This is a genomic window from Bradyrhizobium sp. CCBAU 11357 (assembly GCF_028128865.1).
GTDB lineage: Bacteria > Pseudomonadota > Alphaproteobacteria > Rhizobiales > Xanthobacteraceae > Bradyrhizobium.
Genome location: NZ_LBJW01000013.1, coordinates 1 through 45,288, shown reverse-complemented (window position 1 = coordinate 45,288; position 45,288 = coordinate 1). Strand labels below are relative to the sequence as shown.

Annotated in this window: 37 protein-coding genes and 2 pseudogenes; 21 read left to right on the top strand and 18 right to left on the bottom strand. The window is 64.3% G+C overall.

Annotation, left to right across the window (positions count from 1 at the left end; all coding sequences use genetic code 11):
* Nucleotides 1–265 precede the first annotated feature (265 nt).
* Nucleotides 266–713, top strand: a pseudogene (locus XI05_RS02210) (transposase); the annotation flags it as partial.
* A gap of 317 nt (nucleotides 714–1,030) precedes the next feature.
* Here XI05_RS02210 and XI05_RS02205 read toward each other — a convergent pair.
* Nucleotides 1,031–1,540, bottom strand: a complete 510-nt coding sequence (locus XI05_RS02205; protein WP_271498349.1) for an ATP-dependent DNA ligase — start codon at nucleotides 1,538–1,540, stop codon at nucleotides 1,031–1,033.
* Between the two features lie 483 nt (nucleotides 1,541–2,023).
* Between XI05_RS02205 and XI05_RS02200 the strand changes: the two genes are divergently transcribed.
* Complete coding sequence (locus tag XI05_RS02200) at nucleotides 2,024–2,254, top strand: DUF6894 family protein (RefSeq protein WP_104461401.1); 231 nt, start codon at nucleotides 2,024–2,026, stop codon at nucleotides 2,252–2,254.
* Nucleotides 2,255–4,047: 1,793 nt separating this feature from the next.
* Here the strand turns inward: XI05_RS02200 and XI05_RS02190 are convergent.
* Nucleotides 4,048–4,656, bottom strand: coding sequence for a hypothetical protein (locus XI05_RS02190; RefSeq protein WP_271498348.1), 609 nt, complete (start codon nucleotides 4,654–4,656; stop codon nucleotides 4,048–4,050).
* A gap of 395 nt (nucleotides 4,657–5,051) precedes the next feature.
* Between XI05_RS02190 and XI05_RS02185 the strand changes: the two genes are divergently transcribed.
* The 4 genes from XI05_RS02185 to XI05_RS02170 all read left to right on the top strand — a co-directional run bounded on the left by XI05_RS02185 (nucleotide 5,052) and on the right by XI05_RS02170 (nucleotide 8,628).
* Entirely contained in the window at nucleotides 5,052–5,348 is a 297-nt protein-coding gene (locus tag XI05_RS02185; protein WP_172788929.1) for a hypothetical protein, read from the top strand.
* Nucleotides 5,349–5,538: 190 nt separating this feature from the next.
* On the top strand, nucleotides 5,539–7,572 hold the full coding sequence (locus XI05_RS02180; protein ID WP_271498347.1) for a VTT domain-containing protein: 2,034 nt from the start codon (nucleotides 5,539–5,541) through the stop codon (nucleotides 7,570–7,572).
* Entirely contained in the window at nucleotides 7,572–8,243 is a 672-nt protein-coding gene (locus XI05_RS02175; protein ID WP_271498346.1) for an endonuclease/exonuclease/phosphatase family protein, read from the top strand. Before XI05_RS02180 ends, XI05_RS02175 begins: the two co-directional genes overlap by 1 nt.
* A gap of 193 nt (nucleotides 8,244–8,436) precedes the next feature.
* On the top strand, nucleotides 8,437–8,628 hold the full coding sequence (locus XI05_RS02170) for a hypothetical protein (protein WP_035999201.1): 192 nt from the start codon (nucleotides 8,437–8,439) through the stop codon (nucleotides 8,626–8,628).
* Between the two features lie 54 nt (nucleotides 8,629–8,682).
* On the opposite strand, the gene XI05_RS02165 is transcribed toward XI05_RS02170, so the two are convergent.
* Nucleotides 8,683–8,901 (bottom strand): hypothetical protein, encoded by a 219-nt coding sequence (locus XI05_RS02165; protein ID WP_212257083.1) that lies wholly within the window; start codon nucleotides 8,899–8,901, stop codon nucleotides 8,683–8,685.
* A 254-nt stretch (nucleotides 8,902–9,155) separates the two neighbouring features.
* On the opposite strand from XI05_RS02165, the gene XI05_RS02160 reads away from it, so the two are divergent.
* On the top strand, nucleotides 9,156–9,476 hold the full coding sequence (locus XI05_RS02160) for a DUF1476 domain-containing protein (protein WP_271498345.1): 321 nt from the start codon (nucleotides 9,156–9,158) through the stop codon (nucleotides 9,474–9,476).
* Nucleotides 9,477–9,491: 15 nt separating this feature from the next.
* Here XI05_RS02160 and XI05_RS02155 read toward each other — a convergent pair whose 3' ends face one another.
* Nucleotides 9,492–10,070 carry a TIGR00645 family protein gene (locus tag XI05_RS02155; protein WP_172788933.1) on the bottom strand — a complete coding sequence of 193 codons (579 nt, stop codon included), beginning with the start codon at nucleotides 10,068–10,070 and terminating at the stop codon, nucleotides 9,492–9,494.
* A gap of 159 nt (nucleotides 10,071–10,229) precedes the next feature.
* Between XI05_RS02155 and XI05_RS02150 the strand changes: the two genes are divergently transcribed.
* Nucleotides 10,230–10,520: a hypothetical protein gene (locus tag XI05_RS02150; protein ID WP_271498344.1), complete on the top strand. Its 291-nt coding sequence runs from the start codon at nucleotides 10,230–10,232 to the stop codon at nucleotides 10,518–10,520.
* 34 nt (nucleotides 10,521–10,554) lie between these two features.
* On the opposite strand, the gene XI05_RS02145 is transcribed toward XI05_RS02150, so the two are convergent.
* Nucleotides 10,555–10,683, bottom strand: coding sequence for a hypothetical protein (locus tag XI05_RS02145; RefSeq protein WP_256375401.1), 129 nt, complete (start codon nucleotides 10,681–10,683; stop codon nucleotides 10,555–10,557).
* A gap of 807 nt (nucleotides 10,684–11,490) precedes the next feature.
* Here XI05_RS02145 and XI05_RS02140 point away from each other — a divergent pair.
* Nucleotides 11,491–12,408: a septal ring lytic transglycosylase RlpA family protein gene (locus XI05_RS02140; RefSeq protein ID WP_271498343.1), complete on the top strand. Its 918-nt coding sequence runs from the start codon at nucleotides 11,491–11,493 to the stop codon at nucleotides 12,406–12,408.
* Here XI05_RS02140 and XI05_RS02135 read toward each other — a convergent pair.
* Nucleotides 12,402–13,358 carry an alpha/beta fold hydrolase gene (locus XI05_RS02135; protein ID WP_271498342.1) on the bottom strand — a complete coding sequence of 319 codons (957 nt, stop codon included), beginning with the start codon at nucleotides 13,356–13,358 and terminating at the stop codon, nucleotides 12,402–12,404. The genes XI05_RS02140 and XI05_RS02135 overlap by 7 nt on opposite strands.
* A gap of 153 nt (nucleotides 13,359–13,511) precedes the next feature.
* Here XI05_RS02135 and XI05_RS02130 point away from each other — a divergent pair, with 153 nt between their 5' ends.
* From XI05_RS02130 to XI05_RS02105, 6 genes are read left to right on the top strand one after another with little or no spacing between them, the layout of a single operon-like run.
* On the top strand, nucleotides 13,512–14,774 hold the full coding sequence (locus tag XI05_RS02130) for a D-alanyl-D-alanine carboxypeptidase family protein (protein WP_271498341.1): 1,263 nt from the start codon (nucleotides 13,512–13,514) through the stop codon (nucleotides 14,772–14,774).
* A 2-nt stretch (nucleotides 14,775–14,776) separates the two neighbouring features.
* Nucleotides 14,777–15,463: a dTMP kinase gene (tmk, locus tag XI05_RS02125; RefSeq protein ID WP_271498340.1), complete on the top strand. Its 687-nt coding sequence runs from the start codon at nucleotides 14,777–14,779 to the stop codon at nucleotides 15,461–15,463.
* Nucleotides 15,460–16,506, top strand: coding sequence for a DNA polymerase III subunit delta' (locus tag XI05_RS02120; RefSeq protein ID WP_271498339.1), 1,047 nt, complete (start codon nucleotides 15,460–15,462; stop codon nucleotides 16,504–16,506). The genes tmk and XI05_RS02120 overlap by 4 nt, the downstream gene beginning before the upstream one ends.
* A 47-nt stretch (nucleotides 16,507–16,553) precedes the next feature.
* A complete protein-coding gene (gene metG / locus XI05_RS02115) occupies nucleotides 16,554–18,509 on the top strand; it encodes a methionine--tRNA ligase (protein WP_271498338.1) in 1,956 nt (651 codons plus the stop codon).
* 13 nt (nucleotides 18,510–18,522) lie between these two features.
* Complete coding sequence (locus XI05_RS02110) at nucleotides 18,523–19,299, top strand: TatD family hydrolase (protein WP_212257076.1); 777 nt, start codon at nucleotides 18,523–18,525, stop codon at nucleotides 19,297–19,299.
* Between the two features lie 13 nt (nucleotides 19,300–19,312).
* Nucleotides 19,313–20,110 carry an MBL fold metallo-hydrolase gene (locus XI05_RS02105; protein WP_172788942.1) on the top strand — a complete coding sequence of 266 codons (798 nt, stop codon included), beginning with the start codon at nucleotides 19,313–19,315 and terminating at the stop codon, nucleotides 20,108–20,110.
* A gap of 138 nt (nucleotides 20,111–20,248) precedes the next feature.
* On the opposite strand, the gene XI05_RS02100 is transcribed toward XI05_RS02105, so the two are convergent.
* The 4 genes from XI05_RS02100 to XI05_RS02085 form a co-directional block, all read right to left on the bottom strand.
* On the bottom strand, nucleotides 20,249–21,553 hold the full coding sequence (locus XI05_RS02100; protein ID WP_271498337.1) for an Nramp family divalent metal transporter: 1,305 nt from the start codon (nucleotides 21,551–21,553) through the stop codon (nucleotides 20,249–20,251).
* A 252-nt stretch (nucleotides 21,554–21,805) separates the two neighbouring features.
* The gene (locus tag XI05_RS02095) at nucleotides 21,806–23,455 is read right to left on the bottom strand and encodes an acyl-CoA synthetase (protein ID WP_271498336.1); all 1,650 of its coding nucleotides are present in this window, start codon (nucleotides 23,453–23,455) and stop codon (nucleotides 21,806–21,808) included.
* A gap of 21 nt (nucleotides 23,456–23,476) precedes the next feature.
* Nucleotides 23,477–25,366 carry a TRAP transporter large permease gene (locus XI05_RS02090; protein ID WP_271498335.1) on the bottom strand — a complete coding sequence of 630 codons (1,890 nt, stop codon included), beginning with the start codon at nucleotides 25,364–25,366 and terminating at the stop codon, nucleotides 23,477–23,479.
* A gap of 15 nt (nucleotides 25,367–25,381) precedes the next feature.
* Complete coding sequence (locus tag XI05_RS02085; RefSeq protein WP_271498334.1) at nucleotides 25,382–26,413, bottom strand: TRAP transporter substrate-binding protein; 1,032 nt, start codon at nucleotides 26,411–26,413, stop codon at nucleotides 25,382–25,384.
* A 626-nt stretch (nucleotides 26,414–27,039) separates the two neighbouring features.
* Here XI05_RS02085 and XI05_RS02080 point away from each other — a divergent pair.
* Nucleotides 27,040–30,858 carry a Dyp-type peroxidase domain-containing protein gene (locus tag XI05_RS02080; protein WP_271498333.1) on the top strand — a complete coding sequence of 1,273 codons (3,819 nt, stop codon included), beginning with the start codon at nucleotides 27,040–27,042 and terminating at the stop codon, nucleotides 30,856–30,858.
* Between the two features lie 28 nt (nucleotides 30,859–30,886).
* Here XI05_RS02080 and XI05_RS02075 read toward each other — a convergent pair whose 3' ends face one another.
* The 7 genes and pseudogenes from XI05_RS02075 to XI05_RS02045 form a co-directional block, all read right to left on the bottom strand.
* The gene (locus XI05_RS02075; protein WP_271498332.1) at nucleotides 30,887–33,988 is read right to left on the bottom strand and encodes an ATP-binding protein; all 3,102 of its coding nucleotides are present in this window, start codon (nucleotides 33,986–33,988) and stop codon (nucleotides 30,887–30,889) included.
* A 202-nt stretch (nucleotides 33,989–34,190) separates the two neighbouring features.
* Nucleotides 34,191–35,018, bottom strand: coding sequence for a hypothetical protein (locus XI05_RS02070; RefSeq protein WP_271498331.1), 828 nt, complete (start codon nucleotides 35,016–35,018; stop codon nucleotides 34,191–34,193).
* 87 nt (nucleotides 35,019–35,105) lie between these two features.
* Nucleotides 35,106–36,398 (bottom strand): siderophore utilization protein FsrB, encoded by a 1,293-nt coding sequence (gene fsrB / locus XI05_RS02065; protein ID WP_271498330.1) that lies wholly within the window; start codon nucleotides 36,396–36,398, stop codon nucleotides 35,106–35,108.
* A 55-nt stretch (nucleotides 36,399–36,453) separates the two neighbouring features.
* A complete protein-coding gene (locus XI05_RS02060) occupies nucleotides 36,454–38,772 on the bottom strand; it encodes a TonB-dependent siderophore receptor (protein ID WP_271498329.1) in 2,319 nt (772 codons plus the stop codon).
* 192 nt (nucleotides 38,773–38,964) lie between these two features.
* The gene (locus tag XI05_RS02055; protein ID WP_271498328.1) at nucleotides 38,965–39,630 is read right to left on the bottom strand and encodes a methionine ABC transporter permease; all 666 of its coding nucleotides are present in this window, start codon (nucleotides 39,628–39,630) and stop codon (nucleotides 38,965–38,967) included.
* Complete coding sequence (locus XI05_RS02050; RefSeq protein ID WP_271498327.1) at nucleotides 39,620–40,759, bottom strand: methionine ABC transporter ATP-binding protein; 1,140 nt, start codon at nucleotides 40,757–40,759, stop codon at nucleotides 39,620–39,622. Before XI05_RS02050 ends, XI05_RS02055 begins: the two co-directional genes overlap by 11 nt.
* A 223-nt stretch (nucleotides 40,760–40,982) precedes the next feature.
* Nucleotides 40,983–41,182: pseudogene (locus XI05_RS02045) on the bottom strand (anion permease); the annotation flags it as partial.
* A gap of 92 nt (nucleotides 41,183–41,274) precedes the next feature.
* Between XI05_RS02045 and nthA the strand changes: the two are divergent.
* Genes nthA through XI05_RS02030 form a run of 3 tightly spaced genes read left to right on the top strand, consistent with a single transcriptional unit; the run spans nucleotide 41,275 to nucleotide 42,943 of the window.
* The gene (gene nthA, locus XI05_RS02040; protein WP_271498326.1) at nucleotides 41,275–41,910 is read left to right on the top strand and encodes a nitrile hydratase subunit alpha; all 636 of its coding nucleotides are present in this window, start codon (nucleotides 41,275–41,277) and stop codon (nucleotides 41,908–41,910) included.
* Nucleotides 41,907–42,566, top strand: a complete 660-nt coding sequence (gene nthB / locus XI05_RS02035; RefSeq protein ID WP_271498325.1) for a nitrile hydratase subunit beta — start codon at nucleotides 41,907–41,909, stop codon at nucleotides 42,564–42,566. The genes nthA and nthB overlap by 4 nt, the downstream gene beginning before the upstream one ends.
* Entirely contained in the window at nucleotides 42,566–42,943 is a 378-nt protein-coding gene (locus XI05_RS02030) for a nitrile hydratase accessory protein (protein WP_271498324.1), read from the top strand. The genes nthB and XI05_RS02030 overlap by 1 nt, the downstream gene beginning before the upstream one ends.
* Nucleotides 42,944–43,088: 145 nt before the next feature.
* Here XI05_RS02030 and queC read toward each other — a convergent pair whose 3' ends face one another.
* Nucleotides 43,089–43,802, bottom strand: coding sequence for a 7-cyano-7-deazaguanine synthase QueC (gene queC / locus XI05_RS02025; protein WP_271498323.1), 714 nt, complete (start codon nucleotides 43,800–43,802; stop codon nucleotides 43,089–43,091).
* Nucleotides 43,803–43,948: 146 nt separating this feature from the next.
* Here queC and XI05_RS02020 point away from each other — a divergent pair, with 146 nt between their 5' ends.
* Together XI05_RS02020 and mazG are read left to right on the top strand one after the other, a co-directional pair.
* Nucleotides 43,949–44,338 (top strand): hypothetical protein, encoded by a 390-nt coding sequence (locus XI05_RS02020; protein WP_271498322.1) that lies wholly within the window; start codon nucleotides 43,949–43,951, stop codon nucleotides 44,336–44,338.
* Between the two features lie 103 nt (nucleotides 44,339–44,441).
* Nucleotides 44,442–45,288, top strand: an 847-nt coding sequence (gene mazG, locus XI05_RS02015; protein ID WP_271498321.1) for a nucleoside triphosphate pyrophosphohydrolase, incomplete at its 3' end; no start/stop codon positions are given.

Sequence of the window (45,288 nt, the reverse complement as noted above, 5' to 3'; positions counted from 1 at the left end):
AGCGGCCTTGGACGAATAACTTCTTCTATCACGATTGCGCACGTTGGCGTTTTCACACAGCCAAGGTCGCAAGCAGCCTTTCGGCTCCCGGCTGCTTATTTCGCTTGAGCATCGGGAGCGGACATTATCGGCACCGGTCGAGAGGTCTGAGATGGGCCGATTGTGTGAAAAAGGCCGCTGTTGCGACGCGGAGGGATCAGTGATTCAGTCTGTCTAATTGGCACAGCCTGTTCGACTTGCGGATGCCCCATCATGATCTTCAGTCCTGGCGTTGTTCTATGAGTTCTCGCTCGATAGGCATATTCCCGCCGACACTTGCTCCGGTCGATCGATAGATTTGTCGACCTTGAACACAGGTCAGGCAGGATTTGGCACCCTTCTGCAGCAGTATCGGTCGACCTTCGATCGATCCCGAGCTGATGATTCGGATGCTACTGATCGGTTACTGCTTCGGCATTCGATCGGAGCGGCGCCTGTGCGATGAGGTTCACCTCAATTTAGCCTATCGGTGGTTCTGCCGGCTCGGTCTGGATGGCGCGGTGCCGGATCACTCGACATTCTCTAAGAACAGGCATGGCCGCTTCCGGCAGAGCGACCTCTTCCGTCGCGTATTCGAGAGCGTGTTGCGCCGCTGCATCGAGGAGCGACTGGTCGGCGGAGAAGGATTCGCCGTTGACGCGAGCCTGATCAAGGCCGATGCCAATCGGCAGAAGGCGTGACCTCTACAATAGCAGCAGCCTGACAACAGGTTGTTCGGCTACACGTCCAGTCTGTCCGAGATGGGAGGCTCAACTTTGATACTGCGCAAAGCCCCATCGGGCCAGCCTGACCCCTTGGGGCTGGAGGGGACAAGTGCGGGGCCAAGCGGTCCGACGGCTGGCGCCTGAGGCGCCATGCAATTGGAGGCTAGTCCCAGTCGGCGATATCCCTGTGTTCACTTGTGGCCAGGAACAGGTATTTGTAATGTTCCGGCCCTGAACGTCGTCAAGGGCACAGACTTCCGCTCTTATCCGCTGGCCTTGTGAGGATATCAAGCAGAAGGGCTACCCATGGCATCCATCACCCGTGACATCGCCGGATGCGACCGGTTCTTTACCTTGATCCAATGCTTCTGCCGGCCACCGCGGTAAGGCCGATCGCGATGTTTGGACATAAGGCCCTCAAGTCCCATACGACAGGCGGCAAGGAACAGGTCGGGGCCGATCTCGCCGCGCTCGAACGGTGCCACTGTAATGCCATCCGGCCGCCGTGCTAGCAGCCTCTCGAGGTTTGTTTTACGGAGGTGCAGAGGCAGAGGGCGCAAGTCATCGCCGCCCAGCGCAAGAATGTCGAAGGCGTAAAGCTGGGCTTCGTGATCGTGCTTGCGGGAGTGCAGCGCGTTGAAGTCGCTGATGCCGTCCACCCCAAGGATCACGTGCGGACTGTCGCGGCGCAGCCGCGGTACTAGAGCAGCGCCCGCGGCCTTTTTTTGGCACCTTTCGCCCCCGTGACGTATTTGGTGCTCATGGGCGACAACGATGCTGACAGATACCTCGGCCAAGCGAAAATCTGCCTAGACGAGGCGCAGAAGGCAACGCGTGTTGCCGACAAGGAGGCGTGGCTGAAGCTGGGCGAAGAGTGGATGGCCATGGCGGAGAAAGCGCAGCGAGAGACCCCTCATGAGCATTAAAGCGGTGAAGGATGCAGCGGGTTCATATTGTTCGGGTGATCACTGATAGTGGCGAGCGCCAGATATGGCTTGCGGCAACCGCTCGGGACAACGCAATTGACGCGGTGCTCGAGGCCGTCCCTGAAGGGTGGGCGGCTAGCCTTGTTCAGCAGGAGCTGGGGGCTGATGACGCCGCAGCCCTGAACATGCAGCCCTGGGGAAGTCAGGCAACATAAGGTGTCGTAGGTTCACTGGCTGGAAATCCCGCTTCGCGCTTTGTTCGCATGCACCACAACCTAAAAATTAAATACGGTTGTAAAGGAACAGAAGGAGTGCGGGCTGGAACGTGCACCCGCGTGTCAGCATTACTGACGCATGCCGCGCTACTTCTTCCATGTGACCCACGAACGCCACGAACCTGACCTTGAGGGCGAGGAGCTGCCCGACAAGCACGCCGCTTGGCATGAAGCGACGGTGACGGCTGGGCAGATACTCCAAAGCCTCGACGGGAAGCTAACGCCGGCCCGTGGATGGCGGATGGAGGTAGTGGACGAGTTCCAGAACACCCTTTACGTCCTCCACATCCACGCCGAGAAGCCGAAGTAAGACCGCTTCAGCGGGCGGCCTCCCGGCCCGCTCGGAAGATCTGGCATAGAGGAACGACTCTCCGGCCAGCAGGATTGGGATTTCGGTCTGTGGCGCGAACTAGACGTGCCATCCACCCGGGACGGTCCGTCGTCAGACGCGCGTTTGGCGATGGGCCGGTTCTCGCATTCGGCGCAATCTCTTCCCTAGGAACTACCGGCAAGCCTCGGGCTTGGTGCTGTGCTCCGGCTCCATGTCCCCCCTGCGGGCCGGGGTAATTCCCAACGGCCCCAGTCGCCGCCAAATGGCTGGGGCCGTTTTTTGCGGCTATCGCGTACGATGGCCCGTGATTGCAAGCCGCGGATCTCCGCGCTCGAAGTCGGGCCGCGCGTCGGCGCCTCGACTGCCGCAGCGCTGACATACGAAGCGGGGCTCAAGTCCGAAAGCCGTACCTCGTCCGGCCAGGAGGCCCCGTCCAGGGCTACATGATGCCCGCAGTGGGAGTAGACCTGGATGCCGCGCAAGCCCATCTCACGCATCTGGCCGAAGGTGATCTTCATCGGCCGGCCGTGTACAGAGCATCCAAGCGCGAGGCCGACGGGAGTCAGATTATCAATCCCTTAGGCATCGGAACGCGCGAGAGCTACTGCGCGTCGTGGGGTGGAAAAGCGAGAAACCGGCCCGTAGTTCTGCGGATGCCTCGCGAGATTGTGTCATTGCGTGGGCGGCTCATGCAATCCTTAAGGCGGCTCGGAGGAGCACTCCGGACCGCCCCTGGGGAGCCAACTCGGTGGGTCATGCGAAGGCCGGCGTCGTAACCGCCGGCCTTTTGCTTTTCACCGAGCTCCGCATTGGTCAGAGCTAACCGTGGCGGACCAAGGCAGAGCGCCAATGAAGCACCGAGCACGACGATTGTGCCTCAAGCGGTTTATGTACGGCATCACGAAGTGGCGACCTCCACACCGGAATTCCACGGGGCCTTGCCCGTGCGGCACGGGCGGGACAGGGTCTGAAAAGTATCTTGCGGCCTGGTTTTGCTGACGTCATCCGAGACTCCTTGCGGGCGCCCATAGCAAGCTTCGCATTCTCCGGTCTGTTCGATCATTGCGATCTCCAATCAAGGCCGGATGCCTCGGGCGAACGAGAGACCGAACTGGCGAAGCCAACAACGCACAACAGCTTGACGACAGGGCGCCGGCAGGAGTCTGATCGGCGGCATGGGTGACACCAGCACGACATCGACGAGCTCGCGCGCATGGAGCAGCGGTGCCGTGACCTGGAGGAGGAGAGCAGGGTGCCCGGCGAAGCCGGTGCGCTGCTCGAGATAGCCGAAAACTACGGTCGAGAGGCTGCGAAAAGGACCGTGGTCAGAACCGTAGATTGCTCCCAGCGCAGGCGGAAAAGCAGAGCAATTTCAGAAAGGTTTGACACACACCCCTTCCGCCATAAATCGCCCTAAGTTCCCTTCCTGGGGTGGCACGCTCCTTGCCAATTGGACTTGCCCAAGCATGGAGGCGTGCACCGATGGCACAGCGAGTTCGTATCTTAAAGCAATCCAAGTCCGGTTTGACACATATTACCCGCGAGCTGGTGAGATTGCTGGACGCGATCGAGGAGCTCGAGGAACTGAGAGAAAGGGTCCGGCTCGCGGAAGCCGCTCGCGTGTTGCACTAGCCTTCGCTGGAAAGCCTCCATCCCCCTTCTTGGCGCGCCTCGGCGCGTCAGTCCCGCAGGTCGGAGGAAACGGTTTCCGATCGGAGCGTCATGCGGCGGTTGACGCAGCGTTTCGCCCGGGCATGCGACTGAAACCAGTCTCAACTCTTCCTATCACCGCCCTTCAGCGCGTCCCACGCCGCCTTGTTTGCCTGATCGAACGCCTTGCGGGATTCGGCGAGGGCGGCGCTCATCACCGACCAGGACTCGCTGCCCGCCTGCTTCAGCTTTTGCAGGCGTGCCTCGGCTTCGGAGGCGTCGGACTTCATCTGCTTGAGCGCAGCGTCGACGTCCGCGGTGCGGGCAGCAGTGACCTTGCCTGCGGCCTCGCGGAATTTCTCTGCGGCTTCGCCCCAGGCCTTGGCTTGCGCAGCCGCAAGATCCCTGAAGGTGGCCTGCTGCTGCTCGAGCTGTTTGCCTGCGCCTTCGAAGTAGGTCTTCATCTGGGCTTCAAATCCAACCCATTGCCGTTCCAGCTCGGCCTTGGCATCCGCCCACGCGGCCTCACCTGCCTGCGCCTTGGCCTTGAGCAGCGCCTGAAACTCGTCGCGGCGCTTGGTCAGATCGGAGAGGAGCTGATCGGTCTTGACCTTGGACTCAGCCTTGGCCTGGCCGGCCTTGACCTCGAACGAGGCCAACGCGGCATCCATCTCGTCGATCCGCTCCTTGGCCCAGTTGAGATAGAAATGCATGCTGCTCTGCTGTGTCATGCGGCCTCCGTTGATTTGTCGAGGTCAGTTTTCCAGAGCTTCGGCTTGCTGGTATTGACCTGTCTCAATGACGCTATGGAAGGAAGCGCTGCGTGCTCGGGCCACGAACGGTCGAAACTGCGCGGGAACGCTACTGACTCCGAGAGATTAGCCCGACAGGACGCTTCAAAGCGGGCAACGCATGTTCTTCTTTTTCTCGAACCGGCTGGGATGTCTCGGCTCGTTGCTGATCTCCGGCCTGGTCACGGTGGCGCTGCTCTTCCTGCTCGGAGTAGTTCGGTTCTGATCTTCACCGCGTGGGATCCAACCATCCTCTCCGCCTTCGATCGTGCTCCCTCAGGAACCTGGCCTCGGCTCGCCTGTTGTCCGCACGCGCGACCACATGGAGAGCAGCCTTGGAAAGCACCATCATTGGAGAATTCGACACGCGCCGCGGCGCCGAGCTTGCGGTTGAGCATGTCGTGCAGGAATGCGGCGTGCCGCGAGGCGACGTCTTCGTCCAGCCCGTCGGCGATGCGAATACGGTGGGAACACGCCCGGCAGGTCCCGACGTCAAGACTGCGCCCGCGCCGGAGGGGCGGCAGAAGCTGGAAGGCCTGATCGAGGTTTCCGTCGATTTTCACGGCGACGCCCCTGAGAAAATTGTGGAAGTGTTGAGGAGCGCCGGTGCGAAGTTTGTCCGCACCAAATGACGAATTGTGCGATGGGCCCGGTGAGCGCCGGATGTGCGGCGTTCGCATCGAACCGCAGCCGTTGACGGCGTGGAACCCCTTGAGCCTCCAGCGTTTAGACGCAAACGCGAATTGCGAGGTCCACCTGCTTCAGAGCGCATCGACACTGACTCCCGGCGACACCGTCTGGCGACGGTGCAGGGCGCGGCGCGTGGCGGTTCTGAACGATGCCGCCGCCTATTTCGCAGCCCTGCGGGAGGCCCTGCTGGAGGCGCAGGACCTCGTCTACATCATCGGATGGGATATCCATAGCAGGACGCGCCTGGTCGGAGCCGCGGGACGTGCGGATGATGGCCTGCCTGAGGAGCTTGGTCCCTTCCTGCGCGCCCTGGTGCAGCGCCGGCCCGCCTTGCGCATCAATATTCTCGTCTGGGACTTCGTCTCGTTTTACGCCTCCGAGAGGGAGTGGAATTCCGCGGCGAAATTCATCGCCGACACCGACGGCCGAGTCCGGTTTCATCTGGACGCCACGCTTCCGTTTGGTTCGGCGCAACACCAGAAGATCGTCTGTGTCGACGGATCACTGGCGTTCGTCGGCGGCCTCGATCTGACGATCAGGCGCTGGGACACGAGTGACCACCGCGCCGACAACGCCATGCGCTGCGACCCTCAGCGCAAGCCGTATCCGCCGTTTCACGATGTTCAGTGCCTCGTCGACGGCGAGGCCGCGGAGCAGCTGTTCGCCCTCGCGGAGCAACGCTGGCGTGCGGCAGGCCAACAGGTCGATGAACGGCCCGCGCTGAGGAATGGCCGCTGGCCGGCGAGCGTGCCTGTCGAGGCCGAGCATTTACCGGTCGGGATCGCCAGGACCGAGGTGGTCTGTCCGGCAGGCTCGACCATCAGGGAGGTCGAACGCTCCTTCATTGCGGCGATCCGGTCGGCAACGAGCTTCGTGTACATCGAAAATCAGTTCACCAGCGCGACCAGGATGGCGAGCGAACTGGCGGAGCAGATGCGTCGCGTGCCGTCGCTTCGGGTTCTGGTCGTCGCCCCGAAACTGCATTCCTCGTGGCTGGAATCCCAGGCCATGCAGAACGGCCGTGGCGCCTTCATCGACTGCTTCAGCGCGGCTGGCGTGGCCGATCGCATCCGCTTCGTTTACCCGGTTTCCCGCAGCGGCAACAAGGAAGCCGCCGTGATGGTGCACAGCAAGCTCATGGTCGTCGACGACAGGATCCTGCGGATCGGCTCGGCCAATTTGAACAATCGTTCCATGGGCGCCGACAGCGAATGCGACCTGATTTTTGAAGCTGAATCCGAGGAGCATCGGGATTTCATCGCCTCCGTCCGCCGTCGTCTCATCGCTCATTTCTGCGATCTCGACGAGCACTCCGTTACGCAGAACGAGCATCGGCTGTTCGCTCTGCTGGACCAGGTGTCGAAAACGGGTGGGGCGAAGACGCTGCGAAAAGTGGAGGCCTCGGTTCTGACCAGCACGCTGGCCACCTTGGTTCAGCCGGTGGCGGACCCTGAGCTGCCGCTTCATCTGGAACGCGCGGCATCGCGCATGTGGAGCACGAAGACGATCATCGGGATCGCCTCAATCGCGCTGGCGCTTCTTGGACTGGCGCTGGCCTGGTCGTACACGTCCTTGAGCGATTACGCCGATGCGGGTTATCTCTCGTCGTTCCTGTCTGCCTATGCGCAGTCCGGCTGGGGACCGCCATTCGCGATCGCGGCCTTCGTCCTCGGCGGGCTGGTGATCTTTCCGGTTCTCGTGCTCATTGCTGCGACTGCTGCCGCACTTGGGCCATGGCTGGGTTTCGTTACCGCCATGGCGGGCGTCTTGCTCAGCGCGCTCATGCTTTTTGCGATCGGACGGTTCCTGGGCCGAGAACGGCTTCAGCGCTTGCTGGGACGCCGCGCCGCGCGCATCCAGGAACGGGTTGTCGGCAAGGGAATTTTGGCCGTCGTCGTCATCCGGATGATTCCGATCGCACCGTTCTCGCTGGTGAACGTCGCGGCTGGCGCGAGCACGCTGCCGCTCCGTGACTTCATGGTTGGAACGCTGCTGGGCATGATGCCCGGTATTCTCGCCATGGCCGTTCTGGGAGCGCAGATCGCAGATCTGGCCAGGAATGCGTCCTGGAGCAACATCGCGCTGCTGGCACTGGCGTTCCTGAGCTGGCTCGGGATCTGCGCGGGCGCACAGTTCGTCGCGACCTGGCTTGCCGGGAGACGTTGATGCCGGTGCGTTTCATGACGTGGAATGTGCACGGCACCTTCAATCTCAATCCGACGTTCGATCTGGAGGGGGTTTGCTCGATCATTCGCAAATGGTCGCCGGACGTCGTCGCGCTTCAGGAGGTGGATTCCCGATCGCGGTCGGACGATCCGTTTGCGAAGCTGGCACGGGTCGTCGGCGATCATGGCGTTCATGCCAAGTCGATCGTCACGGAGGACGGTGACTACGGGCAGATGCTCATGAGCCGCTTTCCGTTCTCCGGCGTGCCCGAGATCGTCGACGTGTCCTATCGGGAGCGAGAGCCGCGCAGGGCGATTGCAACGGGATTGCAGACGCCTTTCGGCGAATTCCGCGTGGTTGCCACGCATCTCGGCCTGAGCATCCACGAGCGTTACGAGCAGGCTCAGGCGCTGGTGAGCCTGGTGAAGCCAGAAAGAACCGTCGTGCTCGGCGATTTCAACGACTGGTTCTGGGTGAAATCGGTGCGGCGCGTGCTCGCGCAGGTCTGCCCGAACCGGACGCGGCTGCGCACCTTTCCGGCGCATCTGCCGTTGCTTAGGCTCGACCGCATCTATGCAACGCGGGACAGCCGGTTCGGGAAAGTCTGGACCGACGAGGAAGCGCGCGCCTATTCGGACCATTTGCCTGTGATGGCGGACATCGCGATCTGATGGTTCCTGCGGTGGATCACGTCGCTTGCGGCTCGCAGATGCCGCTGTTTGCCCGTCGGCAATGGACGTCGCTGAGAAAAAAGCGTTGCAGAAGAGGGGCTTAGCTACTGTGCATGGGGTTGTTTTCGCGGAACGTCATGACCGGCCGACCGTCTCGGCCGGAACTTTTTCCTGGCAGCCACGTTCACTTGGCATGACTGAAGACCTTTCCTTCCGACGCAAACCCCTGACCCCCGAACAACGCCACGCCCGCGATGCGGCGCGCCGGATCGAGGCCGAAAAGGCCATGCGCGACCACGAAGCGGCGCAGAAGGCGTTCTACGCCAACAAGGAACGGCTGAAGGCCGAGCGGCTGGCGCGTGAAGCGGCGGCGGCGAAAGGCTGAGCAAACGCGCTTCGCCGCCCAAGCTCCCAAATCGCTTCTCCCGCGGCGGCCGACTTAGTGCCGCTTGGCCTTTGCGCTCAAGGCCAGCTTGAACGCCTGGACCGCGTCCGCAAAGACCCCGCGAGGCAATTGGGCCTCGATCGCTTCGGCCGCGATCCGACAATCGTCGGCGACCTTCAGCAGTCCGCTTCGCGTCAGGTCCATGGGGGAGAGGGCGGCCTGCTCCAGGCAGACCCGTTCAAGCCGTCGAAACTCCCGCAGCTCTCTGTTCATGCGTCAGCTCTCGATGTCTCTGGCGCCATCCGTCGCTGAGTCTGCTTAACGAATGGTAAACATTCTCAGCTTGGCCGAGCTGGCTGGCGCGGGGCTCGCGCCGCCTGTGCACCGGCCTGGCGGGCACTTCGGCAGGCTTGACGCAGTTCGGCTTCCGGGAGGAAGCTTCAAATGATCCTAAACTGACCTGAACCACGGAGACGTTCGCTCCCAGCAAGTCCGATTCTCATCAGCGAAGCACAATGGAGCTGACCATGACCACGTTCGACAAGCGCGAGCAGGGCTTTGAAGCCAAATTCGTCCACGACGAGGAATTCCTGTTCAAGGCCACGGCGCGGTCCAACAAGCTGCTCGGGCTGTGGGCCGCAGGCCAGCTCGGGCTCAGCGGCGATGCCGCGGCAAGCTACGCAGCGGCACTGGTGACGGACCATCTGGAGAGCCGGACGATGGACGATGTGGTCGGCAAGGTGTCGGGCGATCTCGCCGGCAAGGGGATCGCGCGCGAGCAGGTCGCCGCGAGGCTTCAGGAATGTCTGCACCAGGCATTGGCGCAGCTGGAAGCGGACCGGCCCTGAACCGGCAGCAGCGCTTCATTCGGCGCGCTTGCGCATTCCGGACTCGCTGAGCTTGTCGACATAGGCGATCCCGAGCGCCGAGACGATGAACGTGATGTGGATCAGCACCTGCCACATCACGCCGGTCTCGGTGAAGCCGGCGCGGTTGGAGCCGAGATTGCCGGCCTCGATGAAGGTGCGCAGCAGCGCGATGGAGGAGATGCCGATGATGGCCATGGCGAGCTTGATCTTCAGGACGCTCGCATTGACGTGGCCGAGCCATTCCGGCTCGTCGGGATGGCCCTGGAGGTCGAGCCGCGAGACGAACGTCTCGTAACCTCCGACGATCACCATCACGAGCAGATTGGAGATCATCACGACGTCGATCAGCGCCAGCACGCTCATCATGATCTGCTGCTCGGTGAGGTCGAGGGCGTGCCAGGAGAGATGCCAGAGCTCCTTGACGAACAGCGCGATGTAGACGCACTGCGCCACGATCAGTCCGAGATAGAGCGGCAGTTGCAGCCAGCGCGAGCCGAAGATGATCATCGGCAGCAGGCCGAGCTGCGGCGAGGGCGGGCGGGGACCAGTTGTTGTCTCAGGCTCAACCGACATTCGGGCAGCACCCTCGCATCGAGACGATCTTGCCGTCATGTACCCCGACAAGATGGCTGGCGGAAGACGTGACGCGCGCTCCCGCCTTCCGCAGGCTGGGCCGTTTCGTGCTAGCGTGCCAACCGGCCGTCGGGGGACGGCGGCGAGCGGGAGGTGGGGGTGTCTCTGAGCGGCTTTGGCAAATGGTCCGGCGCAATCGCATGCGCTGGCGCCATGCTGGTCGGTGCAGGCGGCGCCGAGGTCTCCGCGACGCCGCTGACGCCGTTTCGCTATGAGGCGCAGGCTCAGCGTCATTGCCCGCACGACAGGGTGGTCTGGCTCGACTTCAGGAAGGGCGTCTACTACCGCAAGGGGCAGAAGCGTTACGGCCAGGGCTTCGATGGCAGCTTCGTCTGCCAGAACGAGGCCCGCGGCAGCTTCTACCGCCGCTCGCTGTTGGGTCTGCGCTGAGCGGCGCGTGGTGGCCGGCTGGCGGACACGTCGGCTATTTCGGCGGTGTCGGCCTGACCGGCACGTGCGGGGAGGTGCTGATGACCCGGGGACTTCCATCCGGATAGGTGCGGTCGCCGCGGATCAGGGATTCCAGGACCAGGAAGAATTTCTCGGCAAGCATGTGCGTCACCCTCGTTGGTGATGGCCTCTTGCAATAGGTCGAGGCGCCGCACGCAATAATTCAATCAACTGAATGGGAGCGGAGCACGGGTCTGCTTGCTGCGCTGCAATGGAGCCGCGTCGGGAAACGAGCGGATTGGAAAGGAGGACAGTGCGGCTCAGGCAAACGCCAGCGCGACGAGACTCGAGCAGAGCAGCACCAAGCCGCCGGCAGTCAAGGCCAGGAAGCCATCGGATACGAGGTCATGGTTACGCATGGGACACCTGCCGCTCTCGTGTTCGATGCGCGATCGGATCGACTAAGACCGTCCGAACGCGCTGCATTGAAAGAGGTGATGCTTGCCGTCCGCGCGCGTGCCTTCAGGCCCTCGTGCGGTAACCCTCGAACGCATGGGCCAGGAAGATCCCCGCGCTTACCAGACCCATCAGTGCCGAAACCGTCTCGATCATCGTTAAATTCCAAATCCCGCCCTTGCATCCGAGAGAACGCGTGCGGCCTTGCACAGTCAAAAGAATTTCGGTGAGCGGCGCGACAATGGGGGTGGGGTGAGGATTTGGCGCAACAGAATGTCCAGCACTGGCACAGCGCGGGTGCCATCGTCCCGTAGAACAACGGAAAAATGCGAACGTCCCGTTTACCATCCCGGCGTGATCGCCGTGGGCTCCCCATTTCCGCCGCGTTCGGGTTGCGTTATCCTTACCACGTCCGATGCGGTGGTGGGCCGCCTCGGAATTTGAAGGACCGGACAGCGCTCCCCGTCGCCAAAGCGGGTTGGGTACGCCTCCGGCGAAGTGGTATTTGGGGCGCATGGGGATCCGTCGGTCAGATTCGGTTTTGCGGGCCGCGCGCGGTGTTGCGGCGGTCGCGACCTGCCTCGCGCTCGCCAATTGCGCCTCCTCGAACAAGTTCGCCAGCCGCGTCGATCCGAAATACGGCGTGTCCTCGAGCCCGCGCGTCGTGGCCTGGGGCGACCCGGTCCCGAAGGGCGGCGGCACCTACCGCGTCGGCAAGCCCTATGTCGTGGCGGGCAAGACCTACGTGCCGGAGGAGGACGTCAACTACCGCGCCGAGGGCATGGCGTCCTGGTACGGCGATGATTTCCACGGCCGCCTGACGGCCAACGGCGAGGTGTTCGACATGACCTCGCTGACCGCGGCGCATCCGACCCTGCCGATGCCGTCCTACGCCCGGGTCACCAACGTCTCCAACGGCAAGTCGCTGATCGTGCGCGTCAATGACCGTGGGCCCTATCACGGCAACCGCCTCATCGATGTCTCGAACAAGGCCGCCGAACTCCTTGAATTCAAAGGCAATGGCGTCGCCAAGGTCCGGGTCGAATATGTCGGCCGGGCGCCGCTCGAAGGCTCCGACGACCGTCAGCTTCTCGCCACCCTGCGCACCGGCGTTCCGGCGCCATCGCCCTCGATGGTCCGCGTCGCCTCGGCCAAGCCGTTCGTGCCTGAGCTGCCGTCCTCGACCCGCGGCGGCCTTCGCGGCGAGGTCCCGATGCCGGAGGGGCGGCCGTACAATCTCGGCAGCAGCTCGGCCGACATGGCCTCGCTCAATGCCACCTCGGAAATGTCGGCCTCGAGCCGCAGCCGGGGCCGGACGCTCCAGAACGCCCGCGCGGTGTCCTATGACGAGGACGGCCGCTACGCGAGCGAGAGCGCGACGGACGGCGCCGCCGAGGCCCGCAGTATCCTGAGCGGCCGCGGCCTCTACTGAGCCGTGCTCTCCTTCAAGAACGTGATGAGCGCCGCGTTCACCTCCTCGTGCCGCTCCTGCTGCACCCAATGGCCGGCGCCCTCCAGGATCAGCTTGCGCTTGAGGTGGGGCAGCACGCGCTCGAGCTCGTTGACGCGCTTGGCCCCGATCAGGCCGGTGATCACCGCGTCTTTAGAGCCTGCGATGAAGAGGGAGGGCTGGTGGATCTGCGCGTCCTGCCAGGGCGCGGTCAGCTCCCAATTGCGGTCGATATTCCGGTACCAGTTCAGCCCGCCGCGGAAGCCGGACTTGCGGAAGCTTTCGGTGAAATAGGCGAGGTCGGCCTCGCTGAGCCAGGCAGGCAGCGGCTCCTCGGCGGTCGCATGTCCGAGAAAGCCCTTGCCCTCCTGCACGAACATGGCCGCGGTGGGATCGGCGAGGCCCCGTCCGCCGAGGACGATGCGCATGGTGCGTGCGACGTCCCGCTCGAGCTCGGCCTCGGCGACGCCGGGCGTCTGGAAATACTGCCAGTAGAAATTGGTGACGCCGCCCTGGCGCAACAGGTCGAGCGGCTTGCCGCGGCCGCGGAACGGCGGCGGCACGCTCAGCCCCGCGACGGCCGTGAAGATATCGGGCCGGAACAGCGCTGCGTGCCAGGCGACCGGTGCGCCCCAATCGTGGCCGACCACCATCGCCTTGCTCTCGCCGAGCGCCTGGACGAGGCCGACTACGTCCCCGACCGTATCGAAGATCGAGTAGGCGTTCACATCGAGTGGCGCCGCGCTCTGGCCGTAGCCGCGCATATCAGGGGCGACGACGCGAAACCCGGCTGCGGCAAGTGCGGGGATCTGGTGGCGCCAGGAGTACGACAGTTCCGGCCAGCCATGGCACAGCACCACCAGCGGTCCCTGGCCGGCTTCGCGGACGAACAGCTCGACCCCGTTGGTCTTGATCATGCGGGTTGAGGACATTCGCTTTTCCGCCTTGTTTCAGGGGTTTGGTCGAAAAACATGAGGCGCCACGATAGGGGCGCGGCGAGAATCGTGCAATCTCAGGGACAGTGTCCAACCGCGTGTTGTTCGCATCTGTTCCAGCTGTTAGAACGCCTTCCTCAGGGCTTCGCCATGGCACTTCGTCTTCCTTTGCTTCGTCGCAACTGGCTCACCGCCGGAACGCTGGCGCGCGGGCTGATTGCGACCGTTTTGGTGGCTGGGATCGGTTGGGGCGGGGCACTCTATGCGGCCAACCAGAGCGTCCAGGGCGCCAAGAAAGCGGAAGACGCCGGCTTCGATGGCGATGCCCCGACCGCGATCCTGATCGAAGCCTCATCAGGCAGCGTGCTGTTCGAGAAGAACGCCGACGAGCTGCGCGCGCCTTCGAGCATGATGAAGCTGATGACGGCGGAGGTCGTTTTCAACGCCATCAAGAAGGGCGACATCAAGCTGACCGACGAGTACCGGATCAGCGAGAACGCCTGGCGCAGAGGCGGCGCCCCCTCGGGCGGCTCGACCATGTTCGCCGCCATCAACAGCAAGGTCTCGGTCGACGATCTGCTGCGCGGCGCGATCGTACAAAGCGGCAACGACGCCTGCATCGCGCTTGCCGAAGCCATGGCGGGCAACGAGCGGATTTTTGCCGTCGATTTCATGACCAAGCGCGCCCGCGAGCTTGGCATGACCAAGTCGACCTTCGCCAATTCCAACGGTCTGCCCGATCCCGGCAACAAGATGACGGTGCGCGAGCTCGGCATGCTCGCCCGGCACATCATCCTGGACTTCCCTGAATTCTACAAATTGTTCGGCGAGAAGGAGTTCACCTGGAATAAGATCCGCCAGCCCAACCGCAATCCGCTGCTCAATTCGATGGAAGGCGCTGACGGTCTGAAGACCGGCTACACCAAGGAAGGCGGCTACGGCATGGTCGGCTCTGCCGTGCAGAACGGCACGCGGCTGATCGTCGTCGTCAACGGACTTGAAGATCCCGAGGACCGCGCCACGGAAGCCAAGAAGATGCTGGAATGGGGTTTTCGCAATTTCGAGACCCGCACCCTGATCGCGGCCGAGCAGCCCGTTGGCTACGCCAAGGTGTTCGGCGGCGAGAGCCGGTCGGTCAAGCTCGTCGCCAAGACGCCGGTGAAGGTGATGGTGCACAAGAACGGCAGCGACAAGCTGATTGCGCGCATCGTCTATAGCGGACCCGTGCGCGCGCCGGTCGAGGCCGGCCAGCGGGTCGGCGTGGTCAGGGTCTGGCGCAGCGGCAACATCGCTGTCGAGACGCCGGTCTATGCCGCCGAGGCGATCAGCACCGGCTCGACCATGCGCCGCGCGATCGACGGCGCCAGCGAGCTCGTGATCGGCATGTTCCGCGCAGGTGCCGAGAAGCTCTGATCATGAGTGAGAGCGCTGCACAGCGGCCGTCCGGACGGGGACGCTTCGTCACCTTTGAAGGCGGCGAGGGCACGGGCAAGTCGACCCAGATCCAGAAGCTCGCCGACCGCCTCACGGCGGCCAAGCTTCGCATCCGGGTCACGCGTGAGCCGGGCGGCTCGCCGGGCGCCGAGATCATGCGCCATCTGGTGCTGTCGGGCATGGGCAAGCTGCTCGGCCCCGAAGCCGAGACACTGCTGTTTGCCGCCGCGCGCGATGATCATGTCCGCACCGTGATTCAGCCGGCATTGAGTCAGGGCGTCTGGGTGCTGTGCGACCGCTTCGCCGACTCGACGCGGGCCTATCAGGGCAGCCTGGGCCGCGTACCTGAGGGCCTGATCAACGCCATGCAGCGGGTCACCATCGGCGATCTCAAGCCGGACCTCACTATCATCCTCGACTTGCCGGTCGAGATTGGCTTGCAACGCGCCGCCGCGCGCCGCGGCAGCAGTACGCCTGACCGGTTCGAGGCCGAGAAGCTCAGCTTCCACGAGGGCTTGCGCGAGGCCTATCGCAGGATCGCGGCGGAGGATCCGGCGCGCTGCGTGCTGATCGACGCCAATTCCGATCCGGACACGGTTGCCGCGCGGGTCTGGACAGCGCTGCGCGAGCGCCTGCTGCCAACGCCTGCGTCAGTGGTGTCGGTATGAGTCCGCGTCAGGCCGAGCGGGAAACCGCCATACCGCATCCGCGCGAGACCTCGCAGCTGTTCGGCCATCGCGAGGCGGAGGCTGCGCTGCTCGATGCCTATCGCAGCGGGCGCATTCCCCATGCCTGGCTGATCGGCGGACCGCAGGGGATCGGCAAGGCCACGCTGGCCTATCGGATGGCGCGCTTCGTGCTCGCCCATGCGCAGCCGTTGGCGCCGGCCGTGCAGCGCGCCGAGAGCCTTGCGATCGATCCCGACGACGCCGTGGCGCGGCAGGTGGCGGTCGGCTCACATGGTGGCCTGCTGACGCTCGAGCGCACCGCCAACGAGCGCGGCGTGATGCGCACCGTGATCACCGTGGACGAGACGCGCGAGACGATCGCGTTCTTCGGCTCGACCGCGGCGGCCGAAGGCTGGCGCGTTTGCATCGTCGACACGGTCGACGAACTCAATCCAAACGCGGCCAACGCGCTTCTGAAGATTTTGGAGGAGCCGCCGCAGCAATCGCTGTTCCTGCTGGTCAGCCACGCGCCCGCGCGCGTGCTCGCCACGATCCAGTCGCGCTGCCGCAAGCTGCGCCTGCGGCCGCTCGCCACGAACGAGGTGATCGACGCTGCGGCTTCAGCGGCCGGGCTCGATCCGAACGATGCCGCGCTGCGCGAGGCGGCCGAGGCGTCCGAGGGCAGCGTCGCACGGGCGCTGACGTTGCTCGGTGGCGACGCCCTGAAACTTCAGCAGCGCACGGCGGCGCTGCTCGCGCGCCTGCCGCAGGTCGACCCGCGCGAATTGCACACGCTCGGCGATTCGCTTGGCACCAGCGACCGCGTGGCGCTTGCGGCTTTCATCGACGGCATCGACCGCTGGATTGCGGAGCGCCTGCATGCGGATGAGGCCAACGCCAACCAGAACCTGCCGCGCCTTGCGCGGCTAGCTGAGGTATGGGAAAAGATCGTCCGCGCCGCGCGCGACACCGAAACCTACAATCTGGAGCGAAAGCCCTTGGTTTTCTCGGTGTTTGGCTGGCTGGCGGACGCAACGCGCTAAGCGCCGAGCCGTTTCCAAAATTCGAGAAGCCGGTAAAGGAATTCGTGGTGGCAACGCGAGCTAAGAAATCCGTCAAACGCAAGAGCGGCAAGAAGGCTGCGAAGAAGGCTGTCAAGAAAGCCGCGAAAAAGGCCGTGAAGGCGCGCGCGAGCAAAGCCGCCAAGAAGGTCAAAAAGACCAAGAAGGATGCCGTCAAGAAGAGCGTGAAGAAGGGCGCAGCAAAGAAGGCTGGCAAGAAGGCCGCGAAGAAGCAGGTCGTCGCCAAGAAGGCGGTAAAGAAGGCTGCCAAAAAGCCGGCCAAGGCTCCGGCGAAGAAGGTCGCGAAAGAGGCGACTGCGCCTGCTGTGGCCGCCGCGCCGGCTCCCGTCATCACGCCTGTGAAGCCAAAGCCGACGAAGCCAAAGGCCCCGCGTGCGCCAAAGCCCGTCGCTTCGCCGCAAGTTGCCGCGCCCGCGGTCGCGCGCGACAATGTCTTCTACATCACAACCGCGATCGCCTATCCCAACGGCAGCCCGCATATCGGCCATGCCTATGAGGCGATTGCGACCGACACGCTGGCGCGCTTTGCGCGCCTCGACGGCAAGGACGTGTTCTTCCTGACCGGCACCGACGAGCACGGTCAGAAGATGATCCAGACGGCGGCGAACGAAGGCATGTCCGCTGCCGCGCTCGCGACGCGTAATGCCGGCCGCTTCAAGGAGATGGACGAGCGCCTGGACGTGTCGTTCGACCGCTTCATCCGCACCACCGAGGAGCAGCACCATCGCTCCAGCCAGGAGATCTGGCGGCGCATGGAAGCGAGCGGCGACATCTACGCCGACACCTATTCGGGCTGGTACTCGGTCCGCGACGAGGCCTATTACGCCGAGGACGAGACGCGCGTGAACGACGACGGCGTGCGGCTCGGACCACAGGGCACGCCGGTGGAATGGGTGGAGGAGAAGAGCTATTTCTTCCGCCTGTCGGCCTACCAGGACAAGCTGCTCAGGCTCTATGCGGACCACCCCGATTTCATCGGGCCGGATTCCCGCAAGAACGAGGTGGTGAGCTTCGTCAAGGGCGGCCTGCGCGATCTCTCGATCTCGCGCACCACGTTCGATTGGGGCGTGAAGGTGCCCGGCGACGAAGAGCATGTGATGTATGTCTGGGTCGACGCGCTGACCAACTACATCACCGGCGTCGGCTTCCCCGACGAGAGCGACAAGAACTGGCGCTACTGGCCGGCCGATGTGCACATCATCGGCAAGGACATCATCCGCTTCCATGCGGTGTACTGGCCCGCCTTCCTGCTCTCGGCCGGCATCCCACTGCCGAAGCGCGTCTATGCCCACGGCTTCCTGTTCAACAGGGGCGAGAAGATGTCGAAGTCGGTCGGCAACGTCGTCGATCCCTTCAACCTGGCCGAGCAGTACGGCGTCGACCAGATGCGCTACTTCTTCCTGCGGGAGGTGCCGTTCGGCCAGGACGGCAACTACAATCACGAGGCCATCGTGGCGCGCATCAATGCCGATCTCGCCAACGATCTCGGCAACCTCGCACAGCGCTCGCTGTCGATGATCGCAAAGCAGCTCGGCGGCGTGCTGCCTGAGCCCGGCGAGTTCAGCGACAACGACAAGGCGATCCTTTCGATGGCCGACGGCATGATCGCAGCGTCGCGCGAGGCCATGGCGACGCAGCAGATCCATCAATGGCTCAACGCCGTCTGGGCCGTGGTCGCCGAGGCCAACCGCTATTTTGCCGGCGAGGCGCCGTGGGCACTCGCCAAGACGGATCCCGCCAGGCAGAAGACGGTGCTCTACGTCACCGCCGAAGTCGTGCGCCAGATCGCGATCCTGGCTCAGCCAGCGATGCCGACCGCCTCCGGCAAGCTGCTCGACAGCCTCGGTATCCCCGAAGCCGAGCGCAACTTCGCCATGCTCGGCGGCGCAAAGCGCATCGCGCCCGGTTCGACGCTGCCGGCGCCGACGCCGGCGTTTCCGCGGTACATTGAGCCGGCGGCCTGAAGGCGTTCGCACGATGCTGGTCGACAGTCATTGCCATCTGGATTTTCCGGACTTTGCGGAAGATCTCGACGGGATCGTGTCGCGGGCGCGAGCCGCCGGCATCGCGCGCATGGTCACGATCTCGACGCGGGTGCGGCGGCTAAAGGACTTGCTCGCCATCGCCGAGCGCTATGACGACGTCTATTGCTCGGTCGGCACCCATCCGCATCATGCGGACGAGGAGGACGGCATCGCGCCGGACGAGCTGATTGCGTTGACCCAGCATCCCAAGGTCGTCGCGCTCGGTGAAGCCGGGCTCGATTATTTCTACGACAACGGCTCGCCGGAAGCGCAGGCGAGGGGCTTTCGCGCCCACATCGCCGCCGCCCGTGCCACCGGCCTGCCGCTGGTGATCCATACCCGCGAGGCCGACGAGGACTGCGCGCGCATTCTGGAAGAGGAGGCGGCAAAGGGATCGTTTCGCGCCGTGCTGCATTGTTACACGGGCGGGCGCGAGCTGGCGCTGAAGGCGGTGTCGCTCGGGCTCTATATCGGTTTCACGGGAATCCTGACCTTCAAGAAATCGGAGGCATTGCGCGCGCTCGCAGCCGAACTGCCGCCCGACCGTATTCTGGTTGAAACAGACTCGCCCTATCTTGCGCCCGGCAAGTTTCGGGGCAAGCGCAACGAGCCGGCCTACGTGGTCGAGGTCGCAAAAGTACTCGCCGAGACGCGCGGCGTGTCGCTTGACGAGGTTGCGCGCCAGACCAGCGAAAATTTCTTCCGCCTGTTCTCGAAGGTGAAAGCTTGAGACTGGGAGCCACATGACGCTGACGCTGACGATCCTGGGCTGCGGCTCCTCCGCCGGCGTGCCGCGCCCGGCGCTCGGCTGGGGCGCCTGTGATCCCAACAATCCCAAGAACCGCCGTCGCCGCTGCTCGCTGCTGGTCGAACGGACGTCCGAGCACGGCACGACACGCATCGTGATCGACACCTCGCCGGACCTGCGCGAGCAATTGCTCTCGACCAATGTCGACCACATCGACGCGGTGTTCCTGACGCACGAGCATGCCGACCAGACTCACGGCATGGATGATCTGCGGTCGGTCGTCATGCACATGCGCCGGCGCATTCCGACCTATTTCAACCAGTCGACCGCCAAGGACATCCTGTCGCGGTTCTCGTATTGCTTCATCTCGCCCGAGGGCAGCGATTATCCGCCGATCCTGACCCGGCATTCGATCGAGGCGGGCGAAAGCCAGACCATTCTGGGGAAGGGCGGCGCCGTGACGATGACTGCCTTTCTGGTGCAGCACGGCAACATTCCCGCGCTCGGCTACCGCATCGGGAATGCGGCCTATACGCCGGACCTCAACGATATCCCGCGCGAGAGCTGGGGCGCGCTGGAGAATCTCGATCTCTGGATCGTCGACGGCCTGCGCTACACCAGCCATGTCAGCCATTTCAGCATCAACGATGCGCTGTCCTGGATCGAGCGCTTCAAGCCGAAGCGCGCGGTCATCACCAACATGACCGCCGACGTCGACTACGAGGTCATCCGGCAGTCGCTGCCCCCTGGCGTGGTGCCGGCCTATGACGGGCTGCGGCTGGAGACGCACTAAGGCGAGCAAGCATTCTGGTCAGTGAAACGTTAAAGCATGATCCGGGCAAGCGTGCAGCGATTTGCGAAACGACCATGCGCGAGCCATGAGCTGGGGCGCGGTTAGGATCCATCCCGATCCGATCGCGCTTAGCCAAGCCTAGATGAACCAGGAAGCGACGAGGCCCGCCGTCGCCGCGAAGATTGCGCCCACCGTGATCCACGAGAGGATGTTGAGCGGCAGGGTGTTGACTTTATCACCCATGATTTTGCGGTTGTTTGTCATCAACAGGATGAACAACAGCAGCGGCGGGGTCGAAAAGCCCTGTACGATCCCGGAATAGACCAGCGCGCGCATGGGATTAAAGCCAATAAAATTCAGGACAACCGCAACCAGCGTAAAGCCGGCGATCACTGCATAGAATTTCTTGGCCTCCTTGGGACGCGCGTGCAGGCTGCTCTTCCAGCCTATCACCTGACAGAGATCGTAGGCCGCGCCGGTGGTCATGATCGGCACAGCGAGGAAGCCGACTGCGATAATTCCGACCGCGAACAGGATGCCTGCTGTGTCCCCGGCGATCGGGCGCAAGGCTTCGGCGGCCTGTGCCGCCGTGTCGATATTGGTTTGGCCCGCCTTGTGAAGGGTGGCGCCGGTCGAAAGGATGATGAAATACATGATGATGTTGGAGAACAGCATTCCGGTCAGGATATCGTTGCGCGATCGGCGCAAATCGCCCTGCGTCGTTCCGCGCCGCTCCTCCAGCGTGGTGCGTCCCTGCTGGATCTTCTCCTCGACCTCGACATTGGATTGCCAGGTGTAGAGGTACGCCGACAGGCTCGTGCCGATAATCGCAACGAGGATAGAGAGAAATTCGCCTGAGAATTGCACGGTCGGAACCAAGGTGCCGCGCAGCACCTCCCACGGGTCCGGCTTGGCGAGAAGGGCCGAACCGACATAGGCAAACAGCACCAAGGCGAGCCATCTGAAAATGTTGCGGATGGTCTCGTACGAACCCCAAACCTGAAGCGCGAGAATCGCGAGGGCGACGCCGGACACGATGACCGGAGCAGGCAACGGAACGAACAGTCCGAGCGCTGCTGCCATGCCTCCGAGATCCGCGGCCGCTTCGATGGTGTTCCCAACCAGCACGCCTATCAGCGTCGGCCAGAGGACCCAGCTGGAATAATGATCTTTGATGACGTGAAACAGCCCCTTGCCGCTGACCTGCCCGAGCTTGGAGGAGAGGTAGACGACCGCGAACATCATTGGAAACGTGATGGGGGCAGTCCACAACAGCGATGTTCCAAATTGCGCTCCGGCGCTCGCATAGGTTCCTATGGCCGAGCAATCGTCGTCAGCGGCTCCGGTGACCACACCGAGCCCGAGCGAGCGCGCGAGGCCACGCCGCTTCGGGTTTGGTGAGGGAGCTTCAGATTGTTCGCCGTCGTTCTCAGCCTTTGGCAACGTGCATTCCGAGCGTGGTTCGGGAAAGGTCGAACACCAATGGTCCCGCATGCGAGAGGTTCCTCCGCGACACGCGTTTCAGTCGTCAGGCTCACGTGCAAGCGGGAGCCCTGGTGTGGCTGTCGACAAGGATGCTACCAGAGGCCGTCAAAGCCTGCCCCGGGCTGCGGCGGGATGCGTCTCCGACGTGTCCTACGCACAATCATCGCGCGGGCGGAGACTTTCAGATCCTTTTGTGAGGCCGCGAGAAGCTCACGCTAAGATCGCCTTCGCGGAGTCCACCCGGTTACGCAGCAGGAATTTCTGGATCTTGCCGGTGGACGTCTTCGGGATCGGCCCAAACACGACGGCCTTCGGCGTCTTGAAGCCGCTCATGTGCGTTCGGCAGAACGCAATGATCTCGGCCTCGGTTGCGCTCGCGCCGTCCTTCAGCTCGACGAAGGCGCAAGGTACTTCACCCCATTTCGGATCGGGCTTTGCCACCACGGCGGCGAACAGCACGGCCGGGTGCTTGTAGAGGACGTCCTCGACCTCAACGGAGGAGATGTTCTCGCCGCCGGAAATGATAATGTCCTTGGAGCGGTCCTTGATGATGACGTAGCCGTGCTCGTCGAGCACGCCGAGATCGCCGGTGTGAAACCAGCCGCCTTCGAACGCTTCCTTGGTCGCCTTCTCGTTCTTCAGGTAACCCTTCATCACGATGTTGCCGCGGAACATGACCTCGCCGATGGTCTCGCCGTCGCGCGGCACCTCCAGCATGGTTTGCGGGTTGATCACGGTGACGGCTTCCTCGAGCGGGTAGGGCACGCCCTGCCGGCGCTTCATGCGCGCGCGCTCGGCGGGAGGGAGCTCGTCCCAGCCCGGCTGCTCGGCGCAGACGGAGGCGGGGCCGTAGACCTCGGTCAGGCCGTAGACATGCGTCAGCTGGATGCCGATGCTTTCGGCGCCTTCGAGCACGGCGACCGGCGGCGCAGCGCCCGCGATCAGGCCGACGACGCGGCGCGCGGCATTGCCTTTGGGCGCATCGGGGGCGTTGATTAGCGTGTTGTAGACGATCGGCGCGCCGCACATATGGGTCACGCCCTGGCTCTTGATCAGCTCGAATATCTTTGTCGGCTCGACCTTGCGCAGGCAGACATTGATGCCGGCGGCGGCCGCGATGGTCCACGGAAAGCACCAGCCGTTGCAGTGGAACATCGGCAGGGTCCAGAGATAGACCGGATGCTGGCCGAGATTGCCGGCGAGGATGTTGCTGACGGCGTTCAGATAGGCGCCGCGATGATGGGTGACGACGCCCTTGGGATTGCCCGTCGTGCCCGAGGTGTAGCTCAGGGCGATGGCGTCCCATTCATCGCTTGGCGTGATCGGCGCGAAGCCAGGATCGCCTTCGGCGACCGCCGTCTCATATTCGATCTCGCCGATGCGCTTGCCGCCTTTGAATGCGGCGTCGTCGACGTCGACCACCAGCGGCTTGGGGCCGGTCATCTTCGCCAGCGCGTCGCTGATGACGCCTGAAAACTCGGGGTCGACAAGGATGATTTTCGCGCCGCCATGGTCGAGCTGGAACGCGATCGAAGGTGCATCGAGCCGGATGTTGAGTGCGTTGAGCGCCGCGCCCGTCATCGGCACAGCGAAGTGCGCCTCGTTCATCGCGGGAATGTTCGGCAGCATCGCCGCCACGGTGTCGCCGACACCGATGCCCTTGCCTGCCAGCCAGGACGCAAAGCGCCGGCACCGTTCATAGGTCTGCGCCCAGGTGAAGCTGCGGCCTTCATAGACCGTGCTGACGTGATCGGGATAGACGGCGGCGCTGCGCGCGAGGAAGCTGAGCGGGCTCAGCGGCACATAGTTGGCTTGCGTCTTGTCGAGGCCGATATTGTACGGGTTCGGTCGCTCACTCATCGACACCCTCCTTAAACCGCATCAAAGAAATCCGATCGAGATCCAGGGGAAGATCGCGACGATGATCAATCCCACCAGCAGCGCCAGCAGATAGCCCCAGATCGGCTTGATGCCTTCGGCCGGATCGACGCGTCCGATGGCGCAGGCGGCATAATAGCCGACGCCGAAGGGCGGGGCGAATAGCCCGATACCCATGGCCAGGATGATCACCATGGCGTAGTGCACCTCGTGCACGCCGACGGCGCGGGCGATCGGGAACAGCAGCGGTCCGAACAGCACGATGGCCGGAATGCCCTCCAGCACGCTGCCGAGGATGGTGAAGGCCAGGATGGACACAGCGATGAAAGTCGCAGCCCCGCCAGGCAAACCGGTCATGGCCGCCGCCAGCGAGCGCGAGAAGCCCGATTGCGTCAGGCCCCAGGCCATGCCGGTGGCCGTGCCGATGATCAGGAGGATCGCGCCCGACAGTGCCGCGGTCTCGACCAGCATCGGAAACAGCCGCCGCCAGTCGAACCGGCGGTAGACCAGGAGGCCGACGAGCGCGCCATAGACGATGCCGATGGTCGAGACCTCGGTGGCAGTCGCGATGCCCTCGACCACGGCATAGCGGATCACGAAGGGCAGCGCGAGCGCGGGCAGGGCGATGACGAAGGTCTTGCCGATCTCGGAAGCCGTGGCGCGGCGGACATGGCTCATGTCCTCGTGGCGGTAGCGCCACCACACCAGCATGCAGAGCGTGACCGCGAGCACGACGCCGGGCAGCAGGCCTCCGGTGAAGAGAGCGGCGATCGAGACGCCCGTCACCGAGCCGATCGTGATCAGCACCAGGCTCGGCGGAATCGTCTCGGTCTGGGCGCCTGTTGCCGCCAGCAGCGCGACGAGGTCGCCGGGCTTGGCGCCGCGCTGTTTCATCTCAGGGAACAGCACGGGCGCGACAGCGGCCATGTCGGCGGCCTTGGCGCCGGAGATGCCGGAGACGAGGTACATCGCGCCGACCAGCACGTAATGCAGGCCGCCCCTGATATGGCCGAGCAGGCTTGCCAAGAACGCCACCATGGCCCGCGCCATGCCGGTCATCTCGATCAGCAGGCCTAAGAACACGAACAGCGGCACGGAAAGCAGGATGAGGTGGCTCATGCCCTCGTCCATGCGCCCGACCAGCACCATGACGGGCGTGCGCGTGGTCAACGCGAGATAGCCGAAGATGGCGAGGCCAAAGCCGAACGCAATGGGAACGCCGGCAAAGACGCAGAAGCCGGCAACGCCGACGAAGAAGATGACGAGGTTGAGATTGCCGAGCGGCCGCAGGAGCGGCTCCGCTAGCCAGAACAGGCCGATCACGATCGCAACCGACAGCACGGCGGCGGCGACCATCCGGTAGTCGGCCGCGCGTAGCAGCCGCAGCAAGGCAAAGGCCGCCATCAGCCCGACGCCGGCCGGTAGCGCGGCGGCGCGCCACATGTTGGAGATCTGCAGCGCCGGCGTGGTGATGTAGCTCTCTTCGTAGGCATAGTCGCAGGACGGCCAGACGATCAGCGCCAGGAATGCCAGCGCGGCCGAGGTCGCGACCAGATCGAGATAGGCTCGCATCGCCGGCCTGGCGCTCGCGACGATCGCGGTCATGCGCATATGCTCGGAGCGGCGGAATGCGACCGCCGCGCCGAGCATCGCGAGCCACAGGAACAGGATCGAGGCGAGCTCGTCCGACCAGATCAGCGGCCGGTGCAGGCCGTAGCGCGCGACCACACCGGCAAACAGGATCACGATCTCGGCGACGACCAGGGTCGCCGCCGGGATTTCGACGACGAGACCGAGCACGCGCTCGAGCGAAGTCAGCAGCGAAGGTCGGCGAGGGGATTGCAACGTCACCTCGCCCACCGCTTCGGTCACCTCGATCTCGACGTGAGCCATAACGGACCCAACGCGTTACGACAGCTTGCCGACGGCCTTCTCCAGGAGCTCCCAGGCCTGATCGCCATATTTGCCTTTCCATTCGGCATAGAAGCCGGCAGAGCGCAGCTTGTCGCGGAACGGTGCCACGGCCGGCTGGTTGAACGCCAGGCCCTTGCCGGCGAGCTCCTGCTGCAGGTTGGCATTGAGCTTGGCGGTATCCTCACGTTCCTTGACGGCGGCGGCATTGATGTTCTTGGCGACCACGGTGCGCACGTCCTGGGGCAGCTTTTCCCAGGCTCTGCGGTTGGCCAGGAACCAGAAGCCGTCCCACATGTGGTTGGTCAGCGAGCAGTACTTCTGCACCTCGAAGAGCTTGGCGGTCGAGATGATCGCCAGCGGGTTCTCCTGGCCCTCGACGATCTTGGTCTGCAGCGCCGAATAGACTTCGCTGAAATTGATCGAGGCCGGCGCGGCATCGAACGCCTTGAACATCGAGGTCCACAGCGGCGACACCGGCACCCGGATCTTGAAGCCCTTGAGGTCGTCAGGCCCGGTGATCGGCTTGGTCGACGACGTGGTCTGGCGGAAGCCGTTGTCCCAGATCTTGTCCATGACCTCGAGACCGGCCTTCTTGATCTCGCCGCGGACATGGGCGCCGAGATCGCCGTCCATGGCCTTCCAGACCGTTTCGTAATCCGGGAACGCGAAGCCGATGCCGTTGATGGACGCCGCCGGCACCAGGGTCGACAGGATCAGGCCCGACAGCGTGAAGAACTCGACGCCGCCGGAGCGGATCTGGCTCAGCATGTCGGTATCGGAGCCGAGCTGGTTGTTCGGGAAGATCTGCAGGTCGAACTTGCCGCCTGTCTCGGTCTTGATCGCCGCCGCCATTTCCTTGGCGCGGACGTTGAGCGGATGGGTGTCGGGCAGGTTATTGGCGTACTTGTAGGTGAACTCGGCGCTCTGGGCGCGGGCCACATGGGGCGCACCGATGCCGCCCAGGACCGCGGTCGCGGTGGAGGCCTTGAGAAGCGTGCGTCGGGAAAAGCGCGTCGAAAAGACCATGGGTCTGCTTCCTCGGAAGGTTTGTTGTTGTTCTGAGATGCAAACCTATACGGACCGTCGCCTTAAGGTCATCTGCGATCTCGCGGAAGCCTCGCTTATTGCAGCCGGACAAGGTCACCGCAATAACGGCTTTCGGCACAGGAGACCCGATTTCAAATCTGGAAAAACAACCCCATGCACAGTAGCCGACACTAGCTCAGGCGACCGTCGAGGCGCAGGCCGCAACCAGCGCTCAAGTGGAGATACGGCTGGAGGAGTATTGGCTAAATTATTGATCTGATTGTAGATAAAGATATTCCATAATATACCTTATGCGAATCGTGGATATAGATACGGACCGCTGTCTGCACGGCCTGTGAGCTGCGCCGCTAGCTCGCGCGCGAGCCCGATCCCTTCCCGGGCTCAAACCTATGCCGCTCCCGGGGCTACCTGATTGCATTGCTCCGGCGAAACTTCCGCCTGCGCGCCGCGCCCGAAAGTTCGGAGAGTGTGGGCCAGTTCATACAATTGAACGGCCGAGAGCCGCACTATTCTCAAATAGCGTTGCATAACGAAACACGTTTCGGTTGCCGGGCCCAGGCGCGAAGGCGCCTCCAGCCCGCGTGCGACCCGGGGGAGCCAGAGACATGCGTCGTGATTTGACCATCAAGACCGGCAGCATGGCCGGCACGTCCGATTTCAGGGTGATGGCTCCGATCAAGAAGGGGTTCGTGCCCTCCCTGGATGCGACCACGTACAAGACCCGAGTCAAATATGTATTGCGGGCGCTGAATAGCGGACGCGCCAATGCGTATGAATACGAGCTCGCCCGCGTGCTGTCCGATTCCGTGGACCGCGTCGGACGGATCCACTCGGTGGGCATCGCCGTGCTCGAACCCGAGGACGACTCCGTGGATGCCGTGGACTACGTGCTGCTCACCGCGACGTTCGACGGCTCCTGGGAGGCCTATGTCCGCGTCATCTGGCAGAAGGCCGCGCGGCTGCTCGATCTCATCTTCTGCAATACCGAGGGCTATGTGCTCGGTCACGAGAACACGTACGAAAACTGGGGTATCTGGCTCAAGAGCAGGCAGACTGAAGCCTATTTCCTCTATGCCACCCCCGACCTGACCGTGGACGACACACGGTTCCTGCGGATGGAGGAGCGGGTCTATCGGCGCGACTCGGGCGCCGGCGCCGATCAGATCGTCACGCGGATGAGGATTCCGTCGCCGGAAGAGATTGCGCGACGCTCGGTATTCCAGGGCGTCGATCCGACCAATGCCGGCTTCAGCAAACCGCTCACCCCCGAAGCGGCCGGCCGGCCTGCCTTTCGCCATGGCATACTTGCGCTGGCGGGGCTCTACCATCTGGCCGACTTCTATCCGCCGGGGACGCATGACGGGGTGGTTCTGCATCGGGCCGCCCACGAGCTGCTGCCGGAATTCGTCACCATGATCAACACCCCCGCCTATGCGGAAGGCGTCAAACGCGCCAGCCGGCGCTATGAAGAAGCGCTGCACTGGTTGATGACCCCGCCCGACGTGGCGCCAGTGCGACAAAAGCTGCCGCTCGCCCTGCCGCCCCAATCGCCGTTGCAGGATCGCTGCAACGTGCAGGGCGGGATTCTCTCCGCCTACCCCGCCTCGGATCACGGCTGCCTGCTGCTGTTGCAGTTCGCCAATCCGGCCGCGCTGGCGGCGTTTCTCGACGTCCTGCAGGTGACGTCCGCGGCCGACGTTCTGACACCGGGGCAGATCGTCACCAACATCGCATTCACCGTCGAGGGGCTGCGCCAGGCCGGCCTGTCAGACGATGAGGTGCGCACACTGCCGGAAGAGTTTGTGCAGGGCATGGAAAGACGCGCCGGCCTGCTCGGCGACGTGCGCTGGAATCACCCCCAGCGATGGCGCCTTCCGGCCAGCAACTGGGCGCTCGGGATCAACGCGCCCGACCTGCCCGAAGGCGCCCCCGCGCCGCGCATCAGCATGAGCTCCGTCCATGCCGTCCTTCAGCTTCGCCTGCTGACCAAAGACCCGAACAAGGACCCGCAGACGGCGGCGGACGCGAGAAAACCGTTGATGGCCGAAATGAACCGCCTGGTCGAGGTGGATCCAGGCGTCAGGCCGCTGTCGATTCAGTGGATGCAGCGGCAACGTGTTGGGTCCTCTGAGAACATGAAGGACCATTTTGGTTTCGCCGATGGCAGTTCGAACCCGGTGCTGGACGCGAGCGAGGCCGGCGAGGTCTATTCCAATCGGGTGCATCTTGGCGAGATTCTGTGCGGCTACCCCAACCTCGCCGACGAGACAGCGCCGCTCGGCGACACGACCAATCGTGCTCACGCAATGCTCCGCGACGGCAGCTTCATGGCGCTGCGCAAGCTGCGACAGGATGTCGAGCAGTTCGAGGACGTGCTGTGCCGCGCGACGCGACAGGTGACCGAGACGGCCGGACCGGACGCACCTGCCCTGACGCGCGAGATGTTGATGGCCAAGATGATGGGACGCTGGCCGACGGGCCATCCCCAGGCCGGCCAACCCCTGACCCCTACTCCGCCCCCTGACAAAGGCTACAACGACTTCAACTACGACGCCGATCCACAGGCCCAACTGTGCCCGTTTCACGCACACATACGGCGCGCCAATCCGCGCCTCTCGATCACCAAGGCGGATGCCGGCGCCAGGCCCCCACGGATCGTCAGGCGTGGCATGTCCTACGGTCCGCCCGTTGACGCGCAAGCCGCCAAATCCGCTCAGCAACCAGAACGCGGCCTGGTCTTCATGGCCTACAATGCCAGCCTCGGCGAGCAGTTCGAGGTGGTGCAGAGCTGGCTGGCCGGCGGCAACAGCTCGGCGTCGTCCTCGGGGGTAAGCGATCCTTTCCTCGGCCTCGCCGAGCCTGGCCGGCTCCGACATTTCCGTTTCGAGCATGGAGGCCAAACCATTCGCGTGGCGCTGGACGGCTCGGACCGGCTCCACGACGAACCCCGTCCGTTCGTTCGTCTGGAATGGGGAGCGTATTTCTTCGCGCCATCCAAGAAGGCGCTTGCCGACCTGCAGCAATGGGCGGCTAGCCAGGGCCACAAACCGGCGGTGACGTGGAGCGTCGATCAGGGGGAAAAGGAGATCGCGCGTCTGCGCCTGATCGAGAGCCGGCAGGGCGAAGCCGCGGCGATGGCCGCATGGAAGACGGCGCTCGAAGATCCGGATTCGGCCTCGCATTTCGTCAACGCGTCGATCTGGGCTGCGATCCGCCAGCGCCACGGCGGCGCGCTCCGCACGCCCTTCGGTGTCTTGGTCGCCGACCGCGAGATGGTCTACCAGGTCTTTGCCGATACCGACACCAAGCTGACCATCACCGGCTACCTTCCCCGCATGCTGCGGTCGTTCGGCATCCTCTATCTTGGCCGCGACGCCGGACAGCCGGACCAGGTCTATGAGCAGGAATCCGCCGCCTGCAACGCTGCGATCATGGCCGTTGACCAACCCGCCGCATTCGAGCTGGCGCGCACAGTCACACAGAAGGTGCTGGGCTTCATGGTCAAGCAGATGATTGACTATGCCGCTAGCGACGGCGAAGCGAGCTGGGAACTGACCGTCGACGTGCACGAATTGGTGGATCCGCTGCTCGCCGCCTTCTGCGAAGCGTGGTTCGGGTTGAGCGAAGACGGGGGGCATTTCCGCCGCATCGGCTATCGCTGGGATTGGAAGCCAGGCGAGCCGCCCGGTTATCCCGGCCATTTCCTCTCCCCTTCGCGCTACATCTTCCAGCCCCACCCGAACACGACGGTGGAGGCGATCGGCGCGGCACATGGCGACGCTGCGCGCCGCGCCATGGAGAGTTTCCTGACGCAGTTCGGGCCGACGAGCGGACCCGTGACGAAGGCGGTTTATAATTCGCCGCGAGGCACCGGCGACATTCCGTTCGTGGCGCGTACCATCGCCGGCGCCATGATGGGCTTCATTCCGACCGTCGACGGCAACCTGCGCAGGATATTGAACGAATGGCTGCGCGAAGGAACGCTATGGGCGTTGCGCGCTCGCTATGCCGGCACGGAAGCAAAGAACTACATGGACGCCCTCAACCGCCTGAGAGACGACTTCATCCCCGCGATGCAACTTCGCGCGGTGCCCGAACTGATCTGGCGGACAGCCGTCGTTTCGCAAACCATCGGAGGTGTCGAGGTCAGGCCGGGGGACGTCATCGTCGCCGGCGCGGTCTCCGCCACCCAGCAAAATCTCGCCGAAGGTCGTCAGGACCTCTATCACGCCTTCGGCGGCAACCGCAGGGTCGCGGGGCATCCCACGCATTCATGTCCCGGAGCAGATCCGGCATTGGCAGTGATGCTGGGTTTCTTCAGCGCATTGGTGGAGACGCCGCTACCCTTGCGGGCCGGCCCCATTCCAATGAGCCTGACGATGGACGGAAGGGTTCCCGCGCCGCCGAGTCCAGCTCTGCGCTAGAGCCGTTTGAGGACAGGCGGCGCAGCGACTAGACGGCACAAGGCTGAGCACGACCGAGTTGATCGTTGGCGTAGACGACGGGTGTGCCGATGAAGAGCCGGATCGCCTGCTCCGCATGCCAGTGCATGCCGAGCGCCTTGAGTTTCTCGGCGGCTTCCATAATGGTCTGGCGGGCCGCCTCGCCCTGCCCCTGCCCCGCGAGAAGCTCGCCGCGCAGGGCCAGGTTCAGGGCCGCATCGCGCAGCGAACCGCGCCAGCCTGCGGAGGCCTCGGCCCGCTGCAACCAGCGTTCGCTGAGGCCGAGATCCTGGCGCCGGGCTGCGAGCCTCGCCAGCGAGCGGCACGCCGCCGTCTCGCCCAGCCGCTCGCCTTCGCGCGCGCGGCGCAGGACATGGGCGGCATACCGCCGTGCCGTCTCGACGTCGCCTTCCGCCGTCGCCGCCTCGACGAGCCAGCTATATTGAACCGACGTGTAGAATTGAAAGTTGCGCCGCTCCATCCATTCCGCGGCGTTGCGCAGCTGCAGCAAGCCATCGGCGTCGGCGGTCGCCGACCAGCGGGCAAATCCCGAGGCGGCCCGGCAATCCGCCAGCAGCAGCAGACTGCGGGTGTTTTCGGCGATGCGCGCCCCTTCGACGGCAAGCTGCTCCGCCTCGCGCCAGCGGCCCTGCCAGTTCAGCGCGACCGCAATCCAGTTGCGTACGGAATTGACGACCGGATGGGTCGAGCCTTCGACCAGGGCCATGGCTTCGCGGAAACATGCGTGGGCACCGTCGAAATCGCCGCGATCCGCGAGGATGCCGCCCTTGCACGACAGCGCGTAGGTCGCTCCGAAGGATATCGCGCCATGCCGCCGGGTGCGCTGCTGCTTGGTCGAAATGGCAGCGTCGATCAGGGCGATGGCTTCGTCGTACTGACAGCTTGCGGCCAGAATTTGCCCGAGCGTTGCTTCGATCTGGGCGATCAGGCGATGATCACCGAGCTTGCGCGCCAATTCCAGTGCCGTCCGCGTGTGCGTCACAGCTTCCCGGAAACGGCCGAACCCATAGCACATGTAGCCGAGCCATTCATAGGCGCTCGCCATCGCGGCGGTCTCGCCGAGGGAGGACGCGATCGCAACCGCGCGTTCGAACACTGACGTATCGTCGGTCAGCGACAGCGGGTCGAAGATGTTGGCCATACCCAGCTTGTTGGCCAGCAAGCACCAGCGCAACGATTGCTCGCGCGAGCGATCCGGCACGCGATCCAGCGCTTGCATGGCGACCTGGTACTGCGCACTGGCACGATCGAGCGCAAATGCAGCCATGGCCTTGTCGCCGGCGCGTTCGGCATAGCGGGCTGCGCTTTCCCAATGACCTGCGCCGCGCGAATGATAGGCCAGAGCTTCCATCGCGTCCTCGCGATCAGCCTGCTCGGACCGCGCCAGCAAGGTGGCTTCGATCCGCTTGTGCAATGCCTGACGCTCGTGCAACCCAATGCTGTCGTAGACCGCGTCGCGCGTGATGCCGTGCTTGAAGCGCAGGACGTCGCCCCCTGGATCGGCATAGAGAAAGTCCGCATCGGCCAATGCCCGCACGATGGCCGGCTCGGGTTCGCTGCCGCAGGCCGAAACCAGCAACCCGTGCGGCACGGTGTTGCCGATGACGGCCGCGGCGCGGACCACCTTCGCCTCATCGGACGGCAGGCGTGCCAGGCGCGAGGCGACCAGTGTTGCGATCCAGCCCTGTTTGCTGCGCGCTTCGAATGAAGCAGGATCGTTGGCGGCGATGGAATGGCAGAGCTCTTCGATGAACAACGGCACTCCACCCGCGTAGGCGTGGATGCGGGCGACGAGGAACGGATCGGCCTGCGGCACCCAGCGGCGTACGGCAAGGTCGGTTTCCGGCCCCTGAAACGGTTCGAGGAGCAGGTGCGGCGCGCCTGAAATCCATTCGGTGCCGTCCTCGCGCGGCCGGCTGGCGAGGATGACACGAGGTCCGTTGGGCAATTCCAGCAAGGCCTGGAGCAATTGGCGGCTTGCATCGTCGGACCATTGCCAGTCGTCGATCACCAGCACCAGCGGGCCTTGCGCCGACACGCCGGTGAAGAACGCGAGGAGATCGCCGACGACGCCGTCGACAGTGATGCGGCCGCCGCGCGCATCGGCGCCGGCCGACGCCAGAGCGAGGATCGATTCTGCATGCGGGCCGAGCTGGGCCGCCCATGGCTCCAGAGCCGTGCGCGCGGTCTCCTTGGCCTCAACGATGGAAGCATCCGGGCCTATTCCGAGAGCGGAGCGCAGCATTTGCAGGAACGGTTGCAGAACCTCGGCACCGACATAACTCTCGCAGCTGCCCCGCAGCAGCCTGAAGCGCTCGGTGCCGACGTGTTCCAGCACTTCTTCCAGAAGGCGTGTCTTGCCGAGGCCGGGGCCGCCCACGATGACCGTGCAACGTTGCGCGGGCGGAGGTGCCTCGCTCAGAAAACGTGTCAGGAAGCCGAATACCTCGTTACGACCGATGAAGGGTGTCAAGCCGCGGCGCGCGGTTGCCTCGAAGCGTCGGGTCGCCGTGCTTCGTCTCAGCACCAGCCTCGCCTGCGGCATTCCGGAAATCCCTCCCGATGGGAGATGGGCACCGAGCTCGAAGAAGTTGGCGTGCGGCCCAAGGGCATCGAGGCTGGCGAGGATCTGATCCGGACCGGCGTGACGCGACAGGTGCGCCGCCGTGTTCACGACATCGCCGATCAGGTCATACCGGCCGGACTCGATGTCGCCTTGGGTCAGGAGCACGGTGCCGGCATGGATACCCGAATGCATTCGCAGCGGCATCAGCGCCGGCGACACGCCATCGTGGCGCAGCTGCCCGACCCATTGGTGAATATCGAGCGCTGCTTCCGCAGCACGACGACCGTCGTCTTCGCCCGACTGGGGATGGCCGAAAATAGCGAGGGCACCGTCTCCCTGTGTTCTGATGATGCGACCGCCGTGCTTCGCCACCGCGCGATGCCAGATCTGCCGCAATTGGCCGAGGAGCTCGGAAAGGTGCTCGGACTCGACATCTCTGCCCAGGGCCGTGGACCCCACAAGGTCAGAGAACAGCACCGTCAATCGATGACGTTCGCCTTTTGGGTCGCGGGTTTGCGTACTCATCGTCAATCGCAGCCAAATCGTTGACGAACCGCAAGAACGGTCCCCAGCTGGTGCCAGACCGGATGCAGCAAGTATGACAAAAGGCCATAGTATCTCGCCTAACCCGCAAGTGTCAAAAATCTCACGTCTCTCCCTTCCGGGACAGTCCATGCGGCCGCTTCGCCTGCACCGGCGAAGACGGAGCACCTTGAGCTGGGCGTTCCTAGGGAAGCGGCAGTCGCTCCAACTGGCTCTGCGCCTTCTTGACGGCGGCCGCATACCAGCTCTGGCTCGGGGCTTCCTTGGCGAAGCACGAAGTGAAGGCGGTCATCGCCTTGTCTTCGCGGGTCATCTCGCCGCGCGGATCCTTCTTGTCGACGGGCTTTGCCATCATCTGCTTCCAGACCTTCTCGCAGGCCGGGATCGGGGCGGTCTTCACGGCCTCCGTTGCCGCGAGGAAATAGACCTTGTCGCCCTGGATCGCGACGACGTCGACTTCGTTCGGCGGCCCCTTCAGGTCGCCATTGCCGCGCACGCCGAGCACAGCGGCTGCGACGCTCGCCCTTGCCGGCTTGGTGATCGGTAGCTCCGCATAGATCGCGAAGGCGGCGTCCTGGATCGCATAATAATAGAAGCGGTCGGATTTCAACGCTGCGCCGCTCTCCTGCGGCATGCCGTCCTCGCGATGCTCGCCCAGCCAGTGCCTGAGCAGCCCGGTCGTGGTCACCACGGCCTGCATCTTGTCGCCTTCGGAAGCGAAGCTCAGCCCGTCGAGATGGCCGAAGCCGATGTCGCTCTTGAACAGCGTATCGACGTTCGACTTGGCTTCAGTCGGCAGCCCCTTGATCGCGACCGGACCGACCAGGCCGCGCAGCACGCCGGCCAGCTCCTTCAGGGCCGCATCATGCTGCTTGTAGATCTCGTCGCTCTCCTTGGCGCTGGAGAATTTTGCGATGTAGCGGTCGCGCAGGTCGAGATAGTGCTGCTCGGGCGCGGCAGCACGGGCAGGCGCGGCCAGGACGAGCAGGCAGAGCAAGGCAAGCAATCTCATTGCAATTCCGGAAGACTGGAGAGCGATCTCCCATCTTTGTGCCGACGCCGGGTGCGAAGGTTCATCCGCTGGCAGAACGCGGGTGCCCTACTCTGCCGGCGTGAGTTGCTGCCGGTTCAGCCGCAGGGCCGCGGTCTCGCGTACGCGAACCCGGGCGCGGCGCTTGCGCCACCAGATCACGACGCCGGTGACCGAGAGCGCGGCGACCACGAGGCCCATCACCGAGATCAGGATGCGCCCGAACAATCCGACGATGCGGCCCGAATGCAGCGGAAACTGCGCCTGCACGAAGATGTCGGCGGCGGTCCCGACCCAGGGCAGTCGCTCGCCGATGGGACGGCCGTCCTCGCTGTCGTAATAGAGCTGCGCCGGGCCGACGCCGCCGGCGCCGTGATCGTCGCCGGGGTGGAAGAAGGCGGCGGCATAGACGCCATGGGCTGGGCCGTAATTGATCGACCCGACCGGGACCGTCCACCCGCGCGCCTTGCCGTCGGCCGCGGCGCGCGCGGCGATGTCGGCGAAGGTGACCTTGGGCTCGATGGGATCGTCGAGATCGCGGTACGGCCGCTGCTCATAGGGCGTCGGCGTGTAGTTCGACACCATCTTCATCAGCGGCGAGAACACCTCGAAATAGAGATTCAGCGAAAACGCCGTGAAGGCGATGATGAACAGCACACCCCACGTCCACAGGCTGAAAGCGCGATGGATGTCGAAATTGATGCGGTAGGCGCTGCCCGAGGTCTTGATGGTCCAGGCCGGCGCCCAGCGCGCCCAGAAGCCGCGCTCGAGCTGGCGCGCGACCGCGGGCGCGCGCGCCGCCTTTGCGCGCCGGCGCGAGGGCAGCGTCAGGTAGAAGCCGACGAAGCAATCGATGGTCCAGATGATGGCGATGATGCCGAGCACGCGCATGCCCCAGCGGTCGCTGCCCCAGAATTCCGGGATGTGCATCGTGTAGTGCAGCTTGTAGAGAAACGAGACGAAGTTTTCCCGCGTGACGGGCCACACCGCCCCCCAATAGCGGCGGCCAAGCTCCGCGCCGGTGTTGGGATCGAGGAAGACCTGATTGTAGTCGAGCGGGTAACGCTTGCCCGTCGCGGGATCGATCCGCGGCATGACGAAGAACCACAGCGAGTGGCCCTGCTCCGGCGTCATGAAGAGGTAGACGACGCGCGCGCGGGGATCACGCTGCTCGATCATCTTGGCGAGCTCGAGCGAGGGAATGGCCGGCCCCTTCGTCGAGACATCGAACAGATGGCTGTTCAGGACGTCGTCGATCTCGTGATCCCAGGAGATGATCGCGCCGGTGATGCCGGAGAAGAACAGGAATCCGGCCGTGAGCAGTCCCGCCCAGCGATGCAGCCTGCCGAATATCGCTCTCATCGTCTTCCACTCTCATCAGCGCGTCCGGCCCCCGGGTGCCGGACCGTCTTTGATTTCACCAGCGATAAGTCAGCTTGCCGATCGCCTTGCGTCCCTCGGCATAGAAGCAGCCCGCGAGGCTGTAGCACGCAGCGACGTAGCGCGTGTCGGCCAGGTTGGTCACGTTCAGCGACAGGCGCCAATTGTCATGGGTGTAGGCAAGCAGGGCGTCCAGCACGGTCGAGGCGCCCACCTTGAAGGTGTTGGCGTCATCGCCCCAGGTCGTGCCGACATAGCGGATGCCGCCGCCGAACTGCAGGCCAGCGAGCGGCCCGTTCTGCAGCGTATAGTCGCTCCACAGCGAAGCGCGGTTGAGCGGCACGGTGACCGGCGCCTTGCCGACGTTGACCGGATCCTGCGTGACCATGGCGTCGACATAGGCATAGGCCGCGCGCAGGTTCCAGCCATCGGCGAGCGACATCGTGCCTTCGAGCTCGATGCCGCGCGACTTCACCTGGCCGATCTGTTCGTAAAAGGTGGCTGCAGGCACGTACACAGCGAGGTTGTCACGCGTCAGGTCGAAGGCGGCGAAGGTGAACAGCGCGTTCCAGCCGATCGGCTGGTACTTGACGCCGACCTCGTACTGGACGCCCGTCTCTGGATTGAGCATCTGTCCGCCAAGCCCGGTCGCGAGCAGCGGCAGGAACGATTCCGAGTAGCTGAAATAGGGCGCGATGCCGTTGTCGAAATTGTACATCACGGCAGCGCGGCCAGTGAAGGCCGAGGCGTCCTTCGCGACCGTGGTGTTGAAGATGCCGTTGTCGACTTGCGTCGTCACGAAATCCTGGCGGCCGCCGAGCTGGAACGAGAGCCGGCCGAGCTTGATCTGATCCTGCGCGTAAATTCCCACCTGCGACTGCTTGACGCCGGTCTTGTCGCTCGGCAGGCCGTCCACGGCATAGTCGTAGCTGTACACCGGGTTGAAGACGTCGATCGTCGGAGACGAGGTCGTCACGCCATAGGCGGTGTCGCGGAAGGACGTGTTGCGGTAGTCGACGCCGACCAGCGTGGTGTGGCTGAGAATGCCGGTGGTGAACTTGCCCTGGAGCTGATTATCGACGGCGAAGGAATTGATGTAGGAGTTGCTGTAGCTGCCATAGCGCGCGAGCTGCCCTGCGGCTTCGTCGGCATAGCCGCCGCCGTAAAACACCTTTTCCTCGTTGTGCTGGTAGGCGTAGCGCAGGTTCTGCCGGAACGTGAGGTAGTCGGTAAAATCGTGCGAGAGCTGGTAGCCGATTGTTGCGATCTCGGTGTTGAACGCGTCGAAGCTCGGCACGCCCGCGAAGAACGAGACCGGGATGGTGCGGCCGTTGTTCGGCCACACCGTGCCCGAGGCCGGCAGGAACTGGAGGCCCCACCCTGCCCGATCCCTCTGGTAGTTGGCGAGCACAGTAAGGGTCGTGTCCTCGTTCGGCTTGAAGGTGACGGCGGGCGCGATGAAGACGCGATTGTCCTTGCTGAAGTCGACCTGGGTTTCGCCGTCGCGCACGACGCCGGTCAGGCGCCACAGCACGGTGCCTTCCTTGTTGGCGGGGCCGCCCATGTCGAACTGGCCCTGATAGCGGTTGAAGCTGCCGCCGGAGATCGAGACCTCGCCGAACTGCTGCGCGGTCGGCAGCTTGGTCACGTAATTGAGGATGCCGCCGGTGCCGCTGCCGCCATACATCGCGGAGGACGGGCCCTTGAGCACCTCGATTCGCTCGGCCCCATAGGGATCGAGGCCGTTGAAATGCACGTAATTGCTGGAGGGAATCCGCAAGCCGTCGACGTAGAGGCCCGGCATGGTCATGTCGAAGCCGCGGATCTGGAGGCCGCCGAACCGAGTGTCCGAGCCGCCATTGACGTCGCCGCTGACGCCGGCGGTGTAGCGCAGGGCCTCGCCGATCGAGACCGCGCCCTGGTTCCTGACCTGGTCGGTGGTGATGACGGATACCGACTGCGGCGTTTCGATCAGGGGCGTGTCGGTCTTGGTGGCGGTACCGCTGCGCGTGGCGACAAAACCGCGTACCGGACCATTGGCGCGTTCGCCTGTGGCGCCATTCGATGACGCCGACTGCGTTGGCGCAGCCTGCTGCGCCGGGCCGCGACGATTGGCGCGTGCGGTTCGCGCCGCCGCCGCCCGTCGCGAGGACGCAATGGCCGCAGGACGGGCGCGCTGCGCCGGGGCTTCGACGGTGACCGCAGGAATTTGCGTCTGCGCCTCCACGGTAGCGAAGGGACTGACGAGAGAGAATGTGCTGACCGCCCCGAGGAAAAGCACCTGAATCTGTCGACGACGCGTGTCGCCACGCGAAGAAAATTGAAAGTCGCTCACGTCTTTCGAGGCCCCACGCACTGCCGGCTTCGCCGGTACCGTTTTTGATGCCCCGCCCTAGCTCAGCCGGTTTTCGAGTGCGATAGGAACCGCGTTAGAATTTCTCCAGACGTGTGCGCCGCACCTGCGGCGAATGCGCTCAGGCGTGCTTCGCAGTTTGGAATGTTTCCAGGCAGAAGCAGAATCGCCCTGTCTGAAACATCGGGAAATGTTTCAGTGATGCCGCAGCCGGCGATTGACCCGGCGCGCCAGGTAATCGCCCGCGCTCTGGACGATCTGCACCAGGGCGATCAGCACGACCACGACGGCCAGCATCATCTCCGGCATGAAGCGCTGATAGCCGTAGCGGATACCGAGATCGCCAAGGCCCCCGCCGCCCACCGCGCCGACCATCGCGGAGTAGCCGAGCAGGCTAACGACGGCGAGCGTCAGCGCCAGCAGCAGTCCCGGCAGCGCCTCCGGGATCAGCACCTTGAACACGATCTGAAGCGGCGAAGCGCCGAACGAGGACGCGGTCTCGATCAGGCCGCCGTCGACCTCGCGGATCGCAGCCTCGACGAGGCGCGCGATGAACGGCGTCGAGGCGATGGTCAGCGGCACGATCGCCGCCGTCGAGCCGATCGAGGTGCCGGCCACGAGGCGCGTGAACGGGATGATGGCGACGACCAGGATGATGAAGGGCGTCGAGCGCGTCGCATTGACGACGATGCCGAGCACGCGATTGACGATGGGCGCCGCGAACAGCTCGCCTTTGCGGCTGGTGGCCAGGAACACGCCGAGCGGCAGGCCGAAGGCGGTGCCGAGCAGCGCCGCGATGCCGACCATGTACAGGCTTTCGCCGGTGGCCTGGATGATCAGGTTGATGAGTTCAGGCGACATAGCCGAGACGCTCCGCCGAGAATTGATATTGAGAGAGCCAGGCGAGCGTCCGCGTCACCGCGTCCTCGCCGCCGGGGATTCCGAGCGTGAGCGAGCCCACATGCTGGCCGCCGATCTCGTCGATGCGCGCCGACAGCAGCGCGACGTCGAGCCCGAGCTCGCGCGCGAGCCGGGCCACCACGGTGTCGCCGGCCCCTGCCCCGCGCACCTGGACCCGGATCACGGCCTGCCCGCCGGCAGGCCGCTCCGAAACGATCCGGCTCGCCAGCGACACCGGCAGGCTGTCGCCGATCACCTCGGCCAGGAAGGACTGCGTGATCGGATGTTTGGGATGGGTGAAGATGTCGGCGACGTGGCCGCTCTCGACGACGCGGCCGGCGTCTAACACCACCACCTCCTTGGCGAGCTGGCGCACCACGGACATCTCATGCGTGATCAGCACGATGGTCACCCCGAGCTCGCGGTTGATGCTCGCAAGCAGATCGAGGATCGCCCGCGTGGTCTGCGGATCGAGCGCCGAGGTGGCTTCATCCGACAACAGCACGCTCGGCCGCGTCGCCAGCGCGCGGGCGATGCCGACGCGCTGCTTCTGGCCGCCGGAGAGTTCTGAAGGATAGCGATCGTGCTTGTCGGCGATACCGACCAGTGCGAGCAGCTCGGCGACGCGGGCCTTGATGTCGGCCTTGGCCCAGCCGGCGATCTCCAGCGGCAGCGCGATGTTGTCGGCCGCGGTGCGCGAGGACAGCAGATTGAAGTGCTGGAAGATCATGCCGATCGAACGCTGCGCCAGCCGCAGCTCGCGGCCGGCGAGCGCCGAGATATCGCTGTTGTCCACGATCACGCGGCCCGTGGTCGGCTTCTCCAGCCCGTTGATGAGCCGGACCAGGCTCGATTTGCCGGCGCCGGAGCGGCCGATCACGCCGGTGATGGAACCGCGCGGAATGGCGAAGTCGATGTCTTGCAGCGCGATGACGCCGGGCTTGCCGCGATAGGCCGGATAGGTCTTCGAGATACCGGCGAAACGGACCATCGCGTCGGGCTCCGCCGGCGCGGGTGAAATCGCTTCAAGCGTTTCGATCGGTCGTCCGATCGCGAGCGATTGGTGGGCATTCATGGAGGCAGCCTTCATGCACAATAGTTCGCGTTTCCCGCGTGCGCGCACCGGAACCAAGTTGATGGGGGGAGACAGCGGTGAGGATCCGGAACGAACGCGCTGCACCGCAGCACGCACCATCGCCTTTTCCAGTCTTTCTTGCAATTTCAGATATTTGGCAGGAGTTGGACGAAGATTTCCCAATCTCTCCCGCGAGCAGAATATTCCTCCGCCAACCGGGATCAGCCTCCAGACAGGCTCAGTAGATCCTCCGCCAGGGCAGCACGATCAGCAGGGGTCCCGCGAAATAGAGCACTCCGGAGATCGGTCCGAAGGCCCCGGAACTGCCCCTTCCGGATATAGCCGCTCCCGAAATACATCGGCGCAGGTCCGGTGGCGTAACGAGATCACGCCCATGAGGCCGAGCGAATACATGCAGAGCATGGTTGCCGGCGGCAATATCAGCGCACAACAGCGTCACGAACAGGTGGCGGATTTGCGCTGCAACGAACGCTCGACAGAAACGGACCCTTGCGCCTATCTTCCGCCGCATGAGCCACGATCACGACGACCATCATCACCACGATCACGATCATTCCGAGCTGTCCGAGACCGAGCTGCGCGTGCGTGCGCTCGAGACGATCCTGACCGAAAAGGGCTATGTCGAGCCGGCTGCGCTCGATGCCATCATCCAGGCCTATGAGACCAAGATCGGCCCGCACAACGGCGCGCGCGTCGTTGCCAAGGCCTGGACCGATCCGGCGTTCAAGAAGGCGCTGCTGGAGGATGGCTCCAAGGCCATCGGTACGCTCGGCCATGTCAGCCGCGTCGGCGATCATCTCGTCGTGGTCGAGAACACGCCGCAGCGGCACAACATGGTCGTGTGCACGCTGTGCTCCTGCTACCCCTGGGAAATGCTGGGGCTGCCGCCGGTCTGGTACAAGGCCGCGCCCTACCGCTCGCGTGCGGTGAAGGATCCGCGCGGCGTGCTCGCCGATTTCGGGGTCGCGGTGCCGAAGGACACGGAGATCCGGGTATGGGATTCCACCGCCGAGACGCGCTTCCTGGTGCTGCCGATGCGCCCCGCCGGCACGGAAGGCTGGAGCGAGGAGCAGCTCGCCGAGCTCGTCACGCGCGACTCCATGATCGGCACTGGTTTTCCCAAGTCGCCGGGAGCCCCGTCGTGAACGGCGTGCACGACATGGGCGGCATGGACGGGTTCGGCAAGGTCGAGCCCGAGCCGAACGAGCCGATGTTTCACGAGGAGTGGGAGTCGCGGGTGCTGGCCATGGTGCGCGCGATGGGCGCGGCCGGTGCCTTCAACATCGACACCTCGCGCTTCTATCGCGAGACCTTGCCGCCGCACGTCTATCTCTCGAGCTCCTATTACAAGAAATGGTTTCTCGGGCTCGAGGAGATGCTGATCGACAAGGGCTATCTCACCCGCGAGGAGGTCGCTGCCGGCCATGCGATGCAGCCCGCAAAGGCGCTCAAGCACGGCACGTTCGACCGCGCCAATGTCGAGCGCGTGATGGTGCGCGGCAAGTTCGGCCGCCCTGCCCCGGCTCCGGCGAAATTCAAGATCGGCGATCGCGTGCGGGCGAAGAACATCCATCCTGCCACTCACACGCGGCTGCCGCGCTATGTGCGCGGCCATGTCGGCGTGGTCGAGCTCAACCACGGCTGCCACGTGTTTCCGGATAGTGCGGCGATGGAGCGCGGCGAGAACCCGCAATGGCTCTACACCGTCGTGTTCGAGGGCCGCGATCTCTGGGGCGAGGACGGCGATCCCACGCTGAAGGTCTCGATCGACGCGTTCGAGCCCTATCTGGACCCGGCGTGATGAGCGGCGCACTTGCGGCCGCGGCGACGGCGGCGATTCCGAGCATTCCGCGCGACGATGACGGCCCGGTGTTCCGCGCGCCCTGGGAAGCGCATGCGTTTGCGATGGCCTTGAGCCTGCACGAGCGCGGCGTGTTCACCTGGCCGGAATGGGCCGCAGCCTTGGCCTCCGAGATCCAGCGCGCCCAGGCCGCGGGCGACCCCGACACCGGCGAGACCTATTATCTGCACTGGCTCGCCACGCTGGAGGGCCTCGTCGCGCGCAAGGGCGTCGCCTCGATGGAAACGCTGCACCGCTATCGCGACGCCTGGGACCACGCCGCAGATCGCACGCCACACGGCAAGCCGATCGAGCTGCGGGACGAGGATTTTGGCTAGCTGTCACTGAGTTCGTCATTGCGAGCGGCTTGTCCGCCGAAGCTCAAAGAGCGAAGGCGGAAGCGAAGCAATCCAGAATCCCTCCGCGGCGGCAGTCTGGATTGCTTCGTCGCAAGAGCTCCTCGCAATGACGGCGGAGCGACCCCTACCGCCCTGCCACGTACTCGTTCCACCCCTTCGCCCGCAAACTGCACGCCGGGCATTCCCCGCACCCGTATCCCCACTCATGCAGGGCGCCGCGTTCGCCGAGATAGCAGGTGTGCGACTGCTCGCGGATCAAATCGACCAGCCCCTCGCCGTCGAGGTCATGCGCCAGCTTCCAGGTCGCGGCCTTGTCGATCCACATCAACGGCGTATGCAGCTCGAACGGCTTGGCCATGCCGAGCGAGAGCGCAGACTGCATGGCACGGATGGTCTCGTCGCGGCAATCGGGATAGCCGGAATAGTCGGTCTCGCACATGCCGCCGACAATGTGGCTGATGCCACGCCGGTAGGCCAGCGCCGCAGCGAAGGTCAGGAACACGAGGTTGCGGCCGGGCACGAAGGTGTTGGGCAGGCCGTCCGCGCCCATCGCGATCGCGACGTCGCGGGTCAGCGCGGTCTCGGAGACGGCCGCAAGCGTCGGGATCGACAGGGTGTGGCTCTCGCCCAGCCTTGCGGCCCAATCCGCGCGCAGCGCCTTGATGCCGTCGAGCAGGCGGTCGCGGCAGGCAAGCTCGATGGCGTGGCGCTGGCCGTAATCGAAGCCGAGCGTCTCCACCCGCGCAAAGCGGTTTAGCGCCCAGGCAAGACAGGTGGTAGAGTCCTGACCGCCGGAGAACAGCACAAGCGCAGTTTCTGATCGAAGTTCGTCTTTCATGGGCTTCACCTAGTCCACTTCGTTGCCTGCTTCAATGCATCACGGGCTGCTCATCGGCATATGCGACCGAGCCATTCCAATTGCCGTCGCATGCTCGCTCCGGTAGTATCGAGATGTTGCCATACGACAATCCGGGCGGATCCGAGATGGGCTATTTTGAACGTCTGGCCAGCAGCAGTTTCAAGACCACGGAAGATGGACGCCGATTGTTCTTTCCATGGGGCGTGCTTGGCCGCGGCTACGTCCTTGCCTCGGAGGACGATTATCGACTCCTCCGTACGCAGGTAAAGGCCTACACGGTGATTACTTTCGCGTGCATGCTCGTGTCCAGCTTGTTTCAGGCCTACGCCTTTGTGGCCGCGGTAGTAATCGTCCTGATTGGATGGTACCTGGCCTGGATGTGGTTCTTGCTGCGCCGACTAGATGTTACCGATGAACGATTGTCCTTTCGGGAAAACCTCAAGGCGCTCAAGCCGACAGGCCCCTGGACCGTACCAGACCCAGCGGTCACGGGTTCGAGAAAGGCCTCCGATTAGGCCGTGCCATCGGTGGAAATCAACACGGTCGCACCGCGTTCCACTGGGATCACATCGCTGATTGCGGCATAAGACCCGGACCTTTGACATCCCGGTGCCCGCAATGACCCCTTCCCGCGACATTTCCCGCCTGATCGACATCATGGCGGCGCTGCGCACGCCGGTGACCGGCTGCCCCTGGGACCTCGTGCAGGATTTTTCGACGATCGCGCCCTACACGATCGAGGAGGCCTATGAGGTCGTCGACGCCATCACCCGCGGCGATCTCGACGATTTGCGCGAAGAGCTCGGCGATCTCTTGCTCCAGGTGGTGTTCCACGCCCAGATGGCGTCGGAGCAGAACGCGTTCGATTTTGGCGACGTGGTCGAGGCCATCACCCGCAAGATGATCCGCCGTCATCCCCACGTCTTCGCCGACAAGGACGGCAATCTCGCCCCGCACCACGTCAAGGAGGTCTGGGACCGCATCAAGGCCGAGGAGAAGGCCGAGCGCGCCGCACGCCGGCCACCGGAGGAGGCGCCGACGCACAAGTCACTGCTTACCGGCGTGAAGGCCGGCCAGCCGGCGCTGACGCGCGCCATGGAGCTGCAGCGCAAGGCCTCCACCGTCGGCTTCGACTGGAACGACCCGCGCGCGGTCTTGCAAAAGATCCGCGAGGAAGCTGATGAGATCGAGGCCGCGCTCGACCGCAACGACAGCGCGGGCCTGACCGAAGAGACCGGCGACCTGATGTTCGCCCTCGTCAATCTCGCCCGCCACGTCGATGCCGATCCGGAAGCAGCACTGCGCGCGACCAACGCAAAATTCGAGCGGCGCTTTGCCTATATCGAGCGGGCGCTGGAAGCGCAGGGCCGGACGCTGGAGCAGGCCTCGCTGGCGGAGATGGATGCGCTGTGGAATTCGGCGAAGAGTGATGAAAATCCGACGTCAGAAGGACGCAAGGAAGTCC

What these genes read in the sequence shown, in the direction of transcription:
- XI05_RS02200 (WP_104461401.1), top strand. Translation starts at nt 2,024, where the DNA reads ATGCCGCGCTACTTCTTCCATGTGACCCACGAACGCCACGAACCTGAC.
- XI05_RS02190 (WP_271498348.1), bottom strand. Translation starts at nt 4,656, where the DNA reads ATGACACAGCAGAGCAGCATGCATTTCTATCTCAACTGGGCCAAGGAG.
- XI05_RS02175 (WP_271498346.1), top strand. Translation starts at nt 7,572, where the DNA reads ATGCCGGTGCGTTTCATGACGTGGAATGTGCACGGCACCTTCAATCTC.
- XI05_RS02170 (WP_035999201.1), top strand. Translation starts at nt 8,437, where the DNA reads ATGACTGAAGACCTTTCCTTCCGACGCAAACCCCTGACCCCCGAACAA.
- XI05_RS02165 (WP_212257083.1), bottom strand. Translation starts at nt 8,901, where the DNA reads ATGAACAGAGAGCTGCGGGAGTTTCGACGGCTTGAACGGGTCTGCCTG.
- XI05_RS02160 (WP_271498345.1), top strand. Translation starts at nt 9,156, where the DNA reads ATGACCACGTTCGACAAGCGCGAGCAGGGCTTTGAAGCCAAATTCGTC.
- XI05_RS02155 (WP_172788933.1), bottom strand. Translation starts at nt 10,070, where the DNA reads ATGTCGGTTGAGCCTGAGACAACAACTGGTCCCCGCCCGCCCTCGCCG.
- XI05_RS02145 (WP_256375401.1), bottom strand. Translation starts at nt 10,683, where the DNA reads ATGCTTGCCGAGAAATTCTTCCTGGTCCTGGAATCCCTGATCCGCGGC.
- XI05_RS02140 (WP_271498343.1), top strand. Translation starts at nt 11,491, where the DNA reads ATGGGGATCCGTCGGTCAGATTCGGTTTTGCGGGCCGCGCGCGGTGTT.
- XI05_RS02135 (WP_271498342.1), bottom strand. Translation starts at nt 13,358, where the DNA reads ATGTCCTCAACCCGCATGATCAAGACCAACGGGGTCGAGCTGTTCGTC.
- XI05_RS02130 (WP_271498341.1), top strand. Translation starts at nt 13,512, where the DNA reads ATGGCACTTCGTCTTCCTTTGCTTCGTCGCAACTGGCTCACCGCCGGA.
- tmk (WP_271498340.1), top strand. Translation starts at nt 14,777, where the DNA reads ATGAGTGAGAGCGCTGCACAGCGGCCGTCCGGACGGGGACGCTTCGTC.
- XI05_RS02120 (WP_271498339.1), top strand. Translation starts at nt 15,460, where the DNA reads ATGAGTCCGCGTCAGGCCGAGCGGGAAACCGCCATACCGCATCCGCGC.
- XI05_RS02110 (WP_212257076.1), top strand. Translation starts at nt 18,523, where the DNA reads ATGCTGGTCGACAGTCATTGCCATCTGGATTTTCCGGACTTTGCGGAA.
- XI05_RS02105 (WP_172788942.1), top strand. Translation starts at nt 19,313, where the DNA reads ATGACGCTGACGCTGACGATCCTGGGCTGCGGCTCCTCCGCCGGCGTG.
- XI05_RS02095 (WP_271498336.1), bottom strand. Translation starts at nt 23,455, where the DNA reads ATGAGTGAGCGACCGAACCCGTACAATATCGGCCTCGACAAGACGCAA.
- XI05_RS02090 (WP_271498335.1), bottom strand. Translation starts at nt 25,366, where the DNA reads ATGGCTCACGTCGAGATCGAGGTGACCGAAGCGGTGGGCGAGGTGACG.
- XI05_RS02085 (WP_271498334.1), bottom strand. Translation starts at nt 26,413, where the DNA reads ATGGTCTTTTCGACGCGCTTTTCCCGACGCACGCTTCTCAAGGCCTCC.
- XI05_RS02080 (WP_271498333.1), top strand. Translation starts at nt 27,040, where the DNA reads ATGCGTCGTGATTTGACCATCAAGACCGGCAGCATGGCCGGCACGTCC.
- XI05_RS02075 (WP_271498332.1), bottom strand. Translation starts at nt 33,988, where the DNA reads ATGAGTACGCAAACCCGCGACCCAAAAGGCGAACGTCATCGATTGACG.
- XI05_RS02070 (WP_271498331.1), bottom strand. Translation starts at nt 35,018, where the DNA reads ATGAGATTGCTTGCCTTGCTCTGCCTGCTCGTCCTGGCCGCGCCTGCC.
- fsrB (WP_271498330.1), bottom strand. Translation starts at nt 36,398, where the DNA reads ATGAGAGCGATATTCGGCAGGCTGCATCGCTGGGCGGGACTGCTCACG.
- XI05_RS02055 (WP_271498328.1), bottom strand. Translation starts at nt 39,630, where the DNA reads ATGTCGCCTGAACTCATCAACCTGATCATCCAGGCCACCGGCGAAAGC.
- XI05_RS02050 (WP_271498327.1), bottom strand. Translation starts at nt 40,759, where the DNA reads ATGAAGGCTGCCTCCATGAATGCCCACCAATCGCTCGCGATCGGACGA.
- nthA (WP_271498326.1), top strand. Translation starts at nt 41,275, where the DNA reads ATGAGCCACGATCACGACGACCATCATCACCACGATCACGATCATTCC.
- XI05_RS02030 (WP_271498324.1), top strand. Translation starts at nt 42,566, where the DNA reads ATGAGCGGCGCACTTGCGGCCGCGGCGACGGCGGCGATTCCGAGCATT.
- queC (WP_271498323.1), bottom strand. Translation starts at nt 43,802, where the DNA reads ATGAAAGACGAACTTCGATCAGAAACTGCGCTTGTGCTGTTCTCCGGC.
- XI05_RS02020 (WP_271498322.1), top strand. Translation starts at nt 43,949, where the DNA reads ATGGGCTATTTTGAACGTCTGGCCAGCAGCAGTTTCAAGACCACGGAA.